The 55501-nt window shown below is 65.4% G+C and carries 54 protein-coding genes and 1 tRNA gene (1 of these 55 cut by a window edge); 25 read left to right on the forward strand and 30 right to left on the reverse strand.

Annotation, left to right across the window (positions count from 1 at the left end):
- The 7 genes from acs to rraA all read left to right on the forward strand — a co-directional run.
- Positions 1-443, forward strand: partial view of an acetate--CoA ligase gene (gene acs, locus PSELUDRAFT_RS18650; protein ID WP_088968247.1) — the end only. The gene continues 1525 nt to the left of window position 1, outside the view; only the last 443 of its 1968 coding nucleotides appear in the window; the start codon falls outside the window, past its left edge; it ends in the stop codon at positions 441-443.
- A gap of 435 nt (positions 444-878) precedes the next feature.
- On the forward strand, positions 879-1469 hold the full coding sequence (gene rsxB, locus PSELUDRAFT_RS18655; protein ID WP_088968248.1) for an electron transport complex subunit RsxB: 591 nt from the start codon (positions 879-881) through the stop codon (positions 1467-1469).
- Positions 1466-3595, forward strand: coding sequence for an electron transport complex subunit RsxC (gene rsxC / locus PSELUDRAFT_RS18660; RefSeq protein WP_088968249.1), 2130 nt, complete (start codon positions 1466-1468; stop codon positions 3593-3595). Before rsxB ends, rsxC begins: the two co-directional genes overlap by 4 nt.
- Positions 3592-4446, forward strand: a complete 855-nt coding sequence (locus PSELUDRAFT_RS18665; protein WP_088968250.1) for an RnfABCDGE type electron transport complex subunit D — start codon at positions 3592-3594, stop codon at positions 4444-4446. Before rsxC ends, PSELUDRAFT_RS18665 begins: the two co-directional genes overlap by 4 nt.
- Positions 4447-4518: 72 nt before the next feature.
- Positions 4519-5151, forward strand: coding sequence for an endonuclease III (gene nth, locus PSELUDRAFT_RS18670; protein ID WP_088968251.1), 633 nt, complete (start codon positions 4519-4521; stop codon positions 5149-5151).
- A gap of 119 nt (positions 5152-5270) precedes the next feature.
- Positions 5271-6752 carry a DegQ family serine endoprotease gene (locus PSELUDRAFT_RS18675; RefSeq protein ID WP_088968575.1) on the forward strand — a complete coding sequence of 494 codons (1482 nt, stop codon included), beginning with the start codon at positions 5271-5273 and terminating at the stop codon, positions 6750-6752.
- A 229-nt stretch (positions 6753-6981) separates the two neighbouring features.
- Positions 6982-7461, forward strand: coding sequence for a ribonuclease E activity regulator RraA (gene rraA / locus PSELUDRAFT_RS18680; protein ID WP_088968252.1), 480 nt, complete (start codon positions 6982-6984; stop codon positions 7459-7461).
- Positions 7462-7491: 30 nt separating this feature from the next.
- On the opposite strand, the gene PSELUDRAFT_RS18685 is transcribed toward rraA, so the two are convergent.
- The 7 genes from PSELUDRAFT_RS18685 to pcnB form a co-directional block, all read right to left on the reverse strand.
- Positions 7492-7893 carry a GFA family protein gene (locus PSELUDRAFT_RS18685; protein ID WP_231895264.1) on the reverse strand — a complete coding sequence of 134 codons (402 nt, stop codon included), beginning with the start codon at positions 7891-7893 and terminating at the stop codon, positions 7492-7494.
- 134 nt (positions 7894-8027) lie between these two features.
- Positions 8028-8408, reverse strand: a complete 381-nt coding sequence (gene panD / locus PSELUDRAFT_RS18690) for an aspartate 1-decarboxylase (RefSeq protein WP_088968253.1) — start codon at positions 8406-8408, stop codon at positions 8028-8030.
- Positions 8409-8606: 198 nt separating this feature from the next.
- Positions 8607-9440, reverse strand: coding sequence for a pantoate--beta-alanine ligase (gene panC / locus PSELUDRAFT_RS18695; RefSeq protein ID WP_088968254.1), 834 nt, complete (start codon positions 9438-9440; stop codon positions 8607-8609).
- Positions 9441-9447: 7 nt separating this feature from the next.
- On the reverse strand, positions 9448-10239 hold the full coding sequence (gene panB, locus PSELUDRAFT_RS18700) for a 3-methyl-2-oxobutanoate hydroxymethyltransferase (protein ID WP_088968255.1): 792 nt from the start codon (positions 10237-10239) through the stop codon (positions 9448-9450).
- 66 nt (positions 10240-10305) lie between these two features.
- Positions 10306-10944 carry a deoxynucleoside kinase gene (locus PSELUDRAFT_RS18705; RefSeq protein WP_088968256.1) on the reverse strand — a complete coding sequence of 213 codons (639 nt, stop codon included), beginning with the start codon at positions 10942-10944 and terminating at the stop codon, positions 10306-10308.
- Between the two features lie 23 nt (positions 10945-10967).
- On the reverse strand, positions 10968-11447 hold the full coding sequence (gene folK / locus PSELUDRAFT_RS18710) for a 2-amino-4-hydroxy-6-hydroxymethyldihydropteridine diphosphokinase (protein ID WP_088968257.1): 480 nt from the start codon (positions 11445-11447) through the stop codon (positions 10968-10970).
- Complete coding sequence (pcnB, locus tag PSELUDRAFT_RS18715; RefSeq protein ID WP_088968258.1) at positions 11444-12811, reverse strand: polynucleotide adenylyltransferase PcnB; 1368 nt, start codon at positions 12809-12811, stop codon at positions 11444-11446. Before pcnB ends, folK begins: the two co-directional genes overlap by 4 nt.
- A 373-nt stretch (positions 12812-13184) precedes the next feature.
- Here pcnB and PSELUDRAFT_RS18720 point away from each other — a divergent pair, with 373 nt between their 5' ends.
- The 3 genes from PSELUDRAFT_RS18720 to murB all read left to right on the forward strand — a co-directional run bounded on the left by PSELUDRAFT_RS18720 (position 13185) and on the right by murB (position 16025).
- Positions 13185-13478, forward strand: coding sequence for a hypothetical protein (locus PSELUDRAFT_RS18720; RefSeq protein ID WP_088968259.1), 294 nt, complete (start codon positions 13185-13187; stop codon positions 13476-13478).
- 130 nt (positions 13479-13608) lie between these two features.
- Positions 13609-14988: an MATE family efflux transporter gene (locus tag PSELUDRAFT_RS18725; protein ID WP_088968260.1), complete on the forward strand. Its 1380-nt coding sequence runs from the start codon at positions 13609-13611 to the stop codon at positions 14986-14988.
- A gap of 8 nt (positions 14989-14996) precedes the next feature.
- Positions 14997-16025: a UDP-N-acetylmuramate dehydrogenase gene (gene murB, locus PSELUDRAFT_RS18730; protein WP_088968261.1), complete on the forward strand. Its 1029-nt coding sequence runs from the start codon at positions 14997-14999 to the stop codon at positions 16023-16025.
- A gap of 78 nt (positions 16026-16103) precedes the next feature.
- Here murB and PSELUDRAFT_RS18735 read toward each other — a convergent pair whose 3' ends face one another.
- Entirely contained in the window at positions 16104-16484 is a 381-nt protein-coding gene (locus PSELUDRAFT_RS18735; protein WP_088968262.1) for an MAPEG family protein, read from the reverse strand.
- A 26-nt stretch (positions 16485-16510) separates the two neighbouring features.
- Complete coding sequence (locus tag PSELUDRAFT_RS18740) at positions 16511-17170, reverse strand: energy-coupling factor ABC transporter permease (protein ID WP_088968263.1); 660 nt, start codon at positions 17168-17170, stop codon at positions 16511-16513.
- Between the two features lie 129 nt (positions 17171-17299).
- Here PSELUDRAFT_RS18740 and nadC point away from each other — a divergent pair, with 129 nt between their 5' ends.
- Entirely contained in the window at positions 17300-18142 is an 843-nt protein-coding gene (gene nadC, locus PSELUDRAFT_RS18745) for a carboxylating nicotinate-nucleotide diphosphorylase (protein ID WP_088968264.1), read from the forward strand.
- Between the two features lie 78 nt (positions 18143-18220).
- Here the strand turns inward: nadC and PSELUDRAFT_RS18750 are convergent, their stop codons facing one another.
- The 4 genes from PSELUDRAFT_RS18750 to trxA all read right to left on the reverse strand — a co-directional run bounded on the left by PSELUDRAFT_RS18750 (position 18221) and on the right by trxA (position 21332).
- Entirely contained in the window at positions 18221-18793 is a 573-nt protein-coding gene (locus PSELUDRAFT_RS18750; RefSeq protein ID WP_231895265.1) for a CoA pyrophosphatase, read from the reverse strand.
- 29 nt (positions 18794-18822) lie between these two features.
- A complete protein-coding gene (locus PSELUDRAFT_RS18755; protein ID WP_088968265.1) occupies positions 18823-19467 on the reverse strand; it encodes a trimeric intracellular cation channel family protein in 645 nt (214 codons plus the stop codon).
- A gap of 68 nt (positions 19468-19535) precedes the next feature.
- The gene (gene rho, locus PSELUDRAFT_RS18760) at positions 19536-20792 is read right to left on the reverse strand and encodes a transcription termination factor Rho (RefSeq protein ID WP_088968266.1); all 1257 of its coding nucleotides are present in this window, start codon (positions 20790-20792) and stop codon (positions 19536-19538) included.
- 210 nt (positions 20793-21002) lie between these two features.
- Positions 21003-21332 (reverse strand): thioredoxin TrxA, encoded by a 330-nt coding sequence (gene trxA, locus PSELUDRAFT_RS18765; RefSeq protein WP_088968267.1) that lies wholly within the window; start codon positions 21330-21332, stop codon positions 21003-21005.
- A 173-nt stretch (positions 21333-21505) separates the two neighbouring features.
- Here trxA and fabI point away from each other — a divergent pair, with 173 nt between their 5' ends.
- A complete protein-coding gene (gene fabI / locus PSELUDRAFT_RS18770; RefSeq protein WP_088968268.1) occupies positions 21506-22294 on the forward strand; it encodes an enoyl-ACP reductase FabI in 789 nt (262 codons plus the stop codon).
- 176 nt (positions 22295-22470) lie between these two features.
- On the opposite strand, the gene PSELUDRAFT_RS18775 is transcribed toward fabI, so the two are convergent.
- From PSELUDRAFT_RS18775 to PSELUDRAFT_RS18785, 3 genes are all read right to left on the reverse strand, one after another.
- A complete protein-coding gene (locus tag PSELUDRAFT_RS18775) occupies positions 22471-23010 on the reverse strand; it encodes a DUF2059 domain-containing protein (protein WP_157725180.1) in 540 nt (179 codons plus the stop codon).
- A gap of 71 nt (positions 23011-23081) precedes the next feature.
- Entirely contained in the window at positions 23082-24092 is a 1011-nt protein-coding gene (locus PSELUDRAFT_RS18780; protein ID WP_088968270.1) for a nucleoid-associated protein, read from the reverse strand.
- A 53-nt stretch (positions 24093-24145) separates the two neighbouring features.
- Positions 24146-25960 (reverse strand): ABC transporter transmembrane domain-containing protein, encoded by a 1815-nt coding sequence (locus PSELUDRAFT_RS18785; protein WP_231895266.1) that lies wholly within the window; start codon positions 25958-25960, stop codon positions 24146-24148.
- Positions 25961-26165: 205 nt separating this feature from the next.
- Here PSELUDRAFT_RS18785 and corA point away from each other — a divergent pair, with 205 nt between their 5' ends.
- On the forward strand, positions 26166-27137 hold the full coding sequence (gene corA, locus PSELUDRAFT_RS18790; RefSeq protein ID WP_088968271.1) for a magnesium/cobalt transporter CorA: 972 nt from the start codon (positions 26166-26168) through the stop codon (positions 27135-27137).
- Positions 27138-27563: 426 nt separating this feature from the next.
- Here corA and PSELUDRAFT_RS18795 read toward each other — a convergent pair.
- From PSELUDRAFT_RS18795 to PSELUDRAFT_RS18820, 6 genes are all read right to left on the reverse strand, one after another.
- Positions 27564-27648, reverse strand: a tRNA-Tyr gene (locus PSELUDRAFT_RS18795).
- A 129-nt stretch (positions 27649-27777) separates the two neighbouring features.
- A complete protein-coding gene (locus PSELUDRAFT_RS18800) occupies positions 27778-29184 on the reverse strand; it encodes a 4Fe-4S binding protein (protein WP_231895267.1) in 1407 nt (468 codons plus the stop codon).
- Positions 29181-30017, reverse strand: coding sequence for an FTR1 family protein (locus PSELUDRAFT_RS18805; protein WP_088968273.1), 837 nt, complete (start codon positions 30015-30017; stop codon positions 29181-29183). The genes PSELUDRAFT_RS18800 and PSELUDRAFT_RS18805 overlap by 4 nt, the downstream gene beginning before the upstream one ends.
- Positions 30018-30027: 10 nt before the next feature.
- Positions 30028-30366: a cupredoxin domain-containing protein gene (locus PSELUDRAFT_RS18810; protein ID WP_088968274.1), complete on the reverse strand. Its 339-nt coding sequence runs from the start codon at positions 30364-30366 to the stop codon at positions 30028-30030.
- Between the two features lie 78 nt (positions 30367-30444).
- Entirely contained in the window at positions 30445-30984 is a 540-nt protein-coding gene (locus PSELUDRAFT_RS18815) for an iron transporter (RefSeq protein WP_369800125.1), read from the reverse strand.
- 150 nt (positions 30985-31134) lie between these two features.
- Positions 31135-32031 carry a LysR family transcriptional regulator gene (locus tag PSELUDRAFT_RS18820; protein WP_088968276.1) on the reverse strand — a complete coding sequence of 299 codons (897 nt, stop codon included), beginning with the start codon at positions 32029-32031 and terminating at the stop codon, positions 31135-31137.
- 171 nt (positions 32032-32202) lie between these two features.
- On the opposite strand from PSELUDRAFT_RS18820, the gene PSELUDRAFT_RS18825 reads away from it, so the two are divergent.
- The 4 genes from PSELUDRAFT_RS18825 (at position 32203) to PSELUDRAFT_RS18840 (ending at position 40257) form a co-directional block, all read left to right on the forward strand.
- On the forward strand, positions 32203-34365 hold the full coding sequence (locus PSELUDRAFT_RS18825) for a malate synthase G (RefSeq protein ID WP_088968277.1): 2163 nt from the start codon (positions 32203-32205) through the stop codon (positions 34363-34365).
- Positions 34366-34533: 168 nt separating this feature from the next.
- The gene (locus PSELUDRAFT_RS18830) at positions 34534-37323 is read left to right on the forward strand and encodes an ATP-binding protein (protein ID WP_088968278.1); all 2790 of its coding nucleotides are present in this window, start codon (positions 34534-34536) and stop codon (positions 37321-37323) included.
- Between the two features lie 63 nt (positions 37324-37386).
- The gene (locus tag PSELUDRAFT_RS18835) at positions 37387-38475 is read left to right on the forward strand and encodes a hypothetical protein (protein WP_088968279.1); all 1089 of its coding nucleotides are present in this window, start codon (positions 37387-37389) and stop codon (positions 38473-38475) included.
- A 204-nt stretch (positions 38476-38679) separates the two neighbouring features.
- Entirely contained in the window at positions 38680-40257 is a 1578-nt protein-coding gene (locus tag PSELUDRAFT_RS18840; protein WP_157725181.1) for a diguanylate cyclase, read from the forward strand.
- A 1-nt stretch (position 40258) separates the two neighbouring features.
- Here the strand turns inward: PSELUDRAFT_RS18840 and PSELUDRAFT_RS18845 are convergent, their stop codons facing one another.
- From PSELUDRAFT_RS18845 to PSELUDRAFT_RS18865, 5 genes are all read right to left on the reverse strand, one after another.
- Positions 40259-40732, reverse strand: a complete 474-nt coding sequence (locus PSELUDRAFT_RS18845) for an Lrp/AsnC family transcriptional regulator (protein ID WP_088968281.1) — start codon at positions 40730-40732, stop codon at positions 40259-40261.
- 384 nt (positions 40733-41116) lie between these two features.
- The gene (locus tag PSELUDRAFT_RS18850; protein ID WP_088968282.1) at positions 41117-41458 is read right to left on the reverse strand and encodes a hypothetical protein; all 342 of its coding nucleotides are present in this window, start codon (positions 41456-41458) and stop codon (positions 41117-41119) included.
- Between the two features lie 2 nt (positions 41459-41460).
- Positions 41461-42183: a peptidoglycan recognition family protein gene (locus PSELUDRAFT_RS18855; protein WP_088968283.1), complete on the reverse strand. Its 723-nt coding sequence runs from the start codon at positions 42181-42183 to the stop codon at positions 41461-41463.
- Positions 42180-42740 carry a PAAR domain-containing protein gene (locus PSELUDRAFT_RS18860; RefSeq protein ID WP_088968284.1) on the reverse strand — a complete coding sequence of 187 codons (561 nt, stop codon included), beginning with the start codon at positions 42738-42740 and terminating at the stop codon, positions 42180-42182. Before PSELUDRAFT_RS18860 ends, PSELUDRAFT_RS18855 begins: the two co-directional genes overlap by 4 nt.
- Positions 42741-42935: 195 nt before the next feature.
- Positions 42936-44870 carry a radical SAM protein gene (locus PSELUDRAFT_RS18865; protein ID WP_088968285.1) on the reverse strand — a complete coding sequence of 645 codons (1935 nt, stop codon included), beginning with the start codon at positions 44868-44870 and terminating at the stop codon, positions 42936-42938.
- Positions 44871-45050: 180 nt separating this feature from the next.
- Here PSELUDRAFT_RS18865 and PSELUDRAFT_RS18870 point away from each other — a divergent pair, with 180 nt between their 5' ends.
- Together PSELUDRAFT_RS18870 and PSELUDRAFT_RS18875 are read left to right on the forward strand one after the other, a co-directional pair.
- The gene (locus PSELUDRAFT_RS18870) at positions 45051-45434 is read left to right on the forward strand and encodes a lysozyme inhibitor LprI family protein (RefSeq protein ID WP_088968286.1); all 384 of its coding nucleotides are present in this window, start codon (positions 45051-45053) and stop codon (positions 45432-45434) included.
- 126 nt (positions 45435-45560) lie between these two features.
- Entirely contained in the window at positions 45561-45995 is a 435-nt protein-coding gene (locus PSELUDRAFT_RS18875; RefSeq protein ID WP_088968287.1) for a globin domain-containing protein, read from the forward strand.
- A 76-nt stretch (positions 45996-46071) separates the two neighbouring features.
- Here the strand turns inward: PSELUDRAFT_RS18875 and PSELUDRAFT_RS18880 are convergent, their stop codons facing one another.
- On the reverse strand, positions 46072-46767 hold the full coding sequence (locus tag PSELUDRAFT_RS18880) for a pirin family protein (RefSeq protein ID WP_088968288.1): 696 nt from the start codon (positions 46765-46767) through the stop codon (positions 46072-46074).
- A 353-nt stretch (positions 46768-47120) separates the two neighbouring features.
- Between PSELUDRAFT_RS18880 and kynA the strand changes: the two genes are divergently transcribed.
- From kynA to PSELUDRAFT_RS18895, 3 genes are all read left to right on the forward strand, one after another.
- A complete protein-coding gene (kynA, locus tag PSELUDRAFT_RS18885; protein WP_088968289.1) occupies positions 47121-47990 on the forward strand; it encodes a tryptophan 2,3-dioxygenase in 870 nt (289 codons plus the stop codon).
- A gap of 225 nt (positions 47991-48215) precedes the next feature.
- Positions 48216-48791, forward strand: a complete 576-nt coding sequence (locus PSELUDRAFT_RS18890) for an NADPH-dependent F420 reductase (RefSeq protein WP_088968290.1) — start codon at positions 48216-48218, stop codon at positions 48789-48791.
- A 213-nt stretch (positions 48792-49004) separates the two neighbouring features.
- Complete coding sequence (locus tag PSELUDRAFT_RS18895) at positions 49005-49895, forward strand: hypothetical protein (protein WP_157725182.1); 891 nt, start codon at positions 49005-49007, stop codon at positions 49893-49895.
- A 72-nt stretch (positions 49896-49967) separates the two neighbouring features.
- Here PSELUDRAFT_RS18895 and ahpF read toward each other — a convergent pair whose 3' ends face one another.
- Both ahpF and ahpC read right to left on the reverse strand, forming a co-directional pair.
- Positions 49968-51542, reverse strand: coding sequence for an alkyl hydroperoxide reductase subunit F (gene ahpF / locus PSELUDRAFT_RS18900; RefSeq protein WP_088968292.1), 1575 nt, complete (start codon positions 51540-51542; stop codon positions 49968-49970).
- Positions 51543-51783: 241 nt separating this feature from the next.
- Positions 51784-52347 carry an alkyl hydroperoxide reductase subunit C gene (gene ahpC / locus PSELUDRAFT_RS18905; RefSeq protein ID WP_088968293.1) on the reverse strand — a complete coding sequence of 188 codons (564 nt, stop codon included), beginning with the start codon at positions 52345-52347 and terminating at the stop codon, positions 51784-51786.
- 286 nt (positions 52348-52633) lie between these two features.
- On the opposite strand from ahpC, the gene ada reads away from it, so the two are divergent.
- The 3 genes from ada to PSELUDRAFT_RS18920 all read left to right on the forward strand — a co-directional run bounded on the left by ada (position 52634) and on the right by PSELUDRAFT_RS18920 (position 55360).
- Positions 52634-53725 (forward strand): bifunctional DNA-binding transcriptional regulator/O6-methylguanine-DNA methyltransferase Ada, encoded by a 1092-nt coding sequence (gene ada / locus PSELUDRAFT_RS18910; protein ID WP_088968294.1) that lies wholly within the window; start codon positions 52634-52636, stop codon positions 53723-53725.
- A complete protein-coding gene (alkB, locus tag PSELUDRAFT_RS18915) occupies positions 53715-54368 on the forward strand; it encodes a DNA oxidative demethylase AlkB (protein ID WP_088968295.1) in 654 nt (217 codons plus the stop codon). Before ada ends, alkB begins: the two co-directional genes overlap by 11 nt.
- 89 nt (positions 54369-54457) lie before the next feature.
- A complete protein-coding gene (locus PSELUDRAFT_RS18920) occupies positions 54458-55360 on the forward strand; it encodes a DNA-3-methyladenine glycosylase (protein ID WP_088968296.1) in 903 nt (300 codons plus the stop codon).
- The last annotated feature ends 141 nt before the right edge of the window (positions 55361-55501 follow it).

Here is a 55501-nt window from a genome sequence, read left to right on the forward strand (position 1 = left end):
CCAACCGCGACGAGAACGGCTATTTCTGGATCATGGGCCGTATCGATGACGTGCTGAACGTGTCCGGCCACCGCCTGGGCACCATGGAGATCGAATCGGCGCTGGTGGCCAACCCGCTGGTGGCGGAAGCCGCCGTGGTGGGCAAGCCGCACGATGTGAAGGGCGAGGCCGTGGTGGCCTTCGTGGTACTGAAGGGCGCCCGCCCGGAAGGCGACGATGCCAAGAAGATCGCCGCCGAGCTGAAGAACTGGGTAGCGCACGAAATCGGCAAGATTGCGCAGCCGGACGACATCCGCTTCGGCGACAACCTGCCCAAGACCCGCTCCGGCAAGATCATGCGCCGCCTGCTGCGCTCCATCGCCAAGGGCGAGGAGATCAGCCAGGACGTTTCCACCCTGGAAAACCCGCATATCCTGCAGCAGCTGCAACAGGCCGCGGTCTAAGCAAGCAGGCCCGACACTTCCGGGTGACGGGCCGAACGGTCAAGCCTGCGGCGGTGGCGCCCCCCTGCAACCAGCCATCGCCGCAGCAACCGAGTAGTACCCTGCTGAAGTAAGTTGTATCCGTAACCCTCCTTCGCCACACGTGTGCTGCACTCACCGTGTGGCGGTTTTTTTGCCCTGCCACCGTGCCCGGCGCATGAAATTGCCTGCGGCCAACCTTCCCTGCCGGCAGCAAGGTTGAAGCCACCCGCCCTAACACGGATAATTCCTCGATTATCTGCCGGCCTTGGTTTCAATGAACCCCTCGCATTACCTGCTGCTTCCGCCCTGTACCGCCTTGCTCAACTGCCAGGTGCCCGAACGTGTCGCCAATCGCTGCGCCCACCTTGCCCAGCAGCCCCGCCCGGGCCGCATGAACCAGGGAGGGCGGCTGCAATGAGTGCCTTCTTGCTGATCATCGGCGTACTGCTGATGCTGGCCCTGCCCTGGCTGATGCGGCGCAAGCCGGGCGCGGCAGCACCGCAGCCCCGCCGGCAGGACAACACCCCGCTGGCAGAGCGCATCGACGCCATCCTGCCGCAGACCCAGTGCGGCCAGTGCGGCCACCCCGGTTGCCGCCCCTATGCCGAAGCCATCGCCAGCGGGCGTGAAGACATCAACAAATGCCCGCCGGGCGGCGAGGAAGGCATCAGGAAGCTGGCCGAGCTGACCGGCGCGGCCTTCAAGCCGTTTGCCGCCGACGCGCCGCAACCCAAGCCCAAGGCAGTGGCGCTGATCGACGAGGCCACCTGTATCGGCTGTACGCTGTGCATCCAGGCCTGCCCGGTAGATGCCATTCTCGGCTCCGCCAAGATGATGCACACCGTCATTGCCAGCGAATGCACCGGCTGCGAACTGTGCCTCACCCCCTGCCCGGTGGACTGCATCCGCATGATTCCGGCCGATGCCCAGCTCAACAACTGGCAATGGCGCTACGCGACCATACCGATCAAGGCGGTGAAGCCCGCACCGGAGGCGCGACCGTGAGCCTGCCCTACGCCAGTCACGGCGGCCTGCAGCTGCCGGCAAACAAACAGACCACCCGCGACACGCCCATCCGCCAGTTGCCGCTGCCACCGCTGCTGCAGATCACGCTGGCACAGTATGCCGACAGCGCCACCCAGCCCTGCGTGCAAGCCGGACAGAGCGTGCGCAAGGGGCAGTTGCTGGCACAACCGGCCGGGCCACAGGCCAGCGCCGTGCACGCGCCGACATCCGGCACCGTGCTGGCGATAGCCATGCAGCCCAGCGCCCACCCGGCAGCGTTGGCCGCACTCACCCTCACCCTGCAACCGGATGGCCGTGACAGCAGCATGCCGCCTTGCAGCCTGCCGGGCTGGCGCGAGGCCGACAGCCAGCAACTGCGCACTTTCCTGCAGCAGATGGGCATAGTCGCGCAGGAAAGCGGGCTGTTCCCGCCGGAACGCAGCGCCGGCAGCGCCACGCTGCTGGTAAACGGTGCGGAAAGCGCCCCCTACCGCAGCTGCGATGAGCGGCTGATGCAGGAGCGGGCCGCCGACATCGCCGCCGGCATCGAGATTGCCGCCCATGCGCTGCAAGCCGGCAGCGTGCTGATCGGCATTGACGATGACAAGCCGCAGGCCATCGCCGCCATGCAGCGTGCCTGTCAGGATAAACCCTGGCAGATAGTCGCCCTGCCCGCACGCTACCCCAACGGCGACAGCCGGCAATTGATTCATGCCCTGACCGGGCTGGAAATTCCATACAGCGCCGACACCGCCGCACATGGCATGTACAGCCTGAACGTGGACACGCTGTACGCCATCGCCCGCGCCGTACTGCATGGCGAGCCGCTGCTCAGCCGCATCGTTACCGTGGCAGGCGCCGTGAGCCAGCCCGGCAACCTGGAGGTGCTGATCGGCACGCCACTGGACTGGCTGCTGCAACAAACCGGCCAGAAAACCGACAACCCCGAAGTCATCATGGGCGACCCGATGACCGGCTTTACCCTGCCGACGCTGGCCGTTGGCCTGGACAAGCACGGCAGCTGCCTGATCGCCAAGAGCAGCGACACCTTCCCGCCGCGCCCGGCGGCCATGCCCTGCATCCGCTGTGGCGAGTGCGCCAGCGTCTGCCCCACAGGGCTGCAGCCGATGGCGCTGTACCGCCTCACCCAGGCCGACAAGCTTGAGCAGGCGCAGCAATGGCAATTGTTCGACTGCATCGAATGCAATGCCTGCAGCTACGTCTGCCCCAGCCAGATACCGCTGGTGGACGACTTCCGCCGTGCCAAGAGCATCATCCACAGCGGCGCGCAGGCCAGCCAGGCGGCGCAGCGCGCGCGCAGCCGGTTTACTTTCCGCCAGTTCCGCATCGAGCGCGACAAGGCGGAGAAAGCCGATCGCCTCGCCGCCCGTGCCGCCGAACAGGCCGCCAAGCGGGAGAACGCGCCAGCGGTAGCCAGCAGCACGGCACCCGAGGACCCGAAGAAGCAGGCCATCATCGCCGCTGCCATGGCACGCGCCGCGGCACAACAGCAAGCCAGCCCGCTGGGCGACAGCCACAGCCAGGCACTGGACGACAGCAAGCAGGCGGCAATCAAGGCGGCCATGGAGCGCGCCGCCGCGCGCAAAGCAGCCGCGCAGCAGGCCGACAGCCCGGCTGCGGCCAACCCCGCCCCGGCTATCGGCATGGATGAAGCCAAGCAGGCGGCAGTCAAAGCCGCCATGGAACGCGCCGCCGCGCGCAAGGCGACAGCGCAGCAGGCCGACAGCCCGGCTGCGGCCAACCCTGCCCCGGCTACCGGCATGGATGAAGCCAAGCAGGCGGCCGTCAAGGCCGCCATGGAACGCGCCGCCGCGCGCAAGGCGACAGCGCAGCAGGCCGACAGCCCGGCTGCGGCCAACCCTGCCCCGGCTACCGGCATGGACGAAGCCAAGCAGGCGGCAGTCAAAGCCGCCATGGAACGCGCCGCCGCGCGCAAGGCGACAGCTCAGCAGGCCGACAGCCCGGCTGCGGCCAACCCTGCCCCGGCTACCGGCATGGATGAAGCCAAGCAGGCGGCCGTCAAGGCCGCCATGGAACGCGCCGCCGCACGCAAGGCAGCCGCGCAGCAGCCGGCACCACAGGATCAGCAGGGCCCGACAACATGAGCCAATACGCCCCCCACATCGCCCGAGCCACTACCGTCGCCACGCTGATGCGCAAGGTGTTGGTCGCATTGCTGCCGGGCATTGCCCTGTCAGTGTGGTTCAATGGCCCCGCGCTGTTATGGCAGCTGCCCCTGGCAAGCATTACCGCGCTGCTGGCCGAGGCGGCCATGCTGCGCATGCGCGGCCTCGCGCCGGCCCCGTTCCTGAAGGACCTGTCCGCCGTGGTCAGCGCCTGGCTGCTGGTGCTGTTCATGTCGCCGCTGGCGCCCTGGTGGTTGATCGTGGTGGCAACACTGTTCGCCATCGTGGTGGCCAAGCAGTTGTATGGCGGCCTGGGCAATAACCTGTTCAACCCGGCCATGGCCGGCCTGGCCGTGGCCGTGCTGGCCTTCCCGGCACATATGGCGGGCATGGATGCCTTGCCCGCCACAGCCAGCGCAGCAGGCTGGATCGCCCTGGGCTGGCTGCTTGGCGGACTCTGGCTGTGGCAACAGAAAGTGATCAACTGGCAGGCACCGCTGGCCATGCTGGCCGCGGTCGGCGCCATGAGCGAGCTGCTGTGGCAGCTGGCACCGTCACACTCCGCCAGCCCGCTCTGGCAGCTGAGCCATGGCGGTCTCCTGCTGGCAGCCGGTTTCATCCTCACCGACCCGGTAACCTCTCCCTGGTTGCCGCGCGGCCGTCTGCTGTTCGGCCTGGCCGTGGGCCTGCTCACCGTGCTGCTGCGCGTGAACGGCGAAATTCAGGGCGCCATCGCTTTTGCGGTGCTAATCATGAACTGCGTCGTGCCGTTCATCGATAGACACACCTGGCCGAAAGCATTCGGCTACCGGGGAAAACGCCGTGGCTAGCCAGCCAGCAACAACGCAGCACTCCGCCGGCAACCTGCTTGCGGCCAACCTTTACCTGCCAGCCACCGAATCATGAACGCCGCCAAACGCCTGCAGATCTTCGAGCGCCTGAAGGCGCACAACCCGCACCCCACCACCGAGCTGGAATACGCCAGCCCGTTCCAGCTGCTGATCGCCGTGCTGCTGTCGGCACAGGCCACCGACGTGGGCGTCAACAAGGCCACCCGCGTGCTGTTCCAGGTGGCGCCCACCGCGCGCGCCATGCTGGCGCTGGGCGAGGAAGGCGTGAGCGACTACATCAAGACCATCGGCCTGTTCCGCACCAAGGCCAAAAACACCGTGGCCACCTGCCGCATCCTGGTGGAACAGTACGATGGCGAAGTACCGCAGACGCGCGAGGCGCTGGAGGCGCTGCCGGGGGTTGGCCGCAAGACCGCCAACGTGGTGCTGAATACTGCCTTCGGACAGCCTACCATTGCAGTAGATACTCATATTTTCCGCGTGGCCAACCGCACCCGCATCGCCCCCGGCAAGGACGTGCGCGAAGTGGAAGACAAACTGTTGCGCTACGTACCGGCGGAATACAAACTGGATGCCCATCACTGGCTCATCCTGCACGGTCGTTACGTCTGCAAGGCACGCAAGCCGGAATGCGAGCGTTGTGTCATCGCCGACCTGTGCGAATACCCGGCAAAAACCGTATGATGACCACTGGCGATTGATATTCACGGTTTTGTCGCCAGCTTGGGCACAAACGGGGCAAGCGCCTCGTGGCAGCGCCCACTGGTACGGGCTGCCCACTTCTGCATAAAGGATTGTTTCAGGTGAAGAGTTATACCCGCCTGGCCATTGCCAGCGCCCTGCTGGTGTCGCTGGTTGGCTGTGGCAAGATCGAAGCCCTGTTCAAGGACGAGAACAAGGGCCCCCAGGTAGCGGTGCCGGCCAAGGCGGACGGCAGCGTGCAGATGCTGTTGCCCGACTTCACCCAGCTGGTGGAGCGCGAAGGCCCTGCAGTGGTGAACATCCAGGCGGTGCGCAGCGACAACAGCCAGGCCTCTTCCAGCAGTGAGCTGCCGGTGCCGGTGCCGGAGGACGACCCGTTCTACGAGTTCTTCCGCCGCTACATGCCTAACCCGAACCAGCCGCCCGACCCGCAGCCCTCGGAAAGCATTTCCTTCGGCTCCGGCTTCATCCTGTCCAACGACGGCTACATCCTGACCAATGCCCACGTCGTGGCCGGCGGCAGCCAGATCAAGGTGATGCTCACCGACAAGCGCGAGCTGCGCGCCAAGCTGGTGGGCCTGGACAAGCGTACCGACGTGGCCGTGCTGAAAGTGGAGGCCGCCAGCCTGCCCACCGTCAAGATCGGCTCCCCCAGCCAGCTGAAGGTGGGTGAATGGGTAGCCGCCATCGGTGCACCGTTCGGCTTCGAGAACACCGTCACCGCCGGCATCGTATCGGCCAAGGGCCGCAGCCTGCCGGACGAAAGCTATGTGCCCTTCATCCAGACCGACGTGGCGATCAACCCCGGCAACTCCGGCGGGCCGCTGTTCAACCTGCGCGGCGAAGTGGTGGGCATCAACTCGCAGATCTACAGCCGTTCCGGCGGCTTCATGGGCATTTCCTTCGCCATTCCGATCGACATCGCCATGAAAGTGGCCGAGCAGCTCAAGAGCAGCGGCAAGGTAAGCCGCGGCCAACTTGGCGTGCACATCCAGGAAGTCACCCAGGAACTGGCGCAGTCCTTCGGCCTGGACCGCCCGCGCGGAGCGCTGGTGGTGCGCGTGGAGCCGAATGGCCCGGCCAGCCGTGCCGGCATCCACATCGGTGACATCATCCTGCGCCTGAACGGCCAGACCGTGGACAACTCGCGCGACCTGCCACGCATGGTGGGCGACCAGCCGCCGGGCACCCACATCAAGCTGGGCGTATGGCGCAAGGGCAACGAGCAGAACGTGGACGCCACGCTGGCGGAATTGGTAACCGACCAGGCAGCCCAGCCGGGTGAAGCCACCCCTGCCGTGCCGCAAAGCTTCCAGTTCGGCAAGCTGGGCCTGACCCTGGCCGAACTCACCGCCGACGACAAGCAGACCCTGGGGCTGCATGGCGGCCTGGTGGTGCAGAAGGCGCAGGGCGTGGCCGCCCAGGCCGGGCTGACCAGCGGCGACGTGATCATCGGCCTCAACCAGACCGAAATCACCAGCATCAAGACTTTCGAGCGTGCACTGGCCAGCGCCAACGGCAATATCGCACTACTGGTGCGGCGTCAGGACAGTACGCTGTTCGTGCCCTTGCGCCTCAATTGATCTACCGACCGCCCACATGGGCGGCTCAGGCTGCGGACAAGGAGCCCATTTACCTCCACCGGACCCGGCAAAGCCGGGCCGCTCCTGCCAAGCCTTTGCATCGGCAGCCTTTCTGTTTACAAAACAAAGTCCTTGCGCCGGGCGCAAGGACTTTGTCAGCATTCTCGGCCGCCCGCATGGGCGGCCTTTTTTTGCCCATCACAACAAAAGCTGGCACCAAGGAGAAATCATGAGCTTCCTCACTACCGATCTGTACGACGCCAACGAAGGCCAGGTAGCCGTACTACTGCCGATGCTGCAAAGCTACGGCGCCCGCGCGCGCTTTTGCGGCCAGATCGTCACCCTGAAACTGTTCGAAGACAACACCCTGGTGCGCGAGGTACTAAGCGAGCCCGGCAAGGGCAAGGTGCTGGTGGTGGATGGCGGTGGCTCGCTGCGCTGCGCATTGCTGGGTGACCAGATTGCCGAACTGGCGGTGAAGAATCAGTGGGAAGGCGTGGTGATCCACGGCTGCATCCGCGACTCGGTGGCCATCAACGCGCTGCCGCTGGGCGTACGCGCGCTGGCCACCAACCCGAAGAAATCGGTGAAGCGTAACGAGGGCACTCGGGAACTGACGGTGAACTTCGGTGGCGTGGACTTCGTACCCGGCCAGTGGCTGTACGCCGACGAGGACGGCGTGCTGGTTTCCGCCACCGCCCTGCTGTAAACCTGCGCAGGCCGCTTGCGGCCAACCTTGTCAGGCGCTGCGGTCGTACTGGCGGTGGCGCCGGTGGCGCGGCAGCAGGGTCAGCATGCGGATCCAGCCCAGCATGTCCTGGGTCCAGGTGTGGTCTTCCGGCTCCAGCTGCTCCGGGTTTTCCAGCGTGGCGGCGGTGAGGTCGATCTCGTCCGGCGAGGCTTCGTGGCGGTAACTGAGCGTGGTGCCGCAGCGCGGGCAGAAACCGCGCTGCACACCCATGGACGACTGGTAGTGCCGCACCTCGCCCTGCAACTCCAGCTCCAGCGCCCGCACCGTGAACCAGGTGACGAACGGCGCGCCGCTGGCTAGCCGGCAGGAGGCGCAATGGCAGTGGGTGACGTGATAAGGTTGGCCGCGCAAGCGGTAGCGGACGGCACCGCACAGACATCTTCCTCGCATCGCGCATTCTCCGTGTCAAATCAGCCGGTTAGAAAACTATAGCCGGAAACGGCACGTTTGCCAGCCCGCAGCGATGCAGCAAAAAATAAAGGCCCGACAAGATTGCCGGGCCTTTGTCTTTCTGTGCTTAGCGCTTACGCCGGCTGTACCGGGGTAGCACCCATCAGTTCGGTCATCACGTTGTTCTCGTCTACGAACACCAGCTTGGGCGAGTGATTGGCCAGTTCGCTGTCTTCGTAGGCGGCGAAGGAGGCGATGATCAGCAGGTCACCCGGCGCGGCGCGGCGCGCGGCGGAACCGTTCACCGAGATCACACCCGAGCCACGCTCGGCACGGATGGCGTAGGTGGCAAAGCGCTCGCCATTGGTCACGTTCCAGATCTGCACCTCTTCGTATTCCTTGATATCGGCGGCTTCCAGCAGGTTTTCGTCGATGGCGCAGGAGCCGATGTAGTGCAGTTCGGCATGGGTGGTGGTAACACGGTGGAGCTTGGATTTCAGCATGGAACGCTGCATGGCGGTCTTCCTTGGTACGCGCTTCCGCGCGTCAGATATTTGACAACCCCCACTCGCGAAGCGAGGCTCCCTTGCAGGGCAAGGGCGGGGGGATTGAGATTCAATGGCAAGGCTGCGCAAGCAATCACATCGCTGGAGGAGCCCGGCTCTGCCGGGTCCTGTAGCACCGCAGCAGAGCACTTTTCGCAGCCTGGCGCTTCAGCGCCTTACTTCGATATTGTCGATCAGCCGGGTCTTGCCCAGCCGTGCGGCGGCCAGCACCACCAGGCGCGGCTCGCCGGCGTGGGCGATCTCCAGGGTGTCGGCCTGGCGGATCTCCACGTAGTCCACGCGCCAGCCATGGGCGGCCAGATCGTCGCAGGCGGTTTTCTCCAGCGCCACGTAATTGCTGTCGCCAGCCTGCAGCGCATCGCGGATCGCCGCCAGGTTGCGGTACAGACGCGGCGCTTCGGCGCGCTCGTCGGTACTGAGGTAGCCGTTGCGCGAGGACAGCGCCAGGCCGTCGTCGGCGCGGCCGGTATCCACCGGCACGATCTCGATCGGCATGTTCAGGTCGTCCACCATGGCGCGGATCACATGCAGCTGCTGGTAATCCTTCTTGCCGAAGCAGGCCACGTCCGGCTGCACGATGTTGAACAGCTTGCTCACCACGGTGGCCACGCCGCGGAAGTGCCCCGGGCGGAACGCGCCGCACAGCTCGTTCTGGATATGCGGCGGCTCGACGTTGAAATCCTGCTTGATGCGCGGGTACAACTCGCGCTCGTCCGGGAAGAACAGCACGTCCACCCCGGCGGCGTCCAGCTTGGCGCAATCGTCGGCAAAAGTGCGCGGGTAGGCGTCGAAATCCTCACCCTGGCCGAACTGCAGGCGGTTGACGAAAATGCTCACCACCACCTGGTCGGCGTACTGGTGCGCGGCGGCCACCAGGGCCAGGTGGCCGGCATGCAGGTTGCCCATGGTGGGCACGAAGGCGATGCGGCCGGCGCTGCGGCGCCAGGCGCGAAGTTCGGCAATACTGCGGATGACTTGCATGCTGACCTCAGAAACAGTGTTCGGCCGCCGGGAAGGAACCATCCTTCACCGCGGCGACATAGCCGGCCACCGCACCCTGGATGCTGTGCGCCTCGGCCATGAAGTTCTTCACGAAACGGGCCTTCTTGCCCGGGTACACGCCCAGCACATCGTAGATCACCAGCACCTGGCCGGACACGTCCGGGCCGGCGCCGATGCCGATGGTGGGCACGCCGATTTCCTGGCTGATGCGTGCGGCCAACGCTGCCGGCACGCATTCCATCAGCACCAGGCTGGCACCGGCTTCGGCCAGCGCGCGGGCATCGGCCTGCAGGCGCTCGGCATCGCTCTCGCTCTTGCCCTGCACCTTGTAGCCGCCAAAGGTATTCACGAACTGCGGGGTGAGGCCGATGTGAGCACACACCGGCACGCCGCGCTGCACCAGGAAACGCACGGTTTCCGCCATGAAGGCACCGCCTTCGATCTTCACCATGTGAGCGCCGGCCTGCATCAGGCGGGCGGCATTGGCAAAGCCCTGCGCCGGGCTTTCCTGGTAGCTGCCGAACGGCATGTCGGCCAGCACCATGGCGCGCTTGGCGCCGCGGGCCACACAGCGGGTGTGGTATTCCATTTCCGGCATGCTGACCGGCAGGGTGGAGTCCTCGCCCTGCATCACCATGCCCAGCGAATCGCCGATCAGCAGGATGTCCACGCCGGCATCATCCATCAGAGTAGAAAAACTGGCGTCGTAGCAGGTCAGCATGGCGATCTTCTGACCTTCCGCTGCCATGTGCTGCAGCGTGTTGACGGTGACTTTCATATTGTTGTGTGTCCTCGTTGCTTCCAGTGGCGAAACGCCGCTTGTGGCCGCGGTCGCGCACCGGGTTCAGAGCCCCTTGTTGAAGTAACTGCGCTGACCACGCATTTCCGTGATGCAGCGCAACAATAGCTCGAAATCTTCGTTGCCTTCAACCAGATCGAGGTTGTCGGTGTTCACGATCAGCAGCGGCGCCGCTTCGTAGTTGTGGAAGAAGGCGCTGTAGGCCTCGTGCATGCGCTGCACATAGCCTTCCGGCATCGGCGGCTGGTCGGTGGTGGCGGCGCGTGCGGCCAACCTGCCGGCCACGGTATCGGCCGAGGCCTGCAGGTAGATCACCAGATCCGGCACCGGATATTCCGGCAGGAAGCGCTGCACGATGCGGCGGTAGATGGCCAGCTCGTCGGCGTCCAGCGTCTTGCTGGCGAACAGCTCGTCCTTGTCGAACAGGAAGTCGGACACCAGCGGCGCAGCCAGCAAGTCGCCGTGCAGCATGTCGTGCGCGGCGTCGGCGCGCTGCATCAGGAAGGACAGCTGGGTAGCCAGCGCATGGTACGGCGGGTGGCGATAGAAGCGCGTCAGGAACGGGTTCTGCTCCGGTGCCTCGGCCAGCAGCCGTACCGACCAGTAATCCGCCAGCCGGCGGGCCAGTTGCGATTTACCGGCGCCGATCGGGCCTTCCACCACCACGTAGCGCAATTGCGTCATGCCTTGTTCTCCAGACTGTCAGCTCACGCCAGGCGGCTTACGCCGCCGGCGTCCAGGTTGGCCGCAAGCTCGGCCGCGGTACCAAGTTCGCCGATGCGCCATTCCGGCGCCATTTCTGCCAGCGGCAGCATCACGAAGGCGCGCTCGTGCATGCGCGGGTGCGGCAGGGTAAGAAATTCGTCGTGCTGGCTGACGCCTTCCACCAGCAGCAGGTCCAGGTCCAGCACGCGCGGTGCGTTGCGGAAGGTGCGTACGCGGCCGAAATCCTGCTCCAGCCGCAGCAGGGCAGCCAGCAGCTCGGCCGGCGCCAGCGCGCTTTCCACTTCGCACACCGCGTTGATGAAGTCCGGCTGGTCGGCATAGCCCACCGGCGCGGTGCGGTAGCAGGACGAACGGCGCGTGAGGCGCACGCCCGGCAGCGCGGCAATGGCCGCCAGCGCTGCCTCCACCTGGGCGACCGGGTCATCCAGATTGCTGCCCAGCGCGATCACCGCACGCTTCACGCCCCGTCACCTCCACCGGCACTGGCATTGCTGCGACGGCGGCGGCGGCGCTTCTTGCGCTGCGCATCGCCACCCTCGCCCTGCTCCTTGCCGGCGGCAGCCGCCTCGGCGATCAGCTCCTGGCGGGTGTTGTGGTCGGCGTCCTGGAACTCGGACCACCATTGCACCATGTCGTGCGGCACTTCGCCCACTTCGGCGCGCAGGCTGTAGAAATCGAAGGCCGCACGGAAGCGCGGCTGCTCCAGGAAGCGGAACGGGCGCGCGCCGCCGCGGCTTTCGAAGCGCGGCTGCAGCGACCAGATCTCGCGCATGGTGGCGGAGAAGCGGCGCGGAATGGCGAAATCGTTGTCCTGCAGCGATTCCACCTCGCTCATTGCCAGCATCAGTGCCGGCAGCGATTTGTCGCCCCGCTCGATATTGGCCTGCCAGCGGTTGTTCACCTGCGCCCACAGCATGGCGGCCAGCATGAAGCCCACCGATACCGGCTTGTCGGCGCGCACGCGCTCGTCGGTATTGGCCAGCGCCAGCTTGAGGAAGGCTTCGCCGCCCTGTTCGTCCAGCACCGCGTCCAGCAGCGGGAAAATACCGCGCGACAGGCCCTCGTCACGCAGCTTCTGCAGACAGGCGAAGGCCTGCCCGGAGTGCAGCAGCTTGAGCAGCTCGTCGAACAGCCGCGCCGGCGGCTCGTTCTTCAGCAGGCTGGCATGCGAGGCAATCGGCTTGCGGGTGTGTTCGTCGATCTCGAAACCCAGCTTGGCCGCCAGACGCACCGCGCGCAGCATGCGCACCGGGTCTTCCTGGTAGCGGCGTGCCGGCTGGCCGATCATCACCAGCTTCCTGGCGTGCAGATCCTTCACGCCGTGGTGGTAATCAATGATGGTTTCATCGGTGGGGTTGTAGAACAACGCGTTGACGGTGAAGTCGCGGCGCTGCGCATCCTCGGCCTGGCTGCCGTAGGTGTTGTCCGCCATGATGCGGCCGCTGTCGCTGGTCTTGCCGATATCGCCGCCGCGGAAGGTGGTCACTTCGATGGTTTCCGGCCCCATCATCACGTGCACGATGCGGAAGCGGCGGCCGATGATGCGCGAGCGGCGGAACAGGTGGTGCACCTCTTCCGGGGTGGCACTGGTGGCCACGTCGAAATCCTTGGGCGTGACGCCCAGCAGCAGGTCGCGCACCGCGCCGCCCACCACGTAGGCGGCGTGTCCGGATTCCTGCAGGCGCGATACCACGCGCAGCGCGGCATTGCTCAGGCCATCGCGGCGAACGCCGTGCTGCGCCAGCGACATCACGCGTGGTTTGGTTTTGTTGGCGGCACGATTGCCGGACAAGTCGAAGACGCGACTGAACAATTTGCGGATCATGGGAATGTTATCTGGAGGTGAGCTGTGCGGCGCATGCCGTCGTGGGCTTGAGCGCGGGATTATAGCCCGATACCGCCGGTAGGCTCCAGCGTCATCCCGACACAATGCTTGACAGTGCGGAGCGTCTGCTCTAACTTCTGGGCTTGCGCCGATTTTTGCTGCTTGCGGGGCGCCTGATAAATACCGGCTAAGAGCACATGCCTAACCCGCTGCTGCCCTTACTGGTCACAGCGGGTTTTTGCATTGCAGCCACCGGAAACGGGCAACGTGTTTTATGCGCCGAGTTAATCGACAACTTGCAGGGCGCCATCGAAATTCTGCTAAAGCGTCGCTCGGCGGTAACCGGGCGCGCACCACAGCTACGGAGACTGCCATGTACGACTGCCAGGAAGACCGCTACACCGATTTCGCCACCGCGCCGCAAACCACCACGCCGGCGCTGCGCGGCACCCTCACCGCCCGCGTGCTGGGCAGCAATGCCAAGCCGCGCCTCACCGAACTGGCCGCCTACGCCACCGAACGCAATCTCGACATCGCCCTGCAGCAGGGCACGCTGACCATAGACGACCTGACGCTGACCGAAGCGCTGAACATCAACGCCCGCTTCGGCAACGAACTGGTCATCAGCTGCCACCTGCGCTGCGACCCGCCGGCACACTTCGACTAGGCCTTGCCAAGGTTGGCCGCATCGCGCGGCCAGGCAAAGCGACAGCGCTGTACAGCCTGCGGCCAGCCCCGCTATGCCAGCGGCAAAGCACGCTTATAATGGTGCCCCTTTGCCCACTGGTACCCCGTCCATGCTGTTTGAACTGAACCGTAGCCCGTGGCAGCTGTTGCGCCGCGAAGCCCTGCTGCTGATCAAGCTGGCGCTGCCGATGATGGTGGCGCAGATCGCACAGGTGGCCACCGGCTTCGTCGATACGGTCATGGCCGGTCGCGTCAGCACCGACGACCTGGCTGCGGTGTCGCTGGGCGCCAGCGTGTTCATCACCACCTATGTCACGCTGATCGGCGTGGCGGCGGCGCTGAACCCCATCCTCGCGCAGCAGCACGGCCGCGGCGAAACCACCGCCCTGGGCGATACCGCGCGCCAGGGCCTGTGGTTCGGCCTGCTGCTGGGGATGTGCGGCGCCGGCCTGATGCTGGCGGTGCAGCCGCTGCTGCGGCTGTGGCTGGACCTGCCGCCGGTAGTGGTGGACAAGGCGATGCTGTTCATCGACGGTGCCGCCATGGGCATGCCGGCCGCCATCCTGCACCGCTCGCTGGCAGCGTTCGCCTCCAGCCTGGGCCACACCCGCCCGCTGATGGTGGTGAGCGTTACCGGCCTGCTGCTGAACATCCCGCTCAACTACGCGCTGATCCACGGCCTGTTCGGCCTGCCGGCGCTGGGCGGCGCTGGCTGCGGCTGGGCCACCGGCTGCGTGTTCATCTTCAATGCCACCGCGCTATACCTGTATATCAAGTTCCATCGCGTGTTCCAGCCCTATGGCCTGTGCCAGGGGCTGGTGGCGCCGCAGTGGCGGCGCTTCCCGGCCTTCCTCAAGCTGGGGCTGCCCATCGGGCTGTCCTTCTTCGTGGAGGTGAGCCTGTTTTCCTTCATCGCGCTGCTGGTCGCCAAGCTGGGCACCACCGTGGTGGCCACCCACCAGACGGTGATCAACTTCTCCAGCGTGATCTACATGATTCCGCAGAGCATAGGCACCGCCGCCACCATCCGCGTCGGCCAGAGCGTGGGCGCCGGCGACTACCACCGCGCCCGCACGGTATGCGGCGTCAGCCTGGCGCTGGGGCTGGCGATGGCATCGCTGACCATGCTGTGGGTGCTGCTGGATCGCCACGACATCATGCGTCTGTACAGCGCCGACCCGGCGGTGATTGCGCTGGGCGGCACGCTGATGCTGTTCGCCGCCTTCTACCAGCTGACCGATGCCATGCAGACCATCGCCTCCAGCGCGCTGCGCGGCTACAAGATCACCACCATCCCGATGGTGATCCACATCGTGTCATTCTGGGGCTTCGGCCTGCTGCTGGGCGCCTGGCTGGGCCTGGGCGCGCCGCGCATGGGCGTGCATGGCTTCTGGGCGGCGCTGGTGATCAGCCTGAGCACCGCCGGCGTGCTGCTGGTAAGCTATCTGGCGCGCGTCAGCCGGCAACGGCTGCATCGTCAAACCGCCTGAAAGAAAGCATGAACCCTGTAATGCATCACCACTACCCGCTGCGCGCGCTGAACACCTTCGGCATGAACGTGCATGCGGCCAACTTCTGCGTACTGGACGACCCGGCGCAACTGCCGGCCATTACCACCAGCGATGCCTACCGCCAGGGCCCGGTGCTGTGGCTGGGCGGCGGCAGCAACCTGCTGTTCACCCGCGACTACCCCGGCCTGGTCATCAAGGTCGCACTCAAGGGCATCCGCCTGCTGGCCGACGACGGCGACAGCGTGCTGGTGGAAGCCGCCGCCGGCGAAAACTGGCACGATTTCGTGCAATACACCCTGGCCCAGGGCTGGAGCGGGCTGGAAAACCTCAGCCTGATTCCCGGCACCGTCGGCGCCAGCCCGATCCAGAACATCGGCGCCTATGGTGTGGAAGTGAAGGATCAACTGCAGCAAGTGGTGTGCGCCGACCTGCGCCACGGCGGGCGCGAGCTGCTGCTGGACAATGCCGACTGCCGCTTTGCCTACCGCGACAGCATCTTCAAGCAGGAACTGGCCGGGCAGGTACTGGTAACGGCGGTACGCTTCCGCCTGCAACGCCGCTTCAACCCGCGCATCGGCTATGGCGACCTGCGCCAGCAACTGGCCGCCATGGGCGTGGATGGCACGCCCACCGCACAGCAGGTCAGCGCCGCGGTCATCGCCATCCGCCAGAGCAAGCTGCCGGACCCGGCGCAGCTCGGCAATGCCGGCAGCTTCTTCAAGAACCCGGTGCTGAGCCAGGCCGAGGCGGATGCGCTGCTGGCACGCTTCCCTACCCTGCCGCACTACCCGCAGCCCGATGGCAGCGTGAAACTGGCCGCCGGCTGGCTGATCGACCAGGCCGGGCTGAAAGGCTACCGCGACGGCGATGCCGGCGTGCATGAGCGCCAGGCGCTGGTACTGGTGAACCATGGCCAGGCCAGCGGCAGCCAGATGTGGGCGCTGGCGCAGAAGGTGCAGGGCAGCGTGCGCGAGCGCTATGGTGTGCTGCTGGAGCCGGAGCCGATCGTGCTCTGAGCCTGCCTCGCCCCAAACAAACATGCGGCCAACCCTGAGGGTTGGCCGCATGTTTTTAACCGCGCAATACAGCGACTCTTATAGTCGATGTGCCGCCAGCAGGAACGTATACACCACGCTGCCAAAGCCCACCGTCCACGCCAGCGAGCGCAGCGTTGCCTGGTCGGCAATGTACAGCACGCCATGCGCGATGCGCGCCAGCAGGAAAGTCAGCGCTGCCGCATCGATGCGCTCCGGCGGCACCTGCTGCAGGGTGGCAATGATCACCCCGGCGGCAAACGGCGTCAGCGCCTCCCAGGCATTCTGCTGCGCCCACTGCGCACGCTGGCGCCAGCCGGAGAGCTTCGCCAGGTAAGCGCGCGGCGCATGGTTGTCGAAAGTGCCACCAGACTTGGCCACCATAGCCCATACCAGCGGCAGCACTGCCGCAATCAGCACCACCCAGAACGCAAAATGCATAGTGTCTCTCCTTGGTTTTGACGCTATCAGTCGTTCAGATAGCGTGCATCATCGAATGTTGCCACCCAGTGCGGGCGGTAGACCACCAGAATGGCCAGCACCAGGCCACTGGTGAAAGCCTCCGACCAGGCCAGCAGAAAATAATACGGCAGCGCGTTTTCCAGCAGCTGCTCCAGCGGATAGGCGCCGGCCAGCAGCAGTGCCGTCAGCCCGCAGGCCGCGGCCAGCAGCAGGCTGGCCGCCCCGGTCAGGAAGGCATTCACGAACACGTACACGAATACGTTGGCCGCAAAGCGGCGCTGGGCAAGGCGCAACATCAGCGTAGTCAGCGCCACCGCCGGCAGCAAACTCAAGACGAAGTTGAGCCCCAGCGCCAGCCATTCCAACTGCCCGCCCAGTGCCAGCCCGGCCAACACCACCGCCAGCGCCAACAAGGCCAGCGCCGGCCCCATCAGTAGCGTGAACACCGTACCACCCAGCAGGTGGAAGCTCAGCCCCGGCTGCAAGCCGGCGCGGCCCAGCCAGAAGCCCGCCAGGACTACGCAGGCGCCCAACCAGGCATTGACGGCGCGGCTGTCCAGCGTGCGCCAGCTCACCCGGCTGGCGGCGAACAGCAGCAGCAGCGCGCCCAGCGCATTGCCGGCCCACAGCGCCCACGCCGGAAACTGACTGGCCACAAAATTCATGGTTCCCCTTTGCATTGCATGCGGCAATTTTTTGCCACCCGGCATGATAGCAGCGCCGCATCGGCACGACAGGGGCGGCACGGCGGCAATCGCGGTAAAATGCAGCCAAACCAGTTCAGGATATCGATAATGCCAACCCTTCCCGCCTTCCACCACATCACCCGCCTGGTCAGCGACGCACTGGCCGAAGACATCGGCCAGCAGGACTGGACCGCGCTGCTGATCGCCGCCGACAGCCCGGGCAACGCCCGCGTGATCGCCCGCGAAGATGCGGTGATCTGCGGCATCGCCTGGTTCGACGAAACCTTCCGCCAGGTGGATGCGCGCAGCCAGGTGCGCTGGCAGGTGGCCGAAGGCGACAAGGTGGCCGCCGGCCAGTGCCTGTGCGAGATCAGCGGCCCGGCACGCGCGCTGCTTACCGCCGAGCGCACCGCGCTGAACATGCTGCAGACGCTGTCGGCGGTAGCCACGGAAACCCGCCGCTACGTGGACGCCATCGCCGGCAACCGTGCCCGCATCCTCGACACCCGCAAGACCCTGCCCTGCATGCGCCTGGCGCAGAAATACGCGGTGACCGTGGGCGGCGGCATGAACCAGCGCATCGGCCTGTACGACGGTGTGCTGATCAAGGAAAACCACATCATGGCCGCCGGCAGCATCACCGCCGCCCTGGCCAATGCCCGCGCGCTGGTGCCGGCCGGTGTGAGCATCCAGGTGGAAGTGGAAAACCTGGCCGAGCTGCAGGAGGCGCTGGCAGCCGGCTGCACGCTGATTCTGCTGGACAATATGTCGCTGGACGATATGCGCGAAGCGGTACGCCTGTCCGCCGGCCGCGCCGAGCTGGAAGCCTCCGGCGGCGTGGAGCTGGCCAGCGTGCGCGCCATCGCCGAAACCGGCGTGGATCGCATCTCCATCGGCAAGCTCACCAAGGACGTGCGCGCGGTGGACCTGTCGATGCGCTTTGCCAGCTAAGCACCAGGAACGAAGCTCCTGGCCCTGAACGCAAAAAGCCGGTGCATCTGCCCCGGCTTTTTGCTTGTATCCGTTCGCTCAGGAGTTGGCCGCATGATGCCGCGCCAGTCGCCGCAGCATCGCTGCGGTAGCGCCCCAGATGAAGTAGTCGCCATAGCGCAGCGCATAGAAGTGGCCGGCCACACCGTCGCGCACATAAGGGTGGCGCTCGTAGGCACTTTCATCCAGCGCCAGCGCCAGCGGCAGCGAGAACACCTCGGCCACCTCCTGTGGCGACGGCTGCGGCAGGAACGAGCCTTGCAGCAGTGCCAGCACCGGCGTGATGCGGTAGCCGGTTACCGTATCGTAATCCGGCAGCTCGGCCACCACGCGCACCAGTGCCGGCGGCAACCCCACCTCCTCTTCCGCCTCGCGCAGCGCCGCTACGCGGGCGCTGGCATCCTCGGGCTCGATACGGCCGCCGGGAAAGCTGATCTGCCCGGCGTGGCTGCGCAGATGCGGCGTGCGGCGGGTGAGCAGGATGCGCCACTCGCCGTCCTGCCAGTGCACGGCCACCAGCACCGCCGCCGCCTTGGCCGGCGGCAAACGCAGGCCCAGGCCGTCCTCGTCGCCAACCTGCAAGCCGGCAAAGCCGGCCAGCCAGCTTGCCATCGCGTCCATCTCCTGCCACATCATGCGCATCAACCCTTTCTGCGCCCGGCGATCTTGGGCAGCGCCAGTTCGCTCCAGTGCGCCAGCAGGCGCAGCGCCACGCCGCCGGCAAATACCAGCTGTACGGCAACCAGGTGATCCCAGCCCAGCTCCGACAGGCCGTACAGCACCGCGGCCGCCAAGATGGACACCGTGCCGTAGAAGTCCTTGTGCAGGATGAAGGGCACATCGTTCACCATCATGTCGCGCACGATGCCGCCGCCCACCGCGGTAACAAAACCCAGCAGGATCACGCCAAAGGCGTTGAGGTGGTATTCCACCCCCAGCTTGGCGCCGGCCAGACTGAACGCCACCAGGCCGATGGAGTCGGCAATGATGAACAGCCGGGTCAGCACTTCATTTTCGCGCTTGTGCAGGCGCGCGGCCAGCGCGAACAGCATGCTCAGCGCGATGATCACCAGGTTGGTATTGTTCAGGAACACCTGCGGCATGCGGCCAACCAGCATGTCGCGGATGATGCCGCCGCCGATGGCGGTAAGCAGCGTGACAATGACGATGCCCAGCAGGTCGAGATGCTTGCGCACCCCCAGCAGGTAACCGGAAATGGCGAATGCCACGGTGCCGATGGCGGCATAGCCGTCGAAATCCAGCAGGAAACGCCAGACGGGATCCATATTTCTCCTCGCAAAAAAACAAACGCCAGACCCGCAGGCCTGGCGTATGGCACGACAACCATCGAATCCTAGCGGCGCATCGAATCGAAGAACGCCAGGTTGGACTTGGTTGCCCGCAGCTTGTCGAGCATGAACTCCATCGCTTCCAGGTCATCCATCGGGTACAGCAGCTTGCGCAGCACCCAGATGCGCTGCAGCTGTTCCTGCGGAATCAGCAGCTCTTCGCGGCGGGTGCCGGAGCGGTTGATGTTGATGGCCGGGAAAATCCGCTTTTCCGCCATGCGACGGTCAAGGTGGATTTCCATGTTGCCGGTACCCTTGAATTCTTCGTAGATCACGTCATCCATGCGCGAGCCGGTATCTACCAGTGCGGTGGCGATGATGGTGAGCGAGCCGCCTTCCTCGATATTACGGGCGGCACCGAAGAAGCGCTTCGGGCGCTGCAGCGCGTTGGCGTCCACACCACCGGTCAGCACCTTGCCGGAAGCCGGAATCACGGTGTTGTAGGCGCGCGCCAGACGGGTTATGGAATCCAGCAGGATCACCACGTCCTTCTTGTGCTCCACCAGGCGCTTGGCCTTCTCGATCACCATTTCGGCAACCTGCACGTGGCGGGTGGCCGGTTCGTCGAAGGTGGAGGACACCACTTCGCCCTTCACCGAACGCTGCATCTCGGTCACTTCTTCCGGGCGTTCGTCGATCAGCAGCACGATCATCTCCACTTCCGGATGATTGCTGGTGATGGCGTGAGCGATGTGCTTGAGCATCACGGTCTTGCCGGACTTCGGCGGTGCCACCAGCAGGCCGCGCTGGCCCTTGCCGATCGGCGAGATCAGGTCGATCAGGCGGCTGGTGATGTTTTCCTCGCCGCGGATGTCGCGCTCCAGGTTCAGGCGCTCGGTCGGGAACAGCGGGGTAAGGTTCTCGAACAGGATCTTGTTCTTGGCCTGCTCCGGCGGGCCGCCGTTCACCTTGTCCACCTTCACCAGCGCGAAGTAGCGTTCGCCTTCCTTCGGGGTGCGGATCTCGCCCTCGATGGTATCGCCGGTGTGCAGGTTGAAGCGGCGGATCTGCGACGGGCTGACATAGATGTCATCCGGGCCGGCCAGGTAGGAGGAATCCGGGCTGCGCAGGAAACCGAAGCCGTCCGGCAGCACTTCCAGCGTACCTTCGCCAAAGATGCTTTCGCCTTTTTTGGCCTGGTTTTTCAAAAGGGCAAAGAGCAAATCCTGCTTGCGCAGGCGGCTGGCACCGTCGATTTCATTGGCAATGGCCATTTCGACGAGTTCGCTCACATGCGTACGCTTGAGATCAGTGAGGTGCATAGTGTGTGCTGTCGGACGTTAATGTCACAAGGGCGGCGCGGGCGCCGGTTCGGGAAAGACGTGAAGGGGACAGATATGAATCGAGCGGCGCAAGTGCCGCTCGTAAGGACTATCCGGAAGATAGTGGATGAGTCGCCGGCTTGTCAATGCCGGATGACAAACGGCCCGCCGATAAAGGGCGGGCCGCTGGGTTCAAGCCATTGGAATGGCTTACAGCTGGGCGTTCAGAAACTCGATCAGCTGGGTCTTGGACAGTGCGCCCACCTTGGTGGCGGCCACTTCGCCGTTCTTGAACAGCATCAGGGTGGGGATGCCGCGGATGCCGAACTTCGGCGGGGTGGCTTCGTTCTGGTCGATGTTCAGCTTGGCGATGGTCAGGCGGCCCTGGTATTCCTTGGCCACGTCGTCCAGGATCGGCGCGATCATCTTGCACGGGCCGCACCATTCCGCCCAGTAATCCACCAGTACCGGGCCTTGGGCTTTCAGAACTTCCTGCTCAAAAGAATCATCGGTTACATGCAGAATCAGCTCGCTGCTCATGGGGTAGTCCTCTCGATGGATTTTGTTGATGTGGGATGGGTCGATGTTAGCAACAGGGCACGGCAGCGGCAACCCTGATTCCCGCGCGCCTATTGCCGGCAACATAGAGAAACGAGACTGTCTGACAATTGCTGGTTATAATGCCGCGCTAAATCGGTTGAAGAGGATTCAATATGGGTTTCCTGCAAGGCAAGAAGATTCTGATCACCGGGATGATCTCCAATCGTTCCATTGCCTACGGCATCGCACAGGCCTGTCACCGCGAAGGCGCCGAACTGGCCTTCACCTACGTGGTGGACAAGCTGGAAGAGCGCGTGCGCGAAATGGCCGCCGACTTCGGCAGCAGCCTGGTATACCGCTGCGACGTGCAGAACGACGACGAAATCAACCAGCTGTTCGTCGACCTGGGCAAGACCTGGGACGGGCTGGATGGCCTGGTGCACGCCATTGCCTTCGCCCCGCGCGAATCGCTGGAAGGCGACTTCCTGGACGCCCTGTCCCGCGAAGCATTCCAGACCGCGCATGACGTGTCTGCCTACAGCTTCCCGGCACTGGCCAAGGCCGCGCGCCCGATGATGCAGGGCCGCAATGCCGCACTGCTGACCCTGTCCTACCTGGGTGCGGTACGTGCCATCCCGAACTACAACGTGATGGGTCTGGCCAAGGCCAGCCTGGAAGCCTCGGTACGCTTCATGGCTGCCAGCCTGGGCAAGGACGGCATCCGTGTGAACGGCATTTCCGCCGGCCCGATCAAGACCCTGGCCGCCGCCGGCATCTCCGGCTTCGGCAAGCTGCTGAGCATGGCTGCCAACCAGTCCTGTCTGCGCCGCAACGTGACCACCGAGGAAGTGGGCAACTCCGCCGCCTTCCTGCTGTCGGACCTGGCTTCCGGCATTACCGGTGAGATCACCTACGTTGACGCCGGCTTCAGCATCAACTCGCTGAACGTACCGGACGCATAAGAAGCCCGTGCCGCCCGCAAGGGCGCGCCCAGGCAAAAGCCCGGGGCGGGGTAATGAAGCATGCCAACAGGCAACTGTTTCATTACCCCGCCCCGGGCTTTTTGTCGTTCACGGGCTACACTGCACACCTGCTGCCTGCACCGGGTGGGGCCACCAGGCCCCCTGCCCGGCCAGTATTACTTGGTGATGCTCTTGCCGTAGGTCTCGGCGAGTGCGCGCATCTTGGGCAGCAGCGTTTTCTCGCCGCCAGCCAGCATGTTCTTGATGATGCCATCCACCACCGCCGGCTGCAGCTTGACCAGCTTCTGCCCGGCCGGCGTCTTGTAGAAGGCCACGATCTGCTGCAGTTCGGCAGCAGAGAACTGCGCGCTGTAGCCCTTGGCCACTTCCTGCTCGAACTGCTTCTTCACCGGTGCGGAGGCAAAGTAATCCACTGCCGCCTTGTGCACGCCATCCATATAGCCCTTGAAGCCATCCTGGGCCTTTTTCTGCTGCTCTGGCGTCAGGTTGACCTTGTTCTTGGCAAAGTATTCCTGCAGCAGCGGGCCGGCGGAACTGGTGGTGCGCAGTGCCAGGTCGTTAAGCACATTACCCAGCCCTATCTGCTGCGCCAGTTCCTTGGCGGCGGCATCCTGGGCGGCATCGGCGTGGGCCAGCAGCGGCAGGCTCAGTGCCAGTACGGCAACAACTGTCTTCATCGAACGAATGGCAAACATGAAACATCCTTTGATCATGGGTTGGCCGCAAGTTTGACACCCCGCGGCAAGGCCGGTCAAAACGGTTGGCTTTATTCTTCGCGCTGCAGCAGGTGCAGGGTCAGCGTCAATTCGCCATTGTCGCCCTTCACGCTCTGCACGTTCTGCAGACTGAGGTCGGACGGCAGCAGCAGGCTGACACCATGCCCCACCCCCACCTTGCTCCAGAATTTCTCCAGCCGCTTGGCCACGCCCTGCGCCGGCAGCGGCGCCTCGCTTTCCAGCGAAAAGCCGTAGCTTTCCGCCGCGTTGTCGAACAGCCGGTTCACTTCATTCGCCGGCACGTAGCGCTCGGCCATGTCGGCCATATCGCGCGGCGATACCTCCGGCTCGCTCTTGCAGTGCGTCAGCACCTCGTCGCGGAAGCGCAGCTGCTCGGCCGGGTCGGCAATCTCCTCCGCCACCTGCTCGATCACCTCGGCCACCAGCTTGCTGGTGGAGCTGCTGTCCGGCACGCGCAGCGCGCGCAGGAAGTCGTCCACCCAGAACTTGGCCTCGTGGCCCAGGCGGTCCACCGCGTACAGCTGCGGGCCGCTTTCCAGCACCAGCGCGCCCTTGTCGATCAGGCGCGGGTTGATGCCGGAGGCGTGGCTGATGTCGAACACCTCGCCGCTTTCGATGATGGTGAGGAAGTCCTCCTGGATCTCGGCCTTGAAGATGCCCAGCGCGCGCTGCGGTGCATCGGCTTCGCCGAGGCCGGAGAACAGGATGATCAGCAGGTCGCCGGCAGCGATATTGGGGTGCTGCGAGCGTGCGTACAGGTGCTTGGCAATCTGCCCCGACACCTCCAGCAGATCCACCTCGCCACGGAAGAAGCGGCGGCTGTAGTGGTACAGCTCATTGAGGTTGAGATCGGTCTCGTGCACGAACTGGAACTTCTTCTTGTCCGACACGATGCCCTTCAGGTAGCCCTCCAGAATCAGCGCCGACACCGCCTCGTCCACGCCGATGGCCTTGCCGGACAACTGCAAGGGTTCGCCGCGGCTGGGGTTGCCCACACGGTGGATGACCAGTCGTTCTACTCTGGCTTCGCTGATTTGCATGCTGTGTCCTACTCCCGGGAACCTCGAAAAGCAGGGCTGTTCGAGGTATCTGTCTATTTACTGGAGGCGGGATTATCGCCGCCCGCTGCTTCTGCAACAAGGTTAGCCGCATGGTTGCCGGCAGCGCCGAACTGCAATGCGGCCAACCTTGCGTACAGCGGCGAGCGCGCCAGCAGCTCCTCATGGCGGCCTTCCGCCACGATGCGGCCGGCGTCCAGCACCACGATGCGATCCGCCTGCTTCACCGTGGCCAGGCGGTGGGCGATCACCAGCGTGGTGCGATTGGCCGCGGCGCGCTCCAGCGCCGCCTGCACCAGCTGCTCCGACTCGGCATCCAGCGCGCTGGTGGCCTCGTCCAGCAGCAGTATCGGCGGATTCTTCAGGATGGCGCGGGCAATGGCGATGCGCTGGCGCTGGCCGCCGGACAGCCGCACCCCGCGCTCACCCAGAAAGCTGTGGTAGCCCTGCGGCAGTTTTTCGATGAAGTCATGCGCCGCGGCTGCCTGTGCGGCGGCGATCACCTCGGCGTCAGTCGCCTCCGTCCGGCCGTAGCGGATGTTCTCCAGCGCGCTGGCGGCAAAGATCACCGTGTCCTGCAGCACGATGCCGACGTGGCGGCGCAACTCGGCCGGGTCCAGCTGCGCCACGGCGGCGCCGTTGATGCTGATGCGGCCAACTTGCGGGTCGTAAAAGCGCAGCAGCAGCTGGAACAGCGTGCTCTTGCCGGCGCCGGACGGCCCTACCAGTGCCACCTGCTCGCCCGGTTTCACCCACAGACTGACGCCATCCAGCGACGGCATGCCGGGGCGCGACGGGTAGGCAAAGCCTACGTCTTGCAGGCGAATACCCTCGCCCGTGGCCGGCAAGGGCTGCGGCCTGGCCGGCGGCAGCACCGGCGAGCGCTGCGCCAGCAGCGCCAGCAGCCGCTCGGTGGCGCCGGCGGCGCGCTGCAGATCGCCCCATACCTCGGCCACCGCGCCTATCGAGCCGGCGGTCACCACCGCGTAGAGGATGAACTGTGCCAGCTGGCCGCTGCTCATCTGCCCGGCCAGCACCGCGTGCGCGCCCAGCCACAGCACGAACACGATGGCGCCGAACACCAGCAGGATGACGATGGCGGTGAGCTGGCTGCGGGCACGCACGCGCGCCAGCGCGGTATCGAAACCGCGCGTCACCGAGGCACCGAAGCGCTCCCGCTCGTAGTCCTCCTGCGCGAAGGCCTGCACCGTCTGCACCGCGTTCAGCGTCTCGCCAGCCAGCGCGCTGGAATCGGCGATGCGGTCCTGGCTGGCGCGCGACAGCGCACGCACGCGGCGGCCGTAGATCATGATCGGCAGCACCACCACCATCAGGGTGATCAGGATGTAGCCGGTGAGGCTGGGGCTGGTCACTGCCAGCATCACCAGGCCGCCCAGCATCAGCAGTACGTTACGCAGGCCCATGGACAGGCTGGTGCCCACCACCGTCTGCACCAGGGTGGTGTCGGTGGTGAGCCGCGACAGCACCTCGCCGGTCTGCAGCGTCTCGAAGTATTCCGGGCTCATGGCGATGACGTGGCGGTACACCGCGCTGCGCATGTCGGCGGTGACGCGCTCGCCCAGCCACGACACCAGGTAAAAGCGCAGCGCGGTGAACAGCGCCAGCACCGCCGCCACCGCGAACAGCGCCAGAAAGTAGCCGTCCACCGCCTCGCGGCGGGCAAAGGCGTGGTCGATCAGGTAGCGGAACGCCACCGGCAGCAGCAGCGTGGCACCGGCAGCCATCAGCAGTGCCAGTGCCGCCAGCACGAAGCGCCCGCGGTAGGGGCGCATGAACGGCAGCAGGCCGGATAGCGGCGTCAGCCGCTGCAACAGGAAGGATCGTTTCACCGCCGCTCCCGCAAGAAGATAAACCCTGTACATGCTGCCACCGGCACGCATTTCAAGCCGGCCGCAGCCCGTGGCGCTTGCCTCCCCGCGGCAATGGCGGCAGCATGACCTGGCCGCCTGGCTTGCCATGCCGCCTTGCGGCCAACATAACATAAGCACACACCGCCAGACCGCGAGCACGCGGCAGCAAGCGGGGGAGACTGCCATGCTGATCAACTGCGTTGCCTACCAGAACGGCCGGAAACTGGCCGACCTGCCGCGCGAGGACATCCACGACTACCTGCTGCGCCCGGACTGCTTTGTGTGGGTGGCGCTGCGCGAGCCGGACCCAGCGGAACTGGACGCCATGGCGCAGCAGTTCGAACTGCACGAACTGGCAGTGGAGGACGCGCGCAACGGCCACCAGCGCCCCAAGCTGGAGGAATACGGCGATACCCTGTTCTGCGTGCTGCAGACACTGGAGCCCACCGAATCGGGCGAGTTGCGCGTAGGCGAGATGGACCTGTTCGTGGGCGCCAACTTCGTGCTGTCCATCCGCAATGGCACGCGCCAGGGCTTCCAGAGCGTGCGCGACCGCTGCGAGCATGAACCGGAGCTGCTGCAGATTGGCGCCGGCTTCGTGTTCTACGCGCTGATAGATGCAGTGGTGGACCGCTACTTTGCCGTGATGCACCAGCTGGAGGACGAGCTGGACGAACTGGAAGAGCGGCTGTTCAACCGCAAGAGTTCGGCACGACGCAATATCGAGGACCTGTACAGCCTCAAACGCAAGCTGGTCACCGTCAGCCACGCCGTGATCCCGCTGCACGAAGCAGTGGCACGCCTGCACGGCGGCCGCGTGCCGCGGGTGTGCGGCGGGCTGCACGACTACTACCGTGACGTGGACGACCACCTCGCACGCATCATCCGCAGCCTGGAATCGCAGCGCGACATGCTCGCTACCGCCATCCAGGTGAACCTGGCAATGATCTCGCTGGACGACTCCAGCGTGAGCAAGCAGCTGGCGGCCTGGGCGGCGCTGTTCGCGGTGCCCACCATGATCGCCGGCATCTACGGCATGAACTTCCAGAACATGCCGGAGCTGAAAAGCGTGGACGGCTACCCGGTAACGCTGCTGGTGATGGCGGTGCTGGACCTGCTGCTGTGGTGGCGCTTCAAGAAGGTGGGGTGGTTGTAGGCCATGCGCTGCAATGCAAAAGCCCTGCGGCACCGCAGGGCTTTACCGAATGCAAAAAGCCCGTGTCTTGCGACACGGGCTTCAGGCTGCTGACCGCCTACCCTGCTCACGTTCTACCGGACCCGGCACCGCCGGGCCGCTCCTGCCCGGTGGTCGAGCCGGCAGCCTTCCTGCTTACATAACCAAAGCCCTGCGGCACACGCAGGGCTTTACCGAATGCAAAAAGCCCGTGTCTTGCGACACGGGCTTCAGGCTGCTGACCGCCTACCCTGCTCACGTTCTACCGGACCCGGCACCGCCGGGCCGCTCCTGCCCGGTGGTCGAGCCGGCAGCCTTCCTGCTTACATAACCAAAGCCCTGCGGCACACGCAGGGCTTTGCCAAATGCGAAAAGCCCGTGTCTTTCGACACGGGCTTTTCTTGATTCTGGTGGCGGGAGAAGGATTCGAACCTTCGAAGGCAGAGCCGGCAGATTTACAATCTGCTCCCTTTGACCGCTCGGGAATCCCGCCAGAAGAGGAGGCGAATAATATCGGTAGCCTCCGCCTCCGTCAACCGTTTCTTGCAGAAATTCTGCAAGAATTTTTCACAAATCCGATAAGGTGTCTGCAATCAGTCACTTGCAGGACACGCAGATCAGGCTACCACCACCAGAACAGCCAGCCCCAGGCGCTATCCACCCACAGCAACACGCCGGTAAACGCCAGCAGCACCGGCACCCGACGCAGCCAGCGTGGCTGCCACAGCTGTACGATGCCGTGCGCCAGCCACAGCGACCAAAGGTTGGCCGCAAGCAGCAGCGCCAGGCGCAGCTGGTTGATCCAGTACCAGTAGAGGCCCTCGCCGCGCAGCAGGGCCAGCGTTACCGCGGTGAGGCCGAGGAACACGCCGCAGCCGGCCAGCGGAATCAGCGCCTGCGCCAGGTGATGCAGCCGCTGCCGTTGCCAGCGCCCGCCCAGGCGTACGGCCAGCGCCAGCAGCAACATGCTCACCGTGCCCAGCAGCAGCGCGGTAGCCGCGATGTAGCCCAGCAGCAGGCTGCCATCCAGCCAGCTGAATACGTCGTTCTTTTCCGGGTAGTGGGTGAACAGCCACCACGGCGCATTGGTTTCCAGCGGCCAGAACCATTCGTGCGCCACCAGCCATTCGGCCAGGCCCTGCTTGAGGGCGACGAACCACGGGCTGGCGCTCCAGTGGAAGGCGCCGATGGCCACGCCCATCAGGCCGAACACGATCAGCAGCGTCTGCCAGCCGTCCGCCTCGCGCGCGGCCACGCGCACGATCTCGTCCGACGGCGAGCGCAGGCTCAGCGTTACCGCATCGCGATGGCTGCTGCAGCGCCCGCACATATGGCAGCCGCTGCCGCCCTGCATCTGGCTGATCGGCTGCAACGGCGCGCAATCCACCGCCTTGATGGCAATGCTGCGCCGGGCCGGGCCGCCCTGCTGCCAGGCGGCCTGGTCAACACGGAAGTGCACCGGCGCCAGCTTGGACAACAGCGCGAACACGCCATTGACCGGGCACAGGTAGCGGCACCAGGCGCGCTTGCCGCGGGTGTACCAGTAGCCCACCGCCACGGCTGCCACGGTGGAGCCGCCCAGCACCAGCAGTGCTGCCTTGGGGTACTGGTAGACGCTGACCATCTGGCCGTACACGGTGGTACAGACGAATGCCACGAACGGCCAGCCGCCCCAGCGCATCCAGCGCGGAATCGGCCGGCCGCGGCCATGGCGCGATGCCCATTCTGCCAGCGCGCCCTCCGGGCACAGCACGCCACACCACAGGCGGCCGAACAGCAGCATGGACAGCAGCACGAACGGCCACCAGATGCCCCAGAACGCGAACTCGGCGACGATGGTGAGGTTGTTCCACACGTGCGCGGTGTCGTCCGGCAGCGGCAGCATGGCCGGCACCACCAGCAATACCGCGTACACCAGCACGACCAGCCACTGCAGGCCGCGGATCAGCCCGGCGTGATCGCGCAGCCAGTCGCCGAGGCGGGCCAGGCGGCCGGCCGGGCGCAAGGCCATGCTGCCGCTACAACTCATGCCGCGCTCCGCACTGCCGTTGCTGCCCGGCCGTTACGCCAGCGCAGCAGTGCCATGATCGCCAGCCAGTAGCCGCCATAGGCCAGCAGGCTGGTGAGCGACGGGTGGGCACGGTAGCCGGTAAGCGCGGCCAGCACGCCGCCGGCCGGCGACATGTCGTCCAGCAGTGCCGAACTGTCCCACAGCGGGTCGATCAGCGACGGCAGCAGTTCCATGGACTGCAGCTTGTCCACACCGCTGATGAACAGCGCTGCGGCCAACAGCAGCAGCATGATTTCGGTAGCGCGGAAGAACAGCCGCCACGACAGGTATTTGCCCCCCAGCTGCAGCAGCCAGAAAGTCAGCAGCGCCAGGCCGAGGCCGGCCAGCCCCGCCAGTGCCATGCCACCCAGCTGCTCGCGCGGCGCAGCGGCCATCATGCCGTACAGGAACACCACCGCCTCGCTGCCTTCGCGCGCCACGGCAATGGCCACCAGGGTCAGCACGCCCCACCAGTTGCGGCTGCCGGCCTGCTGCGCCAGACCGGACTCCAGGTCTTTCTTCAGCGTGCGGCCATGCGCGCGCATCCACAGCACCATGTGCACGATCAGCGCGGCGGCCGCGAACACCATGCCGGCCTGGAAGGCATCCTGATGCGGGCCCAGCAGCTCGGCGGCGGCAAACAGGCCGAAGGCCAGCAATGCGGCCAACAGTAAGCCCAGCCCTACCCCGCCCCACAGCCAGCGCTTGCCGCCGCTGTCCGCCGCGTTGTGCGACAGCCAGGCGTGCAGAATGCCCACCACCAGCATCGCCTCCACGCTTTCGCGCCAGACGATGAACAATACCTGTCCCATGTGCGGCCCCTTATTTGACGACGATCACGCCCTGCGTGGTCGCCATGTGGAATTCGTCGTAGAACTTGTACTGCCCGGGCGACAGCGGCCCCAGCACCACGAAGCTGTCCGCCCCCGGCGCCAGTACCTTTTCCTTGCGCAGCTGCAGGCTTTCGAACTCGGCGGCGGTCTTGCCCTTATTGACGATTTCGATCTTGAAACGGACGCCGGCCGGCACGTTGATCTGGTGGCTGCTGATCTTGCCGTCGTTGAGTTCCAGCCGGAACACCGGCAGGTCGGCGGCAACAGCGGTGCTCAGTGCGCCCGGCAGCAGCAGCGCGAGGGCCAGTAGACGAATGGCGTTACCCATGGTGGTTTCCCGTGATGTAAAGCGATACAGCGCCGCGGCAAGGCCGACGGCGCTGATCAGTATCCAGAACGGCGAGGCTTAGTAGCCGCCCTTCTTGCCGATACCGGCGTAGGTGAACTCGTAGTTGAGGTCGAACGGCTTGAACCAGGCGCCAACGCCGGTTTCCTTGTCCACGTGGCGGCCAAAGTGGGCATGCGGGTTCATGCTCGGCGGCATGATGGTGAACTTGAGCTTGTACTTGCCCGGGCCCATCAGCTTGACGTTATCGCCGTAGTGCGGGCCGTCGGAGGCCACCATCGGCATGAAGTCGCCCTTGATCACATCCTTGCTGCCCACTTTCTGCAGCTCGTACTTGATCATCAGGTAGGGCATCCAGTCGCCTTCGCCAAAACCGTTGGGGTTGCCCTTCACCGCGTGGATGTCGGCTTCCAGATGCACGTCGGATTCCTCCGCCTTGCGCATCATGCCTTCCGGTTCCATTTTCACCGGCTGCAGGTATACCGCGCCGATCTCCAGCCCGGCCTTGATCTGCGGTTTGCCAATCGGATATTCCGCCGCCGCAGCCAGCAGCGGCAGAGTGAGCAGGCTTGCGGCCAACAGTGCGCTACGCATACGCATCATCGATTCCCCTTGCGAATTGGATTGCTGCCAGCCAAGCGGGCCAGCCAGGACACAACGGGCGAGATAGTAATATTTATGAGAACTATTATCAATAGTGTTCAAAGAAATGGCCGGGCAACTGCCCGGCCACTGCTTACATGCAGGCTCTCAGTCCCAGTAGCCGGGGCTGGCGTACACCTCGCGCAGGTGATCGATAAACAGCCGCACCCGCCCCGGCAGGTAGCGGCGCTGCGCCATGACCGCGTACACCGGGTAGTCCGGCGAGGAATACTTGTCCAGCACCGCCACCAGCCGGCCCTCGCCGATGTCGTCCTTTACCTCCCACATCGAGCGCCAGGTCAGGCCCAGGCCCTGCAGCGCCCAGTCGTGCAGCACCGCGCCGTCGTTGCATTCCAGTGCGCCGCGCACCTTGAGGTTGAGCAGCTCGCCGCCCTGCTTGAAGGTCCAGCCGCGGCCCTGGCTTTCGCCCAGCGTCAGGCAATCGTGGCTGGCCAGGTCGTCCAGCGTCTTTGGCGTGCCGCGGCGCGCCAGGTAGGCGGGCGAGGCCACCACCACGCGGCGGTTTTCCGCCAGCCGCACGGCGATCAGGCTGGAGTCGGACAGGTCGGAGATGCGGATCGCGCAGTCGATGCGGTCGCGCGCCAGGTCCACCAGCCGGTCGGACAGGTCCAGCGCCACCCGCAGGTCCGGGTGCTTGTGCAGGAAGCTGGCCACGTGCGGCGCCACGTGCTGGCGGCCAAAGCCGGCCGGCGCCGACACCCGCAGCTGGCCGCGCGCACGGCCGCTGCCGCTGGCAATCGCTGACTCGGCTTCTTCCAGCTCGGCCAGGATGCGCAGGCAGTCTTCGTAGAAGGCACTGCCTTCCTGCGTCAGCGCGATGCTGCGCGTGGTGCGCACCAGCAGCTTGGCCCCCAGGCGGTGCTCCAGTGCGTCCAGCCGGCGGCCGATGATGGCCGGCACCACCTGCTCTTGCCGTGCCGCTGCCGACAGGCTGCCAAGATTCACCACTGAAACGAAGGTTTCCAGTTGCTTGAACACGTCCATTTCCGCACCAAAAGTAAAAGATGTTGTGGCATTTTAGCGCTTTGCGCAGCGCAGCAACATGGCTACACTGGCCGTCATAACAGCATGACCGGCAAGCCTTTGCAGCATGGCAACAGCCGCCGCCAGCCACAGACGGATATCCACAGAAACAAGTCTACAGAGAGAGCTTCCATGACTGCGCGCATCCAGAAACACCGCCTGGCCGTTGCGGCCAACCTTCACGACTTCATCGAGCAGGAAGCCCTGCCCGGCAGCGGCATCGCCAGCGACACGTTCTGGCAGGGTTTCGACGCCATCGTGCACGAGCTGGGCCCGAAGAACCGTGCGCTGCTGGCCGAGCGTGACCGCCTGCAGGCCGCCATCGACGAGTGGCACCGCGCCCACCCCGGCCCGATTGCCGACATGGCTGGCTACAAGGCCTTCCTGGGCAGCATCGGCTACCTGCAGCCGGTGCCGGCCGACAGCCGCATCGACACCAGCAATATCGACAGCGAACTGGCCGAGCAGGCCGGCCCGCAGCTGGTGGTGCCGGTGATGAACGCCCGCTACGCGCTGAATGCGGCCAACGCCCGCTGGGGCAGCCTGTACGACGCGCTGTACGGTACCGATGCCATCAGCGAAGCCGACGGCGCCGGCAAGAGCGGCGGTTACAACCCGCTGCGCGGTGGCAAGGTCATCGCCTTCGGTCGCGAGTTCCTGGACCAGGCCGCGCCGCTGGAAGGCGGCTCGCACAAAGATGCTACCGCCTACCGCGTGGCCGACGGCCAGCTGCAGGTAGCACTGCAGAACGGCAGCGTGTGCAGCCTGAAGCAGCCGGCACAGTTCATCGGCTACAACGGCGATGCAGCAGCCCCGAGTGGCGTGCTGCTGAAGAACAACGGCCTGCACTTCGAGATCCAGATCGACAAATCCAGCGCCATCGGCGCACAGGATGGCGCCGGCGTGAAGGACATCGTGATGGAGGCTGCCATCAGCACCATCATGGACTGCGAAGACTCGGTTGCCGCGGTGGATGCCGATGACAAGGTAGTGGTGTACCGCAACTGGCTGGGCCTGATGCTGGGCACGCTGAGCGAAGAAGTAGCCAAGGGCGGCAAGAGCTTCACCCGCCGCCTGAATGCCGACCGCCGCTACAGCACCGCCGCCGGTGGCGAGCTGACCCTGCATGGCCGCAGCCTGCTGTTCATCCGCAACGTCGGCCACCTGATGAGCAACCCGGCAATCATCGACGGCGAAGGCCGCGAGATCCAGGAAGGCATCATGGATGCGGTGGTGACCACCCTGATCGCGCTGCACGACCAGCAGCGCAAGGGCAACTCGCGCACCGGCTCCATCTATATCGTGAAGCCGAAGATGCACGGCCCGGCGGAAGTAGCCTTCGCCGACGAGCTGTTCGGCCGCGTGGAGCAGCTGCTGGGCCTGCCGCAGTACAGCGTGAAGCTGGGCATCATGGATGAAGAGCGCCGCACCAGCGTGAACCTGGCCGCCTGCATTGCCGCCGCGCGCCGCCGCGTGGCCTTCATCAACACCGGTTTCCTCGACCGCACCGGCGACGAGATGCACACCGCGATGGAAGCCGGCCCGATGATCCGCAAGGGCGACATGAAGACCTCCAGCTGGATCACCGCCTACGAACGCAACAATGTGCAAGTGGGCCTGGCCAGCGGCCTGCGTGGCCGCGCGCAGATCGGCAAGGGCATGTGGGCGATGCCGGACCTGATGGCCGAGATGCTGAAGCAGAAGATCGGCCACCCGAAAGCCGGCGCCAACACCGCCTGGGTACCCTCGCCCACCGCCGCCGTGCTGCACGCGCTGCACTACCACCAGGTGAACGTGCAGCAGGTACAGCAGCAGCTGGAAGCGCAGCCGGCCGCCGAACTGCTGGACGACCTGCTGACCATTCCGGTTGCGGCCAAGCCCGATTGGTCCGCCGCCGACATCCAGCAGGAGCTGGACAACAACGCGCAGGGCATCCTGGGCTACGTGGTGCGCTGGGTGGACCAGGGCGTGGGCTGCTCCAAGGTGCCGGACATCCACAACATCGGCCTGATGGAAGACCGCGCCACGCTGCGCATCTCCAGCCAGCACATCGCCAACTGGCTGCGCCACGGCATCGTGACCGAGGCGCAGGTGCGGGAAACCCTGCAGCGCATGGCCGCGGTGGTCGATCAGCAGAACGCCGGCGATGCCGCCTACCGCAATATGGCCGGCAACTTCGACAGCTCGGTGGCCTTCAAGGCCGCCAGCGACCTGGTGTTCAAGGGCTGCGCGCAGCCGTCCGGCTACACCGAGCCGCTGCTGCACGCCTGGCGCCAGGTGGCCAAGGCACAGTAAGCCACGCCTTCTTGTTGCACCGCAAAGCGCCCCACCGGGCGCTTTTTTCTTGCCCGTTACCACAACTGTTTTCGTAGCCGGACATTCCAAATGGTTTGGTTTATGCCAAAATCCTTAACAATGCTGTACCGGACATAAGCACCCGCCACCCCGGCGGTGGAGAAGCAATTGGATAATCTGACCACCAGCCTCGGCACCCAGGCCGGCTACCGGCCCGTTTCACTGCAACGCCTGCGCCAGGCGCCCGCCGCCGCACGCGGCCTGCTGCTGGCTGCCTGGCTATTGTCGGTGCTGGCCGCGGTAGGCCTGGGGCTGGGCGTGGTGATCTGGCAGTGGTCCGGCATGCCGATGCACTTTGGCGGCGTGTCGTTCTACGTATCGGTGTACCCGCCGCTGACGCTATGCCTGCTGTGGTGCCTGCTGTTCGGCCTGGGCTGGGGCGCGCTGCCCGCCTACGCCGCCACCTTCTGCCTGTCGCTGTACGCCGGGCTGCCGCCGGGCTGGGCGGCGCTGTTCGCGCTGTCCAACCCGCTGGGGCTGGCGGTGTTCTCCATCACCTACCGCGCGCTGCCGGTGCCGCTGAACCTGCGCACACTGGATTCGTTGTTCTTCTTTGCGCTGATCGCCTTCTTCAGCAGCGTGTTCAGCGCCAGTGGTGCCTTCATCTGGATCTACACCAACAGCATGGGCTCCAGCGATGCCTTCGGGCTGTGGCAGGGCTGGTGGCTGGGCAACTTCCTGCAGCTGCTGCTGATCTGCGGCCCGCTGCTGTACCTGCTGGCCACACCGCTGGCCCGCTGGCGCGACCGCCAGCTGTTCCGCAGCCAGCGGCAGCCACATACCAGCATGCGCTGGATCCTGCCGGCGGCCAGCATCGTGATCGGTGGGGTGTACCTGTATATCGCGCTGTCGTTCTGGCTCAGCCGCAATGCGGTGCGCAGCAGCGAGATGCTGGGCACCGTTGCCGGCTGGCGGCACGCCAGCGAGCTGATCGCCGCATCGTCATCCGCCGTGTACCTGGTGGTGGCCATCATGTTCCTGGCCATGGGCTTCCTGGGCTACCGCTTCGTGCGCAGCTGGGCGCGCCAGCTGCAGCAGGCAGTCACCGCCGCCGAGGAGGCCAACCGCGCCAAGTCGGGCTTTCTGGCGCGCATGAGCCACGAGATACGCACCCCGATGAACGCCATCATCGGCCTGAGCGGCCTGGCGCTGCAGCAGCCGCAGGTGGCGCCGCGCGAGCGCGACTATCTGCAGAAAATCCGCTCGGCGGCGGATTCGCTGCTGGTGATCATCAACGACATCCTGGATTTCTCCCGCGCCGAGATGGGCAAGCTGGCGCTGGAGCAGCGCCCGTTCCAGCTGGAGGCGCTGCTGCAGGCACAGGTGGACCAGCTGCGCCTGCCCCTGGCGCAGAAGTCGCTGCCCTTGCTGGTGCGGGTGGCGCCGGAGGTGCCGCAAGTGCTGCACGGCGATACCGTGCGCCTGGGCCAGGTGCTGCTCAATCTGCTGAGCAATGCGGTGAAGTTCACCGACCACGGGGAGGTCCACCTCGACATCAGCTGCCTTGCCCGCACGCCAGACCACGTCACACTGCAGTTTGCCGTCAGCGACAGCGGCATCGGCATCGACGCCGCCAAGCTGGCGCAATTGTTCGAGCCGTTCACCCAGGCCGACGAATCCATCAGCCGCCGCTACGGTGGCACCGGGCTGGGGCTGGCGATTTGCCAACAGCTGGTCAATGCCATGGGCGGCACCATCACGACAACAAGCGAGGTTGGCCGCGGCAGCTGCTTCCGCTTCAGCCTGCCGCTGCCCTGCGAGGCCGGCAGCCAGCTGCCGCCACTGCCCGAGCCGCTGTCGGTACTGCTGATCGAGCGCAGCGATCACGGCCGGGCCAATACCCAGCAGCAATTGCAGCAGCTGGGCGCCAGTGTGCGCGGCGCCAGCGGGCTGGGTGCCGCCCGTGCCCAGCTGGAACAGGGCTACCGGCCGCAGTGGGTCATAACCGAGCTGCCGGCACAGACCAGCACGCATGACTACCTGGCCCAGCTGCGCAGCCTGCTGGCCGCCGATACCCACGTGCTGCTGTTGGCCGCAAGCGACGCGTTGCCGGCAGAACTGCCCGCGGAATGGCAGCTGCTGGAGCCGCCACTGCTGCCGGGCAAGCTGCGCGCGGCACTGCTGACCAACGGTCAGCAGGCTGCCGTGGAAGACACCGCCATGGCGGAAGCACCAGGCCGCCGCCTGCACGGCAAGCGCATCCTGCTGGCCGAGGACAACCCCATCAACCAGCAGATCGCCAGCGAGCTGCTGCAGGCCGCCGGCGCCCAGGTGTGGTGCGCGGAAAACGGCATCCAGGCGGTGGACATGGCGCTGCACAACCTGTTCGACGCCATCCTGATGGACATCCACATGCCGCAGCTGGACGGCCTGAGCGCCGCGCGCCGCATCCGCGAACAGGGGCTGCGCCTGCCCATCATCGCCGTTACCGCCCATGCTTTCGATTCTGCCCGCGACGAAGCCATTGCCGCCGGCATGGACGACCACCTGCCCAAGCCCTTCACCCCGGAACAGCTCTACCACACGGTAAGCCAGCACGTGGACCCGGCCCCGGTGGACATCCCCGCCCCGGCCGACCCCACGCTGCAGCCGCCGGCCGGGCTCAGCACCAGCCAGTACCTGTCGGTGCTGGGCAAGTTCCGCAAATACCACGCCGGCGATGCCGACCTGCTGCGCCAGGCCGCCACCCGCCAGGATGTGCCGGAAATCCAGCGCATCGCCCACAACCTGAAAAGCGTGGCGCACTACATCAACGCACCGCAGGTGCAACAGCTGGCGCAAAGCCTGGATGTAGCCGCCAAGGAAGGCAACGCCCCGGGCGAGCTGGTGGCGCAGCTGGCGCAGGCGCTGGACGAGGTGCAGCAGGCACTGGCGCGGCAGCTGCCGCCGGGAGCCTGAACGCTGCTTCACGACCCCGGTGCGGCAGTCAGCGTGACTGCCGGCCGACTACCAGGAGGAGTCATGCAAAAAGCACTGTTGGCCGCATTGTTGGCCTGTCTGCCGCTGGCATCGTTCGCCAGCGACGTGGAAGTGGATCTGGGCAAGCGCGATGACATCGCCAAACTGTTCTCCTACCCCAACTGCCAGCAGAACTGCCCTGCACCGGCACCTTCGCTGGAGATGACCGTCAGCCACTGGCTGATGCAGAACACCCTGCGCGACGCCAGCGCCACCAACGCCAAGGTGGCGCCGGCAGTGGAAGTGCGCAACGATAGCGATCACATCAAGGCCACCATCCGCAACGCCCCGGCCGACGACTACGGCACGGTGATCCAGTCCTACCTGGCCATTGGCCAGCTGGGCTACCAGGGCGCGCAAGCGGTGCAACAGGCAGGCATCTGGCAGTCGGACTGGCGCTTCTTCCTGACCCTGGGCATGGCGATGCGCAACCACCGCACCGTGCAGCTGCTGCACTTCCCGCCGGATACCGTGCTCAACGACAGCCAGGACTACCTGACCGCCGCCACCACCCTGCGCTGGGCGCAGGTGCTGGGCTACAACGGCATGAACGTGCGTGACAACGGCCTGTACCAGACCATCGCCGACATCGCCCCCATCGCCGCCCCGGCCAGCGCCGGCAGTGCGCTCACCGGCACCTACAGCTACTTCAGCCAGTACACCGCCGCACTGCTGAACAGCTGGACCGCGCCGGCGCCCGGCGGCAGCACGGTACGCCCGATGGTGGCGCTGGGCGGCCCGGCACGCGCCTGGTTCGCGCAGCAGTACCTGCCGGAGGGCAGCAAGTTCGACGTACTGCAGCTGGCCAAGGTGGACATCGGCAATAACAAGCAGGTACCGGTACTGGGCGGCAACCACCCCAGCTACATCTGGTATGCCGGCAGCGACCAGGAGGGCATTGCCATCATGGGGCAGGATCTGGAAGTGGCCTGCTGGCAGAACACCATGGGCCAGAAACCGGACGGCGATGCACAGGGCGTGCTGGACAGCTGCAAGACCACCTGGCAGAACGACAGCAATATGGTCTGCCGCCTGTACTACACCTCGATCAAGAACATGAGCGCTGCCGACGCCAAGGCAAAGTGTTCGTAAACCACTGCGCCTGAGCGCCCTCCCCCAAGGCCGGCCCGCATGGAAATGCCGGCCGGCCTTGCCTAGTATTCAATACGACAGACTTGAAAATCTGCCGCATGGTTGCGGCTTGCCGCCATGTGTACACCAGGCTTGCACACGCCTCGCCGGGCGGGGCCTAGCCTGCCCGTCATTGCCGCGGACTCCCCGCAGCGGAGCGCCCACATGGCCAACCTCCCCCCTCCTCGCAGCCGCACGCGGCTGATGTGCCAGCTGACGCTGGTGGGTGGCATCCTGGGGATTCTGCTGGCGCTGCTACTGGCCTGGAGCGCCTACCAGCAGGCGTTGTCACGCAGCCGGCACGAGCTGCTGAGCGCCGGCGACCGGCTGGTGGCCAGCATTGATCACGAGTTGTTGATCCGCCGCAGCACCCTGCACGCCATGCAGGTACTGGCCGAGCAATACCTGGCCGAACGCAGCCCGCTGGCCTGGGATGTGCACCCGTTCCTGCTACCGCAGCCGGCGTACCACGGCTACTCGCTGCAGCTGCCCAACGGCTTCGACTACCAGGAGCTGGGCAATATCACCGGGCTGGGCGACGTACCGCCGGCGGAGTCGCAGGCGCTGCGCGAAATGCAGATGGCGCTGGCGCTCACCCCGCTGTTCCGCACCCTGATCGCCCGCGACCCGGACACCCCGTGGGTGTACTACACCTCGGCGGAGCGCTTCATGTACCTGTACCCGCGGGTGGAGGTGAGCGACTTCTTCGTCACCCCGCAGACCTTCGGCATGAAGTTCTTCATGGGCGCGCACCCCGCCTACAACCCCGGCGGCCTGCTGATCTGGACGCCGGTGTACCAGGACCTGGCCGGCAAGGGCTGGATGGTGACCATCTCCGCGCCGGTGCACGACCGCGGGCGCTTTCGCGGCGCCATCAGCGTGGACATCTCCACCAACCGCCTGGCCTGGCTGCTGGAGCGTGTGCCCATCGCCCACACCGCGCGCCACCTGCTGCAGGCCGACGGCGCCCGGCTGGCCAGCATAGGTGGCCCGCCCCCGCTGCTGGTGCCGCAGAACTGGCCGCAGCACACCCTGCGCGAAAACGGCCAGCACCTGCGCGCGGTGTTCCCGCTGGAAGTGAACAACTGGTACCTGGTACTGGATAGCGATGCGCAGGCCTTGCGCCAAGAAGCACTGCGGCAATCGTTGCCGCTGTGGCTATTGGCACTGTTCCTCTGTGGCGGCCTGCTGCTGGTGCTGGGCCTGCTGCGCAGCCAGGGCAAGATCGAGGAGCTGTCCACCCACGACTGGCTGACCGGGCTATGGAACCGGCGTGCCTTCGACGAACAGCTGCATACCGCGCTGGCGCTGCTGAGGCGCGGCGGCAGCACGCTGGCGCTGATCCTGTTCGACGTGGACGACTTCAAGCACTACAACGACACCCTGGGCCACCCGGCCGGCGACAAGGCGCTGCAGGATATTTCCCACGCCATCCAGCAAGTGGCGCAGCGTGCCGACGACCGCGTCTACCGCCTGGGCGGCGAGGAATTCGCCATTCTCACCAACCAGCCGGACAACGAACGCCTGGCCATCTTCATGCAGCACATCGGCAGGGCGGTGCGCGAACAGGACATCCAGCACCCCGGCAGCCAGCGCGGCGTGCTCACCATCTCGCTGGGCGGCGTGCTGCTGCACCACGGTGCGCAGCCGCAGGCGGCCGATGCCTACCGCCAGGCCGACAAGGCGCTGTACCAGGCCAAGGCGCAGGGCAAGGATTGCGGCTGCTGCTACAGCGGCGACTAGGCTACACCTGCACCGATGGCACCGACTTCATGCAGCGCAGGGTGAAGTGCGAGCGGCTGTGGCGAATGCCCTGGATCTTGTACAGCTTCTCGCGCAGAAAGCGCTCGTAGCCGGCAGTGCCGTCCACCGCCACCTTGATCATGTAGTCGTACTCGCCGCTCAAGAGATGGGCTTCCAGCACCTCCGGCAGCGCCGCCAGCTCCTCGCCGAAGCGCGCCAGGGTGTCTTCCTCATGCGCGTTCAGCGTCACCTCTATCATCACCGTGTCGCGCAGCCCCATCTTCTTCTGGTCGATCAGCGCCACATAGCCCTGGATATAACCTTCCTTCTCCAGCAGCCGGGTGTGCTTCCAGCACGCCGACGGCGACATGCCCACCCGCTCCGCCAGCTCGGCGTTGGACAGCCGCGCATTGCGCTGCAGCTCGCGCAGGATGTTTCTGTCCTGCGCGCTCAATGTGAATTCGCTTTCCTGCATTTTCCACCTCGGAAACATTTATCACCAGAATCGGCAATACAGGAAACATTCTAGCCGCAAGCATGGCAACTGGCAGCCAGTTCGAAAGCCTGTTCACCGCCGGCAGGCATACACTTTTCCCACCTTGCATGCAGGCAGACAGCCGGCCACCCGCCAGCTGCCCAGCGCCGGCCACCCCGCCGCCGCGCTGCCTGGCGCCAACGCCGCCGCCCACCAGGCTGGCCGCCGTCGCGCAGCGTGCCAAAACAAGAGGTCGGCAAGCGCCGGGACAAAGCCAGTCGCCCACCGGGCGCACAAAAAGCATGCGGCCAACCCTGCATCCCCCAGGGTTGGCCGCATTGTTTTGCTGCTGTGCGAGAAAAAGATACTAGCCGCTGGCTAGAGCTATTTCGGCAGATAGGGAGGCGTCGCCTGCTTGCAGGTCACCAATGCCTGATCACCATCCGTAAGTGTGCCAAACCTGAAATGGCAGTATTGGAAATATTCCGCCCGCTCTTCACGCGACAGGCTATCGAGCCTCTTGTCATCTGCCTCGCTGGCAAATATGTCATGGAACCTTAGCCGCAGCGTTGGGTGTTGCTTCAGGAAGAAATGCATCTGGACCTCATCGTCCAGATAGGATTCAAAATAACCGACAAAAAGCCACGTCAGCAGCAAACCCGACATGGCCACGCAGATCACCACCCATCGGGTAAAGCGCAATCGCACAGTTTTTCCTTTCAACATGACTACCCAGGCAGCGACAAGCCGAGTTTATTCCGCAACGTCTTCACGAATACCAGGCCGATATTGCCGGGGCAGATTTTCCCCTCTCCCAATTGCCTCGGAAATTCGCGATGACCACCCAGTTTTTTTATCTCGAAGAATTGCTGGAGAACCCTGACAAGCGTCTCCACCGACTCCGCTTGCATGGCGGGGATGGCGGGCGGATGAGCTAGCCCCATGGCACTGAGCACTGTTCGCGCCATGGCAACAAAATCCTTCCCCTCTTCGGCGGTGGTCAGATTTTCCAGAAGCATTACACCGATAACACCGGTATTGAAATTGTGGACATGCTCGCCTTTGAAGCGGATATCCCGCCCCTCATATACCGTGCCAAAACAATCTATTGCATAGTGGTAGGCAATATCATCCGCCGCCGCCCGGGATTTTCCCATCTGCATTTCCTGGATTTGCTGCAGTTGCAGAGCCGCAGGCCCGCAACTGAAACTGCGTCCGGCATGATGAATAGCCACCTGCTGATAGTTCCAGTCATCGACCATGTTCCCATTCCGGCTTTTGTGTGCAGCCCAATCCGAGCGCGGGACAAACTCCACGCCGGCCCGACGCACGGCATGGATGATGGCTTCCCTGGTCGCAGCCCGGTCATTGATCGTGATTCTGGTAACAGGAAGCTGGCCAGCCTCCACCTTGACCAGCCTGGCTCTGGTTTCATATAGCCGCTGGCTCATGGCAGCTCGCGCCCGTGGAACACCGTACCGGGTGCAAGGAACGCAACCTGGATGGAGATTTCCTCTTCGCAGGCGGAGGTGATGCTTTCCGTATACCCCGCCTTATCGGTGACACCAGCCGTCTCCCTACCATCAGCGTGCATCACGGTGTAACGACGATTTGCCAGCGGTTTCCTGCTTTCGGAATCGACGATCAAAAAGCGATGCCCGTATAGCAAGCCTGCTCGGGCTTCTGACCGGAACACTTCAGGGGCCATTGCATGAGTCGATGCAGTTTTGGCATCCGGAACGATGTCTATCGTGGCCTGCAGCTGCGTCGCAATCAGCACCGCCCCGCAAGAGGTGTGCATGCCCTCTACAGCCACATTCTTGCCGAAGTAGCTGACATTCTCGGCGGCAGCCACGATGACAAATGCCTGCTTGCACAACGGGCAATAGCCTTTATGCCCGATACCGGATGCCGGCTTGCCATAAACATGCAAGCTGGAAAACGCCTCCAGCAGCACCCCGCCATGCGTGGTGGGGTCCCCCAGACGAATGATGGCCCGCTTGGTCATGACATGCTCCTGGCTCGTGATGAAAACCCGGCAATTATCTTTTTGTCATCGAGAGCCAGAAATAACGGTTCACCATGCTTTAGAAATACGGTTCGTCCCGATTTGCCTGAGCCAGGCTAATCAAGCGCACAAAAAGCATGCGGCCAACCCTGCATCCCCCAGGGTTGGCCGCATTGTGCTGTTTGTCGTTGCGAATCAGTCCTGCTGCTGCAGCGCGCGGGTAATGAAATGACGCGGCACGCGCGGCTTGGGTACCCGCACGTCGAACCACTGCTGCACGTTCATCTCCAGGCCGATGCCGTGCATGAAGTTGTACAGCGCCTTGTTCAGCGCGCGGCCCATGGCTTCGTGGTCGGTGCCGGTGGGGTCGATGAAGCCCACGTCGTTGCGGGCGAAGGTGATGTCCGGCTGCGGAATCAGCTGCACGCCGTATTCGTCCGGGTTCTGCCCTACCGGCGAGTGCACGGTGCAGGCGAAGCGGTGGAAGAAACCGCTCTGGATGCAGCCGTTGTCGAACAGCTGGCGCACGTATTCCAGCGCGTCCACGGTGTCCTGCACCGTCTGGGTGGGGAAGCCGTACATCAGGTAGGCATGCACCAGGATGCCGGCCTCGGTAAAGCCCTGCGTCACCCGCGCCACCTGCTCCACCGACACGCCCTTCTTCATCAGCTTGAGCAGGCGGTCGGAGGCCACTTCCAGCCCGCCGGAAATGGCGATGCAACCGGATTCGGCCAGCAGCTGGCACAACTCGGGGGTGAAGGATTTCTCGAAGCGGATATTGCCCCACCAGGAGATGCTCACCTGGCGGCGCAGCAGCTCCTCGGCCAGCGCGCGCAGCATCTTGGGCGGCGCCGCCTCGTCCACGAAGTGGAAGCCGGTCTGCCCGGTCTCGGCGATGATGGCCTCGATGCGGTCCACCAACACCTCGGCCGAGGCGGTCTCGTAGCGCGAGATGTAGTCCAGCGTCACGTCGCAGAAGCTGCACTTCTTCCAGTAGCAGCCGTGCGCCACCGTCAGTTTGTTCCAGCGCCCGTCGCTCCACAGCCGGTGCATGGGGTTGAGCATGTCCAGCAGCGACAGGTAGCGGTCGATGGGCAGGCCGTCCCAGGTGGGGGTACCCACCTCGCTGAACGGGATGTCGGCCTCCATCATGTTCACGTAACGCACGGCGGCCTTCCCGTCTTCCCCGGCTTCGCGCAGATAGGTGCGCACCAGCCGCGAGGCGCCGCGCTGGCCGGCGAAGTGCTCCAGCAGCGCCAGGATCGGCTTCTCGCCGTCGTCCAGGGTGATGAAGTCGAAGTAGTCGAACACCCGCGTCTCTTTCAGTTCGCGCAGCTCGGTGTTGACGAAGCCCCCGCCCAGCACGGTGCGGATCTGCGGCCAACGTTGCTTGATGGTCTGCGCGATGCGGAACGCGGCGTACACCGAGCCGGGGAATGGCACCGACAGCAGCACCACGTCCGGCTGGTGGCGTTCGATGGCGGCCACGGTCAGCTCGGCCAGGGTGTCGTCCACCTGGTTGGGCGCCGCCGCCAGCGCCCGCGCCAGCGGCTCGAAAGTGGGCTGCGCCATGGCCAGCGATTCGGCGTAGCGCACGAATTCGAAGCGCGGGTCCACCGCCTCGCGCAGCACGTCGGCCAGGTCGTTCAGGTACAGCGTGGCCAGGTGGCGGGCGCGGTCGTAGCTGCCCAGCGCGCCGAAGGCCCAGGCCAGCGGGTCACCGCCTTCCGGGTCATCCGGGTCCATGTAGTTGTCCAGCGAGGCGAAGCGCGCGCCTTCCGGCAGGTAGCCGCGGCTGGCGATGCGGTAGGCCAGCGTGGCGTCGCGCCCCTGCAGGAAGCCGATCACCCGGTCCACGGTGAGCAGGTACTGCTCGTAGTTCTCCAGGAAGTGCCACAGCTGCTGGCTGCGCTTCTTCACCGGCAGCGCCTCCACCGCCGGGCGTATCGCCTCCAGCCCGGCGCGCGAGAACAGCCGCAGCACCAGCGCCAGCGCCAGATCCTCCTGCACCGCCGCCACGCCGCGCGAGCGCAGGAAGCCGGTGATGTAGGCGGTGGACGGGTACGGCGTGTTCAGCTGCGTCATCGGCGGGATGAGCGACAGCACGCGGGGCGAAGCAATCTGGGGCATGGCGGGTTCCGGCTGAAAACAAGGCGGGCAGCCATGGCTGCCCGTGATGTGCGGATTTTCTCATGAAAAGCCCGCTTTGACATGGTTGGCCGCAGGCTTGCCAAGCGCAAACCGGCACACGCCAAAAAATGACAATGCGGTAATATACCGGCTTCCCGCTCACCTGATAACGAGGACACCATGCGTCACCTGATCACCATTCTGAGCCTGGGCCTGGGGCTTGCCCTGGCCGCCGGCGCCCACGCCAACTCCAGCTGCGACAAGCCCCGCAACGATTTCGACGACCTCTACTGCCTGAACAAGGTCTACAGCCAGGCAGACAAGGACCTCAACGACAACTACGGCCAGCTGGCCAAGCTGCTGGATGGCGACGGCCGCCGCACGCTGAAGAGCGGCCAGCTGCAATGGATGCGCCAGCGCAACGACAACTGCAGCTATCGCGACCAGCGCGGTTTCTTCGTCAACCTGGATTGCGCCACGCAGACCACGCTGGAGCGGGTGCGCTTCCTGCAGGACCGCGTGCGCGAGTGCAAAAGCGCCGGCTGCATGAACAGCAAGCTGTAAGCATGACGGGGCGGCCGCGCGGCTGCCCCTGCCCCACCCGGCGCGGGAAGCCGCTATGCAAGCCGGTTTTTTCCGCGCCGCCGGCTGCCTATAGTGACAACAGCCACCACTCACACCCCACACCCCATGAACGACACCCAGATCGACCTGGTGCAGCACGCCTGGGATCAGCTGTCCTACAACCGCGACCAGTTCACCCTCGACATCTACGACGCGCTGTTCCGGCTCGACCCCGGCCTGCGTCCGATGTTCAACCTGCCGCCGGAGCGGCTGTCGCAGAACCTGGGGCGCACGCTCAATACCATTCTCACCAGCCTGCACGACCTGGACAGCATCCGCTTCGTCATCATCGGCCTGGGCGTGCAGCACTACCGCTATGGCGTGAAGCCGGAGCACTTCGCTGTGCTCAAGGCAGCACTGACCGAGGTACTGCAGCAGCACCTGGGCGCGCAGCTCACCCCGGAACTGGCCGAGGCCTGGTCGCAGGCCTACGACCTGATCGCCACGCTGATGCAGCAGGGGCTGGCGCAGGCGGCGCAGCGACAGCAGAGCGCCGACTGAAATCCGCGACGCAGGGCGACAGCAAAAATGGCGTTCACCCGCTGGAGTGAACGCCATTCCGCTACCACAAGCTGGCTTATGCCAGATCGAACAGCAGCGCCTGCAGTGGCTCGCTGCCAACGTTGCGCAGGGTGTAGGCCGGCTGTGCGGTGACCCTGGCGGCATCGCCCGGGCCGATCTGGCTATCATCCAGCTGCAGCTGCCCCTTCACCACGTGCACATAGCTGCAACGCTCCGGCTGCTGGCTGAAGTCCAGCGACTCGCCCGGCGCCAGGATCAGCTGGTACAGCCGCGCGTCCTGCCGCATTTTCAGGCTGCCATCGGCGCCGTCCGGCGAGGCCACCAGGGTCAGGCCCGGCGCCAGGCCGAAGTCCTTCTGCTGGTAGCCCGGCGCGCCGCCGCGCTCGGCCGGCTCGATCCAGATCTGCAGAAAGCGCAGCTCCTCGCTGTCGCTGGCGTTGTACTCGCTGTGCATGATGCCGCGGCCGGCGCTCATCAGCTGGAACTCGCCGGCGCGCAGCACTTCTTCGGTACCGGTGGAATCACGGTGACGGATGGCGCCCTGCAGCACGTAGCTGATGATTTCCATGTCGCGGTGGCCGTGGGTGTCGAAACCCGCACGTGGCAGTACACGGTCGTCGTTGATCACCCGCAAGTCGGAAAAGCCCATGTGCGCCGGGTCGTAGTAACTGGCGAACGAGAAGCTATGCCGGCTTTGCAGCCAGCCAAAGTCGGCCTTGCCACGGGAGTCGGCGCTGCGGATGCTGATCATGATGAATTCTCCTGAATGTTCGTCACCGCCAGAAAAATGGCAAGATGCGCTTTTCTGCGGCGACGAAATGTACTTTACCGCCTGTTCCCGGCAATAAAAACCGGAGAATTCTGCCTAGCCCGTTCAACTTATTCGATCAGCCCGCCGTGGCAGCAGGCCAGGCCACACCCGCGCGGCAAGGCAGGTCTGCTTGCAAGATTTTTCTGTTTATCGCCCGCCAAACCGAATTTTCTGCACATTCCGCCGTTATCCGGCGGGCAATACGCAACCAGTGTCTGCCGTCCGGATGCTAGGATTTATCGATAGCCGGTGCCCTTGCGCACCCTTACCCGCACCCACCCGGAGCAGCCACCATGCAATGTCCGATGTCCGGCCAAGCCGCCCAGCCTGCCAGCAATAGCGAAGAGCGCTGGCACGAAGCGCAGATGGATTTCTCGAAACTGATGAGCTACGGCGACTACCTGGGGCTGGACCAGATTCTGAACGCCCAGCACCCGCTGTCGCCGGATCACAACGAGATGCTGTTCATCGTGCAGCACCAGACTTCCGAGCTGTGGATGAAGCTGATGCTGCACGAGCTGCGCGCCGCCCGCGAGCAGGTGAAGCAGGATCATCTGTCGCCGGCGTTCAAGATGCTGGCGCGCGTGTCGCGCATCATGGAGCAGCTGGTGCAGGCGTGGAACGTGCTGTCCACCATGACGCCGCCGGAATACAGCGCCATGCGCCCCTACCTCGGCCAGTCGTCCGGCTTCCAGTCCTTCCAGTACCGCGAGATCGAATTCATTCTCGGCAACAAGAATGCAGCGATGCTCAAACCGCACGCCCACCGCCCGGAACACCTGGCGCTGGTGACCGAGGCGCTGCAGACCCCGTCGCTGTACGACGAGGCGATCCGCCTGATGGCGCGCCGCGGCCTGCCCATCGATGCCGACTGCCTGCAGCGCGACTGGACCCAGCCCGCCGGCTACAACGCCTCGGTGGAAGCCGCCTGGCTGCAGGTGTACCGCCAGCCGGACGAGCACTGGGAGCTGTACCAGCTGGGCGAGAAATTCGTCGATCTGGAAGACGCCTTCCGCCAGTGGCGCTTCCGCCACGTCACCACGGTGGAGCGGGTGATCGGCTTCAAGCGCGGCACCGGCGGCACCGAGGGCGTGAGCTACCTGCGCAAGATGCTGGACGTGGTGCTGTTCCCGGAGCTGTGGCGGCTGCGCACCGAGCTGTAACAGCCTGCACGCGATCAGCTGCACTTCACTCACGACAAGGGTTGGCCGCATGCGGCCAACCCTTGTTGTTTGCAGCCCGCCAACGGGCATGCAGCACAGGCAAGGGCCGGCTATCGCCGGCCCTTGCCGCTTTCCAGCACAACTGGCATCCACCCGCGGGATGGTCTTCACTGAAGCATCGATAAAACATCGTATCAGCGCCGGCATGCCGGCAAGGAGGCCATCATGCATATCGCCATCATCGGCAAGGGCAATGTCGGTTCTGCACTGCAGGCGGGGCTGTCGCAACTGGGCCACCAGGTACGCGCCGTCGGTCGCGACCCGCAGCTGGTACACCAGGCAGCGCTGGCCAGCGAATTGATCATCCTCGCCATGCCCTACAGCGAAACGGACAACGTGGTTACCGCGCTGGGCGTGGCGGCCAACGGCAAGGTGGTGGTGGATGCCACCAACCTGCTCACCGACAGCCTGCACCTGGCTGCCGGCTTCGACACCAGCGGCGCCGAGTTGCTGCAGCAGAAGCTGCCGGCGGCACAGGTAGTGAAGGCGTTCAACACCTGCTTTGCCGGCACCATGGCCAGCGGCCACGTCAAGGGCGAACAGCTGGTGGGGCTGGTGGCCGGCGACGATGCCGCCGCCAAGCAGACGGTGCTGGAGATAGTGGCGGCGCTGGGTTTCGATGCGGTGGATGCCGGCCCGCTGCTGATGGCGCGCTACCTGGAGCCGATGGCGCTGCTCAACATCCGCCTGGCCTATGTGCAGGGGCTGGGGGCCAATATGGGTTTCCGCCTGGTACGCTGAGCGCCTGTCACTATCTGCTACGCCGCGGCGAGATGGCGTTAAAAACAACTTCGAAATGCGGATTTACTTAGTGTAGATTCCGCTTTCCCGGTCGTTTTCGCCTTGTCTTGCGCCAGCTGGCAAGCGCGTGGACAGACTCGGCACGCCGACATGCCCCGCGACGGGTGAATGCCAAGTCCGGGCACCTGCAACGCCAGACATATGGATGACCGCATGCCCCTTTCCTGCCTGCTGCGCAGCGTAACAACACGCCTGTGCGGCACCTTGCTGCTTGCCCTGCCGGCAGCGGCCCGTGCCGCCTCACCGCTGGATATCGAACTTACCTGGGTCACCCTGGGCTCGGAGCCCTACACCATCAGCAGCGGCAAGCTGGCCGGCCAGGGCGTCATGGATCTGATCGTCGCGGCAATCCACCCCCGGCTGTCCAGCCGCCCGCCACAGCAGGTGCATGCCATGGCAGCGCGCATCGAGATGGAAATGCACAAGCCCGGCACCCGCTGCACCACCAGCCTGCTGCCCACGCCAACGCGCGAGCAGTACCTGATTTTCAGCCAGCCTTACGAGCAGATACTGCCCAATGGTCTGATCACCCTGAAGTGGCGGCAGCACTTCCTGACACCCTATCGGGCGGCCAACAACACCATCCAGTTGAGCAAGCTGCTGCAGAACCCGGGCTACAAACTGGGCGTCAGCATGGCGCGCGCCTTCGGCGGCAGTATCAATACCGTGCTGCAGCCTTATCTGGACAAGCAGGCCGGCAATGTCGTGCAGCTGTCCGGCATCACCAACCTCAAGATGCGGCGCTCCGGCCGCATCGACTTCTTCCTCGGCTACCCATACGACCAGTATGACAATGTGGGCGTGCCCAACGAAATGGCGCGCGACACGGTATTCCTGCCACTGGCGGAAGGCGGCGGCCTGCTGCCTGCCACCATGGCCTGCCAGCGCACGGAACAGGGCAAGCAGGTAGTTGCGCTGTTCAACAGCCTGCTGCAGGAGGACAAGGCCTTGCGCCGCAGCCTGGTGGTGGCGTACGAGCGCTGGCTCAGCCCCAGTGCCATCGTCACGCTGCATAACATGCTGCGTCAGGAAGCAACGCAGTAGACCCGCCCCGCACGCAAAAAAACACCCCGGTCGAACAGACCCGGGGCGCCCAAGGAGACGGTTGTTAGCTGATCAGGCAGCGCTTACGCCGCTGCGGATCAGGTGGTCAAAGGCGCCGAGCGCTGCCTTGGCGCCCTCGCCCATGGCGATGATGATCTGCTTGTACGGTACATCGGTTACGTCGCCGGCGGCGTACACCCCCGGCACGGTGGTGTCCTGCTGGCGGCCCACCAGAATCTCGCCGCGGCTGGACAGCTCCACGCTGCCCTTGAGCCAGTCGGTATTGGGCAGCAGGCCGATCTGCACGAAAATGCCCTCCAGTTCGATATGGCGCGCTTCACCGCTGGCACGATCAATATAGTCGAGCCCGTTTACTTTGCTGCCGTCGCCGCTTACCGCGGTGGTCTGCGCCTGCAGGATCACCGTCACATTGGGCAGGCTGCGCAGCTTGTTCTGCAGTACCGCGTCGGCACGCATGGCATCGCCGAACTCCAGCAGGGTAACGTGCGACACGATGCCGGCCAGGTCGATGGCCGCTTCCACGCCGGAGTTGCCGCCGCCCACCACCGCCACGCGCTTGCCCTTGAACAGCGGGCCGTCACAGTGCGGGCAGTAGGCCACGCCCTTGTTGCGGTATTCCTGCTCGCCCGGCACGTTCATTTCGCGCCAGCGCGCACCGGTGGCAATGATCACCGTTTTGGCTTTCAGGGTGGCACCGCTTTCCAGGCGCACCTCGGTCAGCCCGCTGGCGGTTTCGCTGGCCGGCAGCAGCTTGCTGGCGCGCTGCAGGTTCATGATGTCGACTTCGTAATCCTTGACGTGCTGCTCCAGCGCCATTGCCAGTTTCGGGCCTTCGGTTTCCTTTACCGAGATGAAGTTTTCGATGCCCATGGTGTCCAGCACCTGGCCGCCGAAGCGCTCGGCCACCACGCCGGTGCGGATGCCCTTGCGCGCAGTGTAGATGGCTGCCGCCGCGCCGGCCGGCCCACCGCCGACCACCAACACATCAAATGCGTCCTTGCCGGCAATTTTTTCGGCCTCGCGCGCTGCTGCGCCGGTATCCAGCCGGGCGACGATTTCTTCCAGCCCCATGCGGCCCTGGCCGAACACTTCGCCGTTCAGGTACACGCTGGGCACCGACATGATCTGGCGCTGTGTCACCTCGTCCTGGAACAGCGCACCGTCGATCATGCTGTGGCGGATGTTCGGGTTCAGCACCGCCATCAGGTTCAGCGCCTGCACCACGTCCGGGCAGTTCTGGCACGACAGCGAGATATAGGTTTCGAAGCGGTATTCACCCGCCAGGCCCTGCACCTGCTCAATCAGCGCCTGCCCGGCCTTGGACGGGTGGCCGCCCACCTGCAGCAGCGCCAGCACCAGCGAGGTGAATTCGTGGCCCAGCGGCACGCCGGCAAACTGTACACGGGCGACGTCCTCGCCCGTGCGGCCAACGGTGAACGACGGCTGGCGCGCATCGTTGCCGTCAAGGCGCACGCTGACTTTATCCGACAGCCCGGCGATGTCGAGCAGCAGGCCGCGCACCTCTTCGTCCTTGGCGCCATGGCCCAGCGAGGCCACCAGTTCGATCGGGTATTGCAGCTTGGTGAGATAGCTTTGCAGTTGGGTCTTGATGGTGTTGTCCAGCATGATGTGCTCCTTGGTATACGGGTACCCGGGAAAACCGCCGCAAAGTTGGCCGCAAGGGTTTTCCGGGGCACCCGGCAATGAATGTCGGGTGTTGGGGAGTGTTTATCCCACCTTGTTTCCGCCGATGATTCGGCCCGTGAGCGCGAAGGCAAGCAAGCGGGGGCGCAGACAGTACATGGAGTACGGCAAGCCCCCGCGCCGCGCCGCCGACAAAGCTATCGGGCCGAAGGGCGGCGGAAACTTAGATCTTGCCTACCAGGTCCAGCGACGGCGCCAGGGTGGCATCGCCTTCCTGCCACTTGGCCGGGCATACTTCACCCGGGTGCGCTGCCACGTACTGGGCAGCCTTCACCTTGCGCAGCAGTTCGGCGGCATCGCGGCCCACGCCACCGGCGTTGATTTCCACGATCTGGATCTTGCCCTGCGGGTCGATGACAAAAGTGCCGCGGTCGGCCAGGCCGGCTTCCTCGATCAGCACGCCGAAGTTGCGCGAGATCAGGTGGGTGGGGTCGGCCAGCATCGGGTACTGGATCTTCTTGATGGTGTCCGAGGTGTCGTGCCAGGCCTTGTGGGTGAAGTGGGTGTCGGTGGATACCGAGTAGATTTCCACGCCCAGCTGCTGGAACTGCGGGTACAGGTCGGCCAGGTCACCCAGCTCGGTGGGGCACACGAAGGTGAAGTCGGCCGGGTAGAAGAACACCACCGACCACTTGCCCAGCAGGGTCTGATCGCTCACCTCGATGAACTTGCCGTTGTGGAAGGCCTGGGTAGCGAACGGTTTGATCTGGCTGTTGATGATGGACATGCTTGGCTCCTTGAATGAATTGGGTGCTGCGCATCAAACCGTACGTTGTGGCGTGATGCCGCTCATCGGCGGCGCCCGGTCTGTCTGCAGCGGTTAGTCGTTATCGACAGGTGCATGATGCGGCCGCGTGATAGATAAATCTAATTGAATGTTTTTCTTGCATAGTTTTATTTTCTTTATCGGCGGCCATAGCCGGTTTTGATCGCAAGCAGCGGAGTGTCGCCGGCAGCGGCAGGGCCTACAGTCAGAGCAGGAACACAAGGGAGCCACAGAAGGGAGCCACAGCATGAAACAGTCCACGCATGACAGCGGCGCCAGCAGCGCCGATCCGCGCTGGCAGGCGGTACTGGCGCGCGATGCCGCCGCCGACGGCCAGTTCGTGTACGCGGTGCGCAGCACCGGCATCTACTGCCGCCCCAGCTGCCCGTCGCGCCACGCGCGGCCGGAAAACGTGCGCTTCTACCCGGATGCCGCCACCGCCGGCGCCGCTGGCTACCGCCCCTGCCGCCGCTGCCGGCCGGACGCCGAATCGCCGGCGCAGCTGCAGGCCGCGCTGATCGCCCGGCTGTGCCGGCAAATAGAGGACGCCGAGCAGGCACCGACGCTGGCCGAGCTGGCCGCCAGTGCCGGGCTCAGCCCCTACCACCTGCAGCGGGTGTTCAAGGCCGCCACCGGGCTCAGCCCCAAGGCCTACGCCAGCGCCCACCGCGCCGCGCGCCTGCGCCAGTCGCTGCAGCAGACACCATCGGTGACCGAGGCCATCTACCAGGCCGGCTACAACGCCAGCAGCCGCTTCTACGAGGAATCCGCCGCGCTGCTGGGCATGACGCCCAGCGCCTGGCGCGCCGGCGGCAAGGCGCAGGACATCCGCGTTGCCATCGCCCAGTGCAGCCTGGGTGCGCTGCTGGTAGCGCAGAGCGCGCGCGGCATCTGCGCGATACTGTTGGGCGACGACGCCGGCAGCCTGCTGCACGAGCTGCAGGACCGCTTCCCTGCGGCCAACCTGATCGGTGGCGATGCCGCTTACGAACAGCTGGTGGCGCAGGTAGTGGGCTTCATCGAAGCGCCGCAGCAGGGGCTGGATCTGCCGCTGGACATCCGCGGCACCGCCTTCCAGCAGCGGGTATGGCAGGCGCTGCGCAGCATCCCGCCGGGGCAGACGCTGAGCTACAGCGAAGTGGCGCAGCGCATCGGCTCACCGCGCGCGGTGCGTGCCGTGGCGCAGGCCTGCGCCGCCAATGCGCTGGCGGTGGCGATTCCCTGCCACCGCGTGGTGCGCACCGACGGTAGCCTGTCCGGCTACCGCTGGGGCGTGGCGCGCAAGGCGGAACTGCTGGCGCGCGAGGCCGGTAACAAGGGCACAGCAAATGATGGATGACCTGTTCGCCCCCCCTGCCGGCGAAGAACCCCACACCGAGCGCCTGGCCGCCGGCACCGTGCTGCTGCACGCCATGGCGGCGCCGCAGGCGGAAGCGCTGCTGGCCGACATCCGGCACATCGCCGCACTCTCGCCGTTCCGCCACATGGTCACGCCCGGCGGTTACCGCATGGGCGTGGCCACCACCAGCTGCGGCGAACTGGGCTGGGTCTCCGACCAGCACGGCTACCGCTACAGCCGGCAGGACCCGGGCAGCGGCCAGCCGTGGCCGGCCATGCCCGACAGCTGGCTGGCGCTGGCCAGCGAGGCCGCCGCACGCGCCGGCTTTGCCGGCTTCGTGCCGGATGCCTGCCTGATCAACCGCTATGTGCCGGGCTGCAAGCTGTCGCTGCACCAGGACAAGGACGAACGCGACTTCTCCGCCCCCATCGTGTCGCTGTCGCTGGGGCTGCCGGCCGTGTTCGAGCTGGGCGGCCTGCGCCGCAGCGAACGCTGTGCGCGCCTCACCCTGCGCCACGGCGACATCCTGGTCTGGGGCGGCCCGGACCGCCTGCGCTACCACGGCGTGCTGCCGCTGGCGGGCGGCAGCCACCCGCTGCTGGGCGAGTGCCGCATCAACCTCACCTTCCGCCGCGCCGGCTGAATGCCGGTCCACCCGGGCCACGCTGTTACGATGACAAGCCAGCCATCTGCCATTAGCCTTGCGGCCAACCTTTCGCCCGGAAATCCCTCATGACACTGCCCCTGCACTGCCGGCTACCGCTGCCGGCCAATTTCCGTGCCGACGGCTTTCTCGACTTCCACCGCCGCGATGCACAGCAGCTGGCCGAGCGCGTCAGCGGCCAGACGCTGGAAAAGGGCCTGCTGTGGCGCGGCCTGCCGGCGCTGCTGCGCGTTGCGCTCTATCCCGGCCACGCGGAGGCCAGCCTGCTGCTGGATGGCAGCGCCCAGCCCGACGATGCAGCACAGCTGGCCACTACCGTGCGTCACATGCTGGGCCTCACCCAGCCGGTGGAAGCCTTCGAGGCGGCGCTGGCCGACCACCCGCAGCTGGGGCCGCTGCTGGCGCGGCAGAGCGGGCTGCGCGTACCGCAGACCGCCAGCGCTTTCGAGGCGCTGGCCTGGGCCATCATCGGCCAGCAGATCAGCGTGGCCGCCGCGGTGTCAATACGCCGCCGCTTCATCCAGGCCGCCGGGCAGCGTCACAGCAGCGGGCTGTACTGTCTGCCGGATGCCGACTGCGTGGCCGCCATGGACGAAGCCACCCTGCGCGGCGCCGGCTGCACCCAGGGCAAGGCGCAGACCCTGCTGCGGCTGGCGGCGGCGGTGGCCGGCGGCGAGCTGCCCTTGGCCGCATGGCAGTTCGCGCCGGATGCCGCGCAGATCGGCAAGCAGCTGGCAACCATGCGCGGCATCGGCCCGTGGACCATCAGCTACGCGCTGCTGCGCGGCTTTGCCTGGCTGGACGGCTCGCTGCACGGCGACGTGGCGGTGCGCCGCAACCTGCAGCGCCTGCTCGGCCGTAGCGACAAGCTGGAAGCCGCCGAGGTGGAGGCCTGGCTGGCGCCCTTCGCGCCGTGGCGCGCGCTGGTGGCGGCACACCTGTGGGCGCTGCAGAGCAGCGATGGCTACTGAGCGGCTGTCATCAGGCTGTCACCCGCCACGGCGATACTGCCGCCGCTGTTGTGCCCTCGAAACCCCGGTTTCTCGAAGCACTTTGTAGTGCATTGTCCCGTTTCTGCTGACTGTCTGTCGGCCCGCCCTCTCCCAGGCGGG

Origin of the sequence: Vogesella sp. LIG4, assembly GCF_900090205.1 — a bacterium.
Taxonomy (GTDB): Bacteria; Pseudomonadota; Gammaproteobacteria; order Burkholderiales; family Chromobacteriaceae; genus Vogesella.

Coding starts and splice junctions, on each gene's coding strand:
- nadC (WP_088968264.1), top strand. CDS start 17,300: ATGCCAACCCTTCCCGCCTTCCACCACATCACCCGCCTGGTCAGCGAC.
- PSELUDRAFT_RS18845 (WP_088968281.1), bottom strand. CDS start 40,732: ATGCAGGAAAGCGAATTCACATTGAGCGCGCAGGACAGAAACATCCTG.
- PSELUDRAFT_RS18740 (WP_088968263.1), bottom strand. CDS start 17,170: ATGAATTTTGTGGCCAGTCAGTTTCCGGCGTGGGCGCTGTGGGCCGGC.
- corA (WP_088968271.1), top strand. CDS start 26,166: ATGCTGATCAACTGCGTTGCCTACCAGAACGGCCGGAAACTGGCCGAC.
- PSELUDRAFT_RS18805 (WP_088968273.1), bottom strand. CDS start 30,017: ATGGGACAGGTATTGTTCATCGTCTGGCGCGAAAGCGTGGAGGCGATG.
- PSELUDRAFT_RS18890 (WP_088968290.1), top strand. CDS start 48,216: ATGCATATCGCCATCATCGGCAAGGGCAATGTCGGTTCTGCACTGCAG.
- PSELUDRAFT_RS18755 (WP_088968265.1), bottom strand. CDS start 19,467: ATGGATCCCGTCTGGCGTTTCCTGCTGGATTTCGACGGCTATGCCGCC.
- PSELUDRAFT_RS18685 (WP_231895264.1), bottom strand. CDS start 7,893: ATGCGAGGAAGATGTCTGTGCGGTGCCGTCCGCTACCGCTTGCGCGGC.
- PSELUDRAFT_RS18820 (WP_088968276.1), bottom strand. CDS start 32,031: ATGGACGTGTTCAAGCAACTGGAAACCTTCGTTTCAGTGGTGAATCTT.
- rraA (WP_088968252.1), top strand. CDS start 6,982: ATGAGCTTCCTCACTACCGATCTGTACGACGCCAACGAAGGCCAGGTA.
- pcnB (WP_088968258.1), bottom strand. CDS start 12,811: ATGATCCGCAAATTGTTCAGTCGCGTCTTCGACTTGTCCGGCAATCGT.
- PSELUDRAFT_RS18705 (WP_088968256.1), bottom strand. CDS start 10,944: ATGACGCAATTGCGCTACGTGGTGGTGGAAGGCCCGATCGGCGCCGGT.
- PSELUDRAFT_RS18825 (WP_088968277.1), top strand. CDS start 32,203: ATGACTGCGCGCATCCAGAAACACCGCCTGGCCGTTGCGGCCAACCTT.
- PSELUDRAFT_RS18780 (WP_088968270.1), bottom strand. CDS start 24,092: ATGCAAATCAGCGAAGCCAGAGTAGAACGACTGGTCATCCACCGTGTG.
- PSELUDRAFT_RS18855 (WP_088968283.1), bottom strand. CDS start 42,183: ATGAGCCAGCGGCTATATGAAACCAGAGCCAGGCTGGTCAAGGTGGAG.
- panD (WP_088968253.1), bottom strand. CDS start 8,408: ATGCAGCGTTCCATGCTGAAATCCAAGCTCCACCGTGTTACCACCACC.
- murB (WP_088968261.1), top strand. CDS start 14,997: ATGAACCCTGTAATGCATCACCACTACCCGCTGCGCGCGCTGAACACC.
- PSELUDRAFT_RS18840 (WP_157725181.1), top strand. CDS start 38,680: ATGGCCAACCTCCCCCCTCCTCGCAGCCGCACGCGGCTGATGTGCCAG.
- kynA (WP_088968289.1), top strand. CDS start 47,121: ATGCAATGTCCGATGTCCGGCCAAGCCGCCCAGCCTGCCAGCAATAGC.
- PSELUDRAFT_RS18815 (WP_369800125.1), bottom strand. CDS start 30,984: ATGCGTATGCGTAGCGCACTGTTGGCCGCAAGCCTGCTCACTCTGCCG.
- PSELUDRAFT_RS18835 (WP_088968279.1), top strand. CDS start 37,387: ATGCAAAAAGCACTGTTGGCCGCATTGTTGGCCTGTCTGCCGCTGGCA.
- PSELUDRAFT_RS18880 (WP_088968288.1), bottom strand. CDS start 46,767: ATGATCAGCATCCGCAGCGCCGACTCCCGTGGCAAGGCCGACTTTGGC.
- rho (WP_088968266.1), bottom strand. CDS start 20,792: ATGCACCTCACTGATCTCAAGCGTACGCATGTGAGCGAACTCGTCGAA.
- PSELUDRAFT_RS18775 (WP_157725180.1), bottom strand. CDS start 23,010: ATGTTTGCCATTCGTTCGATGAAGACAGTTGTTGCCGTACTGGCACTG.
- PSELUDRAFT_RS18895 (WP_157725182.1), top strand. CDS start 49,005: ATGCCCCTTTCCTGCCTGCTGCGCAGCGTAACAACACGCCTGTGCGGC.
- PSELUDRAFT_RS18735 (WP_088968262.1), bottom strand. CDS start 16,484: ATGCATTTTGCGTTCTGGGTGGTGCTGATTGCGGCAGTGCTGCCGCTG.
- PSELUDRAFT_RS18920 (WP_088968296.1), top strand. CDS start 54,458: ATGACACTGCCCCTGCACTGCCGGCTACCGCTGCCGGCCAATTTCCGT.
- PSELUDRAFT_RS18665 (WP_088968250.1), top strand. CDS start 3,592: ATGAGCCAATACGCCCCCCACATCGCCCGAGCCACTACCGTCGCCACG.
- trxA (WP_088968267.1), bottom strand. CDS start 21,332: ATGAGCAGCGAGCTGATTCTGCATGTAACCGATGATTCTTTTGAGCAG.
- alkB (WP_088968295.1), top strand. CDS start 53,715: ATGATGGATGACCTGTTCGCCCCCCCTGCCGGCGAAGAACCCCACACC.
- fabI (WP_088968268.1), top strand. CDS start 21,506: ATGGGTTTCCTGCAAGGCAAGAAGATTCTGATCACCGGGATGATCTCC.
- PSELUDRAFT_RS18725 (WP_088968260.1), top strand. CDS start 13,609: ATGCTGTTTGAACTGAACCGTAGCCCGTGGCAGCTGTTGCGCCGCGAA.
- PSELUDRAFT_RS18865 (WP_088968285.1), bottom strand. CDS start 44,870: ATGCCCCAGATTGCTTCGCCCCGCGTGCTGTCGCTCATCCCGCCGATG.
- PSELUDRAFT_RS18800 (WP_231895267.1), bottom strand. CDS start 29,184: ATGAGTTGTAGCGGCAGCATGGCCTTGCGCCCGGCCGGCCGCCTGGCC.
- panB (WP_088968255.1), bottom strand. CDS start 10,239: ATGAAAGTCACCGTCAACACGCTGCAGCACATGGCAGCGGAAGGTCAG.
- ada (WP_088968294.1), top strand. CDS start 52,634: ATGAAACAGTCCACGCATGACAGCGGCGCCAGCAGCGCCGATCCGCGC.
- nth (WP_088968251.1), top strand. CDS start 4,519: ATGAACGCCGCCAAACGCCTGCAGATCTTCGAGCGCCTGAAGGCGCAC.
- PSELUDRAFT_RS18870 (WP_088968286.1), top strand. CDS start 45,051: ATGCGTCACCTGATCACCATTCTGAGCCTGGGCCTGGGGCTTGCCCTG.
- PSELUDRAFT_RS18810 (WP_088968274.1), bottom strand. CDS start 30,366: ATGGGTAACGCCATTCGTCTACTGGCCCTCGCGCTGCTGCTGCCGGGC.
- panC (WP_088968254.1), bottom strand. CDS start 9,440: ATGCAAGTCATCCGCAGTATTGCCGAACTTCGCGCCTGGCGCCGCAGC.
- rsxB (WP_088968248.1), top strand. CDS start 879: ATGAGTGCCTTCTTGCTGATCATCGGCGTACTGCTGATGCTGGCCCTG.
- ahpC (WP_088968293.1), bottom strand. CDS start 52,347: ATGTCCATCATCAACAGCCAGATCAAACCGTTCGCTACCCAGGCCTTC.
- PSELUDRAFT_RS18720 (WP_088968259.1), top strand. CDS start 13,185: ATGTACGACTGCCAGGAAGACCGCTACACCGATTTCGCCACCGCGCCG.
- PSELUDRAFT_RS18850 (WP_088968282.1), bottom strand. CDS start 41,458: ATGTTGAAAGGAAAAACTGTGCGATTGCGCTTTACCCGATGGGTGGTG.
- PSELUDRAFT_RS18875 (WP_088968287.1), top strand. CDS start 45,561: ATGAACGACACCCAGATCGACCTGGTGCAGCACGCCTGGGATCAGCTG.
- PSELUDRAFT_RS18860 (WP_088968284.1), bottom strand. CDS start 42,740: ATGACCAAGCGGGCCATCATTCGTCTGGGGGACCCCACCACGCATGGC.
- PSELUDRAFT_RS18750 (WP_231895265.1), bottom strand. CDS start 18,793: ATGGCAAGCTGGCTGGCCGGCTTTGCCGGCTTGCAGGTTGGCGACGAG.
- ahpF (WP_088968292.1), bottom strand. CDS start 51,542: ATGCTGGACAACACCATCAAGACCCAACTGCAAAGCTATCTCACCAAG.